Here is a 57671-nt window from a genome sequence, read left to right on the forward strand (position 1 = left end):
GATGTCGTGTTCGGCCATGAGGGCCCGGAGCCGGTCCTCGGCCTGGACCTTGGTGTCCGGCGTGACGGGGATGTGGTGGAACGGGATGCCGTAGAACTCCGCCAGTCCGGCCAGGTCCCGGTGGTTGGACACGATGGCCGGGATCTCGATCGGCAGGGTGCCTGAACGCTGCAGGAACAGCAGGTCGTTGAGGCAGTGGGCCGAGGTGCTGGCCATCAGCAGGGTGCGTACCTTCCGCCCGGCAGGGTTCAGGCTCCATTGCATCCCGAAGGCCTGGGCCACGGGCTCAAGCGCGGCGTACAGCTCGGCGTGGGACGCCGCCGTCGTGGACTCGACCCGCATGAAGAAGGTACCGGTGCTGTGGCTGCCGTACTGCTGGGAGTCCGTAATATTGCACCCCGCCACGAGGAGGGCCCCGGCGACCGCATGCACGATTCCGGGCCGGTCCGGGCAGGAGAGGGTCAGGATGTAGGAAGCAGCCAGCTGGTCGTCAGTCACGAAGAACAGCCTACCCGCGCCGGAGGGCCCGTTTTGGTAGTGTTAACCCGTCGCAACTGGCGTTGGATGGCTAACCATCAGGGAGCGGCACTCACGAAGACCACGGATCGTACGCCTGGGCCGAGGGTCATGTCTTACCGGCTGGCAGCCTCACGGCTGCCGACTTTCGTTGCTGCCGCCCCGCAGGGTTTCAGCCGTCGCTGGGCCGGGCCCATCAGCAAGGGGCCCGTAACCAAGGGGCGGGCGCAACGGGGCAGCCGGTAGCCTGACCAATAGCCGTACCCGTTCCCTAGCCAGGAGTTCCTCGTGACTACTACCACCGCCACCTCAGCCGCCGTGAGCAACCAGCCGCTGGCCGAGCTCGACCCCGAAATCGCCGCCGTCCTGGCCCAGGAGCTTGGCCGCCAGCGCGGCACCCTGGAAATGATCGCCTCCGAGAATTTCGCCCCGCGCGCCGTGATGGAAGCCCAGGGCTCCGTCCTGACCAACAAGTACGCCGAGGGCTACCCGGGCCGCCGCTACTACGGCGGCTGCGAGTACGTGGACATCGCCGAGCAGCTGGCCATTGACCGGGTCAAGGACCTGTTCGACGCCGAGTACGCCAACGTGCAGCCGCACTCCGGCGCGCAGGCCAACGCCGCCGCGCTCGCCGCCATGATCACCCCCGGGGACAAGATCCTGGGCCTGTCGCTGGCCCACGGCGGCCACCTGACCCACGGCATGAAGCTGAACTTCTCCGGCAAGCTCTACAACGTTGCCGCGTACCAGGTCGAGCAGGACACCTTCCGGGTCGACATGGACAGGCTGCGCGATCAGGCCATTGCCGAGAAGCCGCAGGTTATCATCGCCGGCTGGTCCGCCTACCCGCGCCACCTCGACTTCGCCGCCTTCCGCTCGATCGCGGACGAGGTCGGCGCCCTGCTCTGGACCGACATGGCGCACTTTGCCGGCCTGGTCGCAGCAGGACTGCACCCGAGCCCGGTGCCGTACTCCGACGTCGTCACCTCCACTGTGCACAAGACCCTCGCCGGCCCGCGGTCCGGCGTCATCCTGGCCAAGCAGGAGTGGGCCAAGAAGCTCAACTCCGCCGTCTTCCCGGGCCAGCAGGGCGGCCCGCTCATGCACGTGATCGCAGCCAAGGCCGTGGCCTTCAAAATCGCCGGCACCGAGGAATTCAAAGAGCGCCAGGAGCGCGTCCTGGAGGGCGCCAAGATCATCGCCGAGCGGCTCGGCCAGACCGACGTGGCCGGCGCCGGCGTCTCGGTCCTGACCGGCGGCACCGACGTGCACCTGGTCCTCGTGGACCTGCGCAACTCCCAGCTGGACGGCCAGCAGGCCGAGGATCTCCTCCACTCCGTGGGCATCACCGTCAACCGGAACGCCGTGCCGTTCGACCCCCGCCCGCCGATGGTCACCTCCGGGCTGCGCATCGGCACCCCGGCCCTGGCCACCCGCGGATTCGGTGCCGAGGAATTCACCGAGGTCGCCGACATCATCGCCACAGCGCTGACGTCCGGGACGGCCACGGACGTCGAGGCCCTGCAGTCCCGCGTGGACAAGCTCGCGGCCGACTTCCCGCTGTACCCGCAGCACGAGCAGTGGTGACCGGATGACAACCGGGATCGCCAACCCTGCCCAGGCCAACACCGCCCGGATCCTTGACGGGAAAGCCACCGCCGCCACGATCAAGGCCGAACTGACGCAGCGCGTCGCCGCGCTCAAGGCCAAGGGCATCACCCCGGGCCTGGGCACCATCCTGGTCGGCTCCGACCCCGGCAGCACGTGGTATGTCGGCGGCAAGCACAAGGACTGCGCCGAGGTGGGCATCACCTCCATCCGCCGCGACCTGCCCGAAGAATCCACCCAGGACGAACTCCTGGCCGTGGTCCGTGAGCTCAACGAGAACCCGGAATGCACCGGCTACATCGTCCAGCTGCCGCTGCCCAAACACATCGACCAGGACGTCATCCTGGAAGCCATGGACCCCGAAAAGGACGCCGACGGCCTGCACCCGATGAACCTGGGCCGGCTCGTGGCCAACGTCAGCGGACCCATGAAGTCCCCGCTGCCCTGCACGCCCAAGGGCTGCGTGGAGCTGCTGACCCGGCACGGGATCAAGCTCAGCGGCAAACGGGTCCTCGTGGTGGGCCGCGGCGTCACCATCGGCCGCCCGGTGGGGCTCCTGCTGACCCGCAAGGACGTTAACGCCACCGTGATCCTGGCCCACACCGGCACGGTGGACCTGCCCGCCGAACTCCGGCACGCCGACGTCGTGATCGCTGCGGCCGGGCAGCCGCACATGATCAAGGCGGAGGACCTCAAGCCCGGGGCAATCGTGCTCGACGTCGGCGTCAGCCGTGTCGATGACGGCAACGGAAAGGCTGTGGTCACCGGAGACGTGGACCCGGCCGCGGCCGGTGTCGCCGCGTGGCTTTCGCCCAACCCCGGCGGCGTGGGGCCGATGACCCGTGCCATGCTGCTGGCCAACGTGGTGGAAACGGCGGAACGCCACATGGCCCGGGAAAGCCACTCGGCAGTGGAAAGCCACTCCGGCACCGCCTGAGACGCTCCCGCGGTGGTTGCGCCGGCTACGGCAGGCTCAACCCCGCGGGATTCCGCCCGTTCCTCCGCGGCGAACATAACGGAACGAATACGTCAGGAGTTTTTACGAAAAGACTCTTTCATAGTTTGCGGGGATCCACTACCGTGGTGCGGGTGTCCGAACTTGCCTCAAAAGAATCACCTGTAAGCAGCCCGGCTGACCACGCTCCCGGGTACGTCATTACGGCCGAAAACCTGACCAAGCGCTACGGCGACGTCACCGCCGTCGACGGCATCTCCTTCCGCGTGCCCGCCGGGGAGGCGTTCGGCCTGCTTGGGCCCAACGGCGCCGGCAAGTCCACCACCATGAAGATGATCGGCGGGGTCTCCCAGCGCACCTCGGGCAGCCTGAGCATCATGGGACTCGACCCGGACCAGCACGGACCGGAGGTCCGCGCGCACCTGGGCGTGGTGCCGCAGCAGGACAACCTGGACGAGGAACTGAAGGTCCGGGACAACCTGCTGGTCTACGGCCGCTACTTCGGCCTCCCGATGAGCTACCTCAGGCCCAAAGCCGATGAGCTGCTGGAATTCGCGCAGCTGACCGACAAGGCCAAGTCCAAGGTCGACGCCCTGTCCGGCGGCATGAAGCGCCGACTGACGATCGCCCGCTCCCTCATCAACGAGCCCCGCATCCTGCTGCTCGACGAGCCGACCACCGGCCTGGACCCGCAGGCCCGCCACATTCTCTGGGACCGGCTGTTCCGGCTCAAGGAACAAGGCGTCACGCTGATCCTGACCACGCACTACATGGACGAGGCTGAACAACTGTGCGACCGGCTGATCGTCGTGGACAAGGGCAGGATCATGGCCGAGGGCTCTCCCGCGAACCTCATCCGCGAGTACTCCACCCGCGAAGTCCTGGAGCTCCGCTTCGGCTCGGAGCGCAACGCCACCATCGGCGCCGAACTTGACGGGATCGGCGAGCGGCTGGAAACCCTGCCGGACCGCGTCCTCATCTACGCCCACGACGGCGAAGCGGCCCTCGAGCAGGTCTCCGCCCGGGGCCTGCGGCCCGTCACGTCCCTCGTCCGCCGCTCCTCGCTCGAGGATGTCTTCCTCCGCCTGACCGGCAGGAGCCTCGTTGACTGAGCACGCTGCTGCGCCAGCCGCGGCGCCGACCGGGCCGCCGGGACCGTTGCGCGCCCACTCACCTGCCGTTTCTGCGGCCCGCGCCCGCCGGTGGGGCGCGATCTACTACGCCGAGCAGGTCCTCCGGGTCATGAAGGGCTACGGCTGGACCATCGTCCTGTACGGCGTCGGGCAGCCGGCCGCCTACCTCTTCGCCATGGGCGTGGGCCTGGCCACGCTGGTCGAGGCCAACGGCGCGGGGGCCTTTGGCGGCGTCGGCTATATCACCTTCATCGCGCCGGCCCTGCTGATCTCGGCCGCCGTCATGACGACAGCCGGGGAGTTCACCTTCCCTGTGATGGACGGCTTCAAATGGCGCCGGGTCTACTACGGCCCGCACGCCTCGCCGTTGACGCCCGAGCAGATTGCCGGCGGCCACATCATCGCCGTCACCGCCCGCCTGCTCCTGCAGTCGGCCATTTACCTTGCCGTTGTGGCGCTGTTCGGGGCAGCACCGGGCGGCTGGAGCTGGGTCTCGATCCTCGTGGCCACGCTGGCCGGACTCTCGTTCGGCCTGCCGCTCATGGCCTACGCTGCAACGATCCAGCATGACAAGGGACAATTCGCCATGGTCATGCGGTTCATCGTCATGCCATTGTTCCTGTTCTCCGGCACCTTCTTTCCACTGGACACCCTCCCTCTTTCCGTGCGTTGGATCGGCTGGATCTCACCGATCTGGCACGGCACCGAGCTGGGCCGGGTCCTCACCTACAGCTACCAGGAGGCGCCGTTGCTCACGATCGTGCACCTGCTGTTCCTGCTGGGCCTGGCGGCGGCCGGCTGGGTCCTGACCACCCGCCAGTTCGCGAAAAGGATGGGCGCATGAGCACCCTGTCCGCGAGCCACAACCCCGGGGCCCACACTCCGGGCAGCACCAGCGTCACCGAGGCTGCCCGCAACCGGCGCTTCGGGCCGCTCTACTCCCGCAACGTCCGCGCCGTCGTCGCCCGCGGGCTCATGGCCACCAAGAGCAGCAACTGGCTCGTGATGGTCTCGGGCTTCTTCGAACCCGTGCTGTACCTGATCTCCATGGGCGTGGGCCTGGGCGCGATCGTCGGCACCGTGCAGGGCCCGGACGGGCAGGCGATCTCCTACGCCGCCTACATTGCGCCGGCGCTGCTGGCCGTCTCCGCCATGAACGGTGCCGTCTACGACTCTACCTGGAACGTCTTCTTCAAGATGAACTTCGCCAAGCTCTACCAGGGGATGCTCTACACCTCGCTCGGGCCGCTGGATGTCGCCATGGGGGAGATCTTCCTGGCCCTGCTCCGCGGATTCATGTACGCCACCGGGTTCACGGCCGTGATGGGCGTGATGGGGCTGATCACCACCCCGTGGGCGCTCCTGATGGTTCCGGCCTCGGTGCTGATCGCATTCGGCTTCGCAAGTTTCGGGATGGGAATCACGAGCTTCATGAAGACCTTCCAGCAGATGGACTGGATCAACTTCGTGATGCTGCCGATGTTCCTCTTCAGCGCCACCTTCTACCCGCTGAGCGTGTATCCGCAGTCCATCCAGTTGTTGATCCAGGCCATGCCGCTGTGGCACGGGGTGGAGCTGCTGCGCCAGATCAGCGTGGGGGCGTTCACTCCGGCCACGGCCGTACATGTCGGCTACTACCTCGTGATGATTGCCCTCGGGGTCACGCTCACCACCGGTCGCCTGCGCGGACTGTTCCTCAAATAACCATCCAAGGAAACGGAGATCCCATGATCGGCACATGGCACGCCCTCGTGATCGACTGCGAGGATCCGGACACGCTGGCCGCCTTCTACCAGCAGCTGCTGGTAGATCCGGGTGCAGGAAGACGAGGACTGGATCTCGATCGGCGATGCCGCCGACCGTCCCGCCGTCGCCTTCCAGCGCGTGGACCGGCTGGTCCGGCCGCAGTGGCCGCACGCGGACCATCCGCAGCAGATGCACGTGGATGTGAAAGTCGGAGACCTCGACGCCGGTGAGGCGGAAGTGCTGAAGCTTGGCGCCGCACGCCAGGCGGGCGGTGGAAATTCGTACCGGGTTTTCACGGACCCGAGCGGCCACCCGTTCTGCCTGGTCCTGTCCTGAGGCCTGCCCGGGGAGCCCGATCCCCAGAATCATCAACTGACTCGCACCCAACTGACTCGCACCCAACTGACTAGCACCCAACTGACTAGCAGCAGGGGCCGTTCTGAGGACTCAGAACGGCCCCTGCTGCTAGTTACTTGGGTTGGGGAGCATTTGGTTGGCGGCCCCTCCGTTCGCCCGGGGTGGAAGCGGGACGGGCCGCGGCGGGTGTTTGCGATAATGGGGGCATGCAATCTCTGGGCAACTCCGCGTCAGCGCCAAAATCGACCGCGTTCAACCCGGCCAGGTCCCGGTTCTCCATGTTCCGGATCAGCGGACCGGGAATGATGGTCTTCATCATCGCGTTCATCGTCGCAGTGATCTTCGCGGCCAACCAGAACGACGTCGTCGGCTGGGTCGTGGCGATCATTGCCGCCTTCTGGCTCGCCCTGGCATCGTTCGTCGTCTTCAGCATCCAGAAGGCCGCCAGGAAGGCCGGAGCCAAGCTGAACGAGGCCCAGAACGCCTTCAACGCCGCGACCGGCCGTGCGCCGTCGTCCGGCAGCGTTGACCACGGCAACACGCGCCTTGCCAGCGGACGCCGCGAATCCGACGGGGCACGCGACATGAAGCTGGACCACTCCTTCAAGATCGTCCAGGTGCAGGTCCGTGTTGTGGAGCAGGAGCGCGCCAAGGGTGCCGGCGCGGACCACGACACGATCCGCCGGGCACTGGAAACCATCGAGATCACCGCCACCAACGCGCGGGACATGATCAAGTCCGGGGGCGGTTCCGACGAGCCCGTCCGCGGAACCATCATCGACTAGAGTGGATCGGGTGAGCTCGGCATTGGAGAAGGACCACCTTCGCATCGCATCCGTCAACGTCAACGGCCTTCGCGCCGCCTATAAGAAGGGCATGGCGGAATGGCTGGAGCCCCGCGAGGTGGACATCCTGTGCCTGCAGGAGGTCCGCGCGCCCGACGCGGTCGTCCATGAGCTGCTCGGCGAAGGCTGGTACATCCTGCACGCGGAGGCCGAAGCCAAGGGCCGCGCCGGCGTTGCCATCGCCTCCCGCACCGAACCCCTCGCCACCCGCGTCGGGATCGGGGACGACTACTTCGCCACCGCCGGCCGCTGGGTCGAAGCCGACTACACCGTCCGCGACGCCGCCGGGCAGGCCTCCCGGCTGACCGTGGTCAGCGCCTACGTGCACTCCGGCGAGGCCGGCACCCCCAAGCAGGACGACAAGTTCCGCTTCCTTGACGTCATGGTCAACCGGCTGCCGGAACTGGCCAAGCACAGCGATCACGCCCTCGTGGTGGGTGACCTCAACGTCGGCCACACGGAACTGGACATCAGGAACTGGAAGGGCAACGTCAAACGTGCGGGCTTCCTCCCGGAGGAGCGCGCCTATTTCGACCGCTTCTTCGGCGAGGAAATCGGCTGGAAGGATGTTCACAGGGGACTGGCGGGTAACGTCGACGGCCCCTACACTTGGTGGTCGCAACGGGGCCAGGCCTTCGACAACGACACCGGCTGGCGCATCGATTACCACATGGCCACGCCCGCTCTCGCTGCTGCCGCAGTGTCAGCCGTTGTTGACCGGGCACCGTCCTGGGACACACGCTTCTCCGACCACGCCCCGCTGGTAGTGGACTACCGGCTCTAGTCGTAAGGCTTCCACGCATGACCTCTACTTCAACCGTGACCGACGCCGCTTCACCTGACGCCGCCGCCGCCAACGCCGGCGTTCCGGCCGCCGGTGCGCGGCACCGGATCCTGTCCGGGATGCAGCCCTCCGCAGACTCCCTGCACCTGGGCAACTACCTGGGCGCCCTTGTGAACTGGGTGAGGATGCAGGAGGAGTACGACGCCGTCTTCTTCATCCCGGACCTCCACGCGATCACTGTCCCGCAGGACCCGGCCGAACTGGCCCACCGCACCAGGGTCACGGCCGCGCAGTACATTGCAGGCGGCGTCGACGTGGACAAATGCACGCTGTTCGTCCAGTCGCAGGTGCCGGAGCATGCCCAGCTGGCGTGGGTCCTGAACTGCATCACGGGTTTCGGTGAAGCGTCCCGGATGACCCAGTTCAAGGACAAAGCCCTCAAGCAGGGCTCGGAACAGGCAAGCGTCGGACTGTTCACGTACCCCATCCTGCAGGCCGCGGACATCCTCCTCTACCAGCCGCACGGTGTGCCGGTAGGCGAGGACCAGCGTCAGCACGTGGAACTCAGCCGGGACCTCGCCCAGCGCTTCAATTCACGCTTCGGCCAAACGTTCACGGTGCCGCAGCCCTTCATCCAGAAGGAATCGGCGAAGATCTACGATCTCCAGAACCCCACCGCCAAGATGTCCAAATCGGCGGAGTCACCGGCCGGGCTCATCAACCTCCTGGACGATCCGAAGGTCATCGCCAAGCGGATCAAGTCCGCCGTGACGGACACGGAGACGGAAATCCGCTTCGACCGCGGGGCCAAGCCCGGCGTGTCCAACCTGCTGACCATCTACTCGGCCATCTCCGGGCGGAGCGTGGAATCCATCGTCGCCGCCTACGAGGGCAAAATGTACGGCCATCTCAAAGTGGACCTGGCCGAGGTCGTGGCCGAGCGCCTGACGCCGATCCGGGACCGGGCGAATGAGCTGCTGGACGATCCCGCCGAACTGGACCGGCTCCTGGCCCTCGGCGCGGACAAGGCCCGCGAGATCGCCTCGGTCACGCTCCGCGACGTCTATGCCAAGGTGGGCTTCCTGCCGTACGCCGGGTCCCAGGGAGTCCGCTAGGCCAATGTCCTCCCTCAGCAAAGGCACCGCGAAAGGCACCCCGCAGGCCACCAGCCACGCCCCGCAGGGCACGGCTGGCAGGGAGCGGGATGCCCACGCGGGGCGCAGTGCCCCCGGGCCGGACGGAGTTCCGGAGTCCAACGGACATGCACGCAGCGAGGGCATCAGCATCGGCGTGATCCTGGGCTTTCCGTCGGAGATCGCCGAGGAACTCCAGCGCTGGCGGGCGTCCTTCGGGGACCCGATGGCCAGTGTCATTCCCGCCCACATCACGCTCGTGACAACCACGATGACCCAGGACTGGGAAGCAACGCGCAGCCATGTGCGCGACGTGGCCCGCAAGCAGGAACCGTTCACCGTGACCATCGCCGGCACGGGATCCTTCCGCCCCGTCTCCCCGGTGGTTTTCCTCAACGTCGAAGACGGCTTCGGCGACTGCGTCAACCTGCACCGGCAACTCCAGGCCGGACCGCTGGAACGCGAGCTTCCCTTCGCGTACCACCCGCACGTCACTGTCGCCCATGACGTGGCACCGGAAAGCCTCGACGAGGCCGAAACGGCGCTCAGCGATTACAGGGCCACGTTCCCTGTCGCTAGCATGGGACTTTACGAGCACGACGACAACGGCATTTGGCAGCTACGGGAAGAGCTTGACTTTGGTACCGAACCTGACGACGACAGAGGCCCGGGCGGCGCAACAGGCCCCCGCTGAGCCTCCCCTTCCCACCGAGCTTGCCCGGTTGAAACTCGAAGTCATCCGCAGACAGGTCGACTGGGGCAAGGCACGCCGCATAGGCAGGGGACCGGCGGCACTCATGCCGTTGATCCAGTGGCTGCTGGCCCGGCTCAACGCCTTCCGGCCCATGCGGGCCTTCCAGCACTACAACCTCCAGCACGGCCCGCTCATGAGCGCCGGCATCGGCTTCAACATGTTCTTCTCTATCACCGGGCTGCTGGCCACCGGCTTCTCCATTGCCGGGCTCGTGCTGCGCGGGCAGCCCGCCCTGCTGGACCGCGTCGTCAGCAGCGTCGCCGTGAACGCACCCGGACTCTTGAAGGTCGACGGCCGCGAAGGCCTCGTAAATCCGCAGGACCTGCTGAACCCCACCGGCCTGGGCTGGACGGCGGTGATCGCGGCGGTGGTGACCGTGGTGACGTCGCTGGGCTGGATTGCCGGCCTGCGGGAGGGGCTCCGTGGCGTCATGCGCCTCAGTCCGCTGAAGATGAACCCGATCCTCCTGAAACTGCGCGACGCCGGCACCCTCCTGTTGCTGGGGGCCGCCCTCGTGATCAGCGCCGGCGTGTCCCTGGTGTTCGGCACTGCCGCCGGCTGGGTGTCCGAGCAGCTTCAGCTGGACCCGCTGGTTGCCGTGCCGCTGACAACGTCCATCAAGATCGCGGTACCGCTCCTGCTCGGCTGGTGCACGGCCCTGATCATGTTCCGGCTGGCCGCAGGCCTGAAACTGGCCCGGCAATCCCTGCTGGAGGGCACCATCCTCGCCGCCGTGGGCACTTCCGTGCTGCAGATCTTCAGCGCCGCACTCCTGGGCAACGCAGGGCGGAACCCCATCCTGGCGCCCTTTGCAATTATCATCGGGCTGCTCATCTGGTTCAACCTGATCAGCCAGGTCTACCTGGTGTCCGCCGCCTGGTCCGCGGTCCGCGAAGGGGACCTGGCCAGCAGCCCCGCTGCCGGCACGAACGGGTGGGGCGCCCGCCGGGTACAGCCGGGCAAGACGCCGGCCGAGCCGCGCGAGCGGAGCCGCCCGACAGTTGCTACCTTCCGGCGTCGAGGTACTGATCGGCCCACGCCGAAATAATCTTCGCAGCGCGGGCAGCCTGGCCCTTCCCGGTCAGCAGGTGATCGCTGCCTTCCAGCGAGACGAAGCTGCGCGGGTGCCGGGCCGTCTGGAAGATGGTGCTGGCGTTCTCGATTCCCACCGTGTTGTCCGTGGGGGAGTGGAGCACCATGAGCGGCTTGTGCAGCTTCCTGATGCAGTCCGTGAGGTCCGCCTTTTCCAGGTCCTCGACGAAGTGCCGCCGGATTTCCACCCGTTTTCCGCCCAGGTCCACTTCGGCGCTGCCTTCGCTCAGGATCTTGTCAAGCGCAGCGTCGAAGACGTGTGCAACATGCTTCGGTGAGAACGGCGCGCCCACGGTCGCGACAGCGTCGAGCCCGGGGATCCCGGAGGCTGCCGCCAGGACTGCGGCGCCGCCAAAGGAATGCCCCACGAGCAGCGACACCGGCCGGCCGGACTCGCGCATGAATTCCGCCGCCCTCACGGTGTCTGCCACTTTGTGGCTGAAGGAGCCCCCGGACCACATCCCGGCGGACCCGCCGAGGCCTACGTTATCGAAGCGGAGCATGCCCACGCCGTTGTCCGCCAGGGCCTTGCACATCCGGGAGGCGGAAGGGCTGTCCTTGCCGAGCGTGAAGCCGTGGGAGAACACTCCCCAGCCCTTCACCGGGCCTTCGGGGAGGTCGAGAATGCCGGAGAGCAGTTCGCCGGTGGAACCCTGGAAGGAGACCTTTTCAGATCGGGACATGGTGACCCCTTATCGTTGCGTGGTGGGACCCGGTGCGTGCTGCCGGCCGTTGAGCGGTCAGACGACGGCGGCGCCCCCACCCGGAAGGTGAGAGGCGCCGTCGTCGTGAAGCTGTTGTCCAGGTTCTTGCTCTTAATGCTGGCTCTTTAGGTGCCGGCCCTGTTGGTCTGGCGAGCCAGGTTCTAGATCTTGCGGGACAGGATGGCCTGCTTGACCTCGGCGATCGCCTGCGTGACCTGGATGCCGCGGGGGCATGCTTCGGTGCAGTTGAAGGTGGTGCGGCAGCGCCACACGCCTTCCTTGTCGTTGAGGATCTCAAGGCGCATGTCGCCGGCATCATCGCGGGAATCGAAGATGAAGCGGTGCGCGTTGACGATCGCCGCCGGGCCGAAGTACTGGCCGTCGGTCCAGAACACCGGACAGGACGAGGTGCACGCGGCGCACAGGATGCACTTGGTGGTGTCGTCGAACCGTTCGCGGTCCTCGGCGGACTGCAGGCGTTCCTTGGTGGGCTCGTGGCCGCGGTTGATCAGGAAGGGCATGACTTCGCGGAAGGACTGGAAGAACGGTTCCATGTCCACGATCAGGTCCTTCTCCACCGGCAGGCCCTTGATGGGCTCGACCGTGATGGGCTTGGACGTGTCCAGATCCTTCAGGAGCGTCTTGCAGGCGAGGCGGTTGCGGCCGTTGATGCGCATGGCATCGGAGCCGCAGACGCCGTGGGCGCAGGAGCGGCGGAAGGAGACGCTGCCGTCGATTTCCCACTTGATCTTGTGCAGGGCGTCGAGGACACGGTCCGTGCCGTACATGGTCACGTGGAAGTCGTCCCAGGTGGACTCGTCGGAGACCTCCGGGTTGTAGCGGCGCACCCGCAGGTGGACGTCGAAGGACGGGATGTCCCCGCCGCCGCCGATATGCGCGGGCAGTTCGATCTTGGAGGCTGGCTCAGCGAGTTCAGCGGTCATTTTAGTACTTCCTCACCATCGGCTCGTAACGCGTAAAGACCACCGGTTTGGTGGCAAGCCGGATGCCCGCAATCGACTCGGCGGAACCGTCGGCCGGTGCGTGTTCATCCTTGTACGCCATGGAGTGCTTCATGAATTTTTCGTCGTCGCGCTCGGGGAAGTCCTCGCGGAAGTGGCCGCCGCGGGATTCCTCGCGGTGCAGGGCCGCTACGGTCATGACCTTGGCCAGTTCCAGCAGGAAACCCAGTTCCACGGCCTCGAGCAGGTCCAGGTTGAAGCGCTTGCCCTTGTCCTGGACGCTGATGCGCTGGTACCGCTCCTCGAAGGACGCAATGTCCGTCAGGACCTGGTTCAGCGTGTCGGCGGTGCGGAACACCTGCATGTTGGCATCCATCGTGTCCTGCAGTTCCTTGCGGATTGCAGCGACCTTCTCGGTGCCGTCTGACGTGCGCACGTGCTCCAGGAGGTTCAGCGTGTAGGCCTCCGGGTCGGCCGGGAGTTCCACGAAATCAGCCGTCTTGGCGTATTCCGCGGCGGCGATGCCGGCGCGCTTGCCGAAGACGTTGATGTCCAGCAGCGAGTTGGTGCCCAGCCGGTTGGAACCGTGCACGGACACGCAGGCAACTTCACCGGCGGCGTAGAGGCCCGGGACAATGGTGTCGTTGTCCTGGAGGACCTCGGCGGTGATGTTGGTGGGGATCCCGCCCATGGCGTAGTGCGCCGTCGGGAAGACCGGGACCGGCTCCGTGTACGGCTCGACACCCAGGTAGGTGCGGGCGAACTCGGTGATGTCCGGCAGCTTGGCGTCGATGTGCGCAGGCTCAAGGTGCGTCAGGTCAAGGAGGACGTAATCCTTGTTCGGGCCGCAGCCGCGTCCTTCGCGGACCTCGTTGGCCATGGAGCGGGCCACGATGTCGCGGGGGGCGAGGTCCTTGATGGTCGGGGCGTAGCGCTCCATGAAGCGCTCGCCCTCGGAGTTGCGCAGGATCGCGCCCTCGCCGCGGGCGGCCTCGGAAAGGAGGATGCCGAGGCCTGCAAGTCCTGTCGGGTGGAACTGGAAGAACTCCATGTCCTCCAGGGGGATGCCGCGGCGGAACGCGATGCCCATGCCGTCACCGGTGAGGGTGTGGGCGTTGGACGTGGTCTTGAAGACCTTGCCCGCGCCGCCGGAGGCGAACACCACGGACTTGGCCTGGAAGACGTGCAGCTCACCGGAGGCGAGGTCGTAGGAGACGACGCCGGCAACGCGCTTCTGCTTGTACGGCGTGCCGTCCTCGCGGACTGCGTCTTCCTCGACAGTGAGCAGGTCAAGGACGTAGTACTCGTTGTAGAACTCGACGTTGTGCTTGACGCAGTTCTGGTACAGGGTCTGCAGGATCATGTGGCCGGTGCGGTCGGCGGCGTAGCATGCGCGGCGGACCGGAGCCTTGCCGTGGTCGCGGGTGTGGCCACCGAAGCGGCGCTGGTCAATGCGGCCCTCGGGCGTGCGGTTGAACGGCAGGCCCATTTTTTCCAGGTCCAGGACGGCGTCGATCGCTTCCTTCGCCATGACCTCGGCGGCGTCCTGGTCAACCAGGTAGTCGCCGCCCTTGATGGTGTCGAAGGTGTGCCATTCCCAGTTGTCTTCCTCGACGTTGGCCAGTGCCGCACACATGCCGCCCTGTGCCGCGCCGGTGTGGGAGCGGGTGGGGTAAAGCTTGGTCAGTACCGCTGTTTTCGCGCGCTGACCTGATTCGATCGCCGCGCGCATCCCGGCGCCACCGGCACCGACGATGACGACGTCGTACTTATGGACCTGCATACCAGACGCTCTTTCTCTCAAAATTCGCTGTGAAACCTCCGGCCGGCGGAGCCTGCCCGGTGAGGTCTCGGGGAAATCTCTTACCTGCGCTGGGCAGGCAATGATCGGTTGTCGTGACGGACCGCCAGAAGCGTGCCCTGGGGCAATGGTCCGGGACGGGACGCCACTACGGCGTCGGGCAGAATCCGCCCGCCAGCTGCGCGCCGTTGACCACGGGGCACGGGTCGAACGTGAAGATGACGAGCGTGCCCAGGATGATGATGACCGTGGTGGCTGCGTAGAGCACGATCTTCAGCGCGAGGCGGCTGGAGTCCTTCTCGGCGTAGTCATTGATGATTGTCCGCACGCCGTTGGTGCCGTGGAGCATGGCGAGCCACAGCATGGCCAGGTCCCAGACCTGCCAGAAGGGATCAGCCCACTTGCCGGCCACGAAACCGAAGTCGATGGCGTGGATGCCTTCACCCACCAGGAGGTTCACGGTCAGGTGGCCGAAGATCAGGACAACCAGCACCACGCCGGAAAGCCGCATGAACAGCCACGCGAGCATCTCGAAGTTGCCCTTGGAAGCGCCATGGCGGCGGTACTTTGGCTGGATCTTCCCGCTGCGCGGGCTCTGGATCTGCGTTGCAGTCATGGCTTAGTGACCTCCAAAGGCGATGGAAAGGTGGCGGATGGAGAAGCCCACCATGACGACAACCCAGAGACCCAGGACCGTCCACAGCATCTGGCGCTGGTACTTTGCGCCCTTCTTCCAGAAGTCCACGGCGATGATCCGCAGGCCGTTGAAGGCATGGAACACGATCGCTGCAACAAGGCCCGTTTCACCCAGGGCCATCAGGGGGTTCTTGTAGGCACCAATCACGGCGGTGTAGGCCTCGGGGGACACACGCACCAATGAGGTGTCCAGCACATGGACCAACAAGAAGAAAAAGATCACTACACCGGTAATGCGATGTCCAACCCAGGACCACATGCCTTCACGGCCGCGGTACAAGGTGCCAGCTGGTTTTGTCGGCACTGAATAAACCTCCCTGCAACACAGCGGCGCTGGCATGGGATCCACGCGGGGGGAACGCCTGCTGCGAGAGCACTCGTAAGCTCAAGCCTAAATCTAGGCTTCGCCCACAGCTTATTCAATTTGGGAACCCGATGGTGACAGGCCGCGGCGCGGTTTTGCGCCGGTTTTGAGACGAACGCCACATTCGGGCGGTAATGCGAAAGCTGAGGGGAAGCATTCAGGGGTGAATCGGCCGAGTTCAGCTAAAGTAGCCGTGATGACTACAGACAAAGCGACAAGCCAGGTTTCACCGCTGGACCGATTCATAGCGGTAATTCCCGCAGGCGGCGTGGGGACCCGCCTCTGGCCTCTGTCCCGGGCCGCAGCCCCGAAATTCCTCCACGACCTGACCGGTTCGGGCAGCACTTTGCTGCGTGCAACCTACGACCGCCTGCAGCCGCTCGCCGGCAAGCACGTGCTTGTGGTCACCGGCTCGGCCCACCGCGCAGCGGTTTGCCGGCAGCTGCCCGAGGTCCAGGACGCTGACCTGGTGCTGGAGAGCGAGCCCAAGGACTCCGGCGCGGCGATCGGCCTTGCCGCGGCCATCCTCCACGAGCGGGACCCGGACACCATCATGGGCTCCTTCGCCGCGGACCAGGTCATCAGCCCGGACGAGCTCTTCCAGGACGCCGTCCGCGAGGCCATCTACACCGCGGCCGCCGGGAAGATCGTCACGATCGGCATCAAGCCCACACACCCGTCCACCGGCTTCGGCTACATCCGTTCGGGCGCGACCCTCAACATCCCTGACGCCCCCAGTGCGCAGTCCGTGGTGGAGTTCGTGGAGAAGCCCAGCGAGGAAGTTGCCCAGCAGTATCTGGACAGCGGGGAATACGTCTGGAACGCCGGCATGTTCGTCGCGCCGGTATCGCTCATGCTCAAGCACCTCGAAGCGAACCAGCCGGAGCTCTTCGCCGGCCTGCAGGAAATCGCCCGGGCTTGGGACACACCGCAGCGGGATGAAGTCACGGCCCGGATCTGGCCGACGCTGCCCAAGATCGCGATTGACTACGCCGTGGCCGAACCGGCTGCTGCCGCAGGGGACGTCGCCGTTGTTCCCGGGACCTTCCGCTGGGACGACGTCGGCGACTTCGCCTCCGTGGGCCGGCTCAACAGCGCCAAGGAAGTCAAGGACGTCACCGTGATAGGCGAGGGCGCCCGCGTTTTCACCGAGGACGCCAGCGGCGTGGTCGTTTCCGACACGAAGCGTGTGATCGCCCTGATCGGGATCAAGGACGTCGTGGTCGTGGACACCCCTGATGCCTTGCTGGTCATGCACAAGGAACACTCGCAGCGGGTGAAGCAGGCCGTTGACGCGCTCAAGGCCAGCGGCGATACCGACGTACTGTAGGCGTTCCTCCCGCCTGGATGGCCGCTTTGCCGGCCAGTCGTCGTGCAGGAATCCGTAACTCGCCGTCCGCGATGCCGCTATTCCTTGAGCGCTCGCTAGAGTTATTCCGTGCGCAACTACACTACTGAAGCTGAGCCCACCACACTGGTGGGGCCGTGGCTGGAGCCCCTCCTGCCGGAGCTAATCGCTTTCCGCCGTGACCTCCATGCGCACCCGGAGCTCTCCTTCAAGGAGTTCCGCACCACCGAGAAGCTAGTGCAACGGCTCGAGGCTGCAGGCCTGAAGCCCCGCCGCCTTGAAGGCACGGGCGTCACGGTCGACGTCGGGGAGGGCCCCATCGCCACGGCCCTCCGCGGCGACATCGATGCCCTTCCCATCATCGAGGAAACCGGTCTCGAGTTCGCGTCCAAACACCACGGCGTCACCCACGCGTGCGGACACGACGTCCACACCACCACGATGCTGGGCATCGCCCTGATCCTGCAGCGCATGCACGAGCACTCGCCGCTCCGGGGCTCGGTCCGGATCATCTTCCAGCCCGCCGAGGAAACCATGCCCGGGGGAGCGCACGCCTGCATCGAGCAGGGCGTCCTGGAAGGCGTGCCCCGTATCCTGGCCTTGCACTGCGACCCCAGGATCGAAGTCGGCAAGATCGGCACCCGGATCGGGGCCATCACCTCTGCCTCGGACACCATCAAGATTGAGCTCTCCGGACGCGGCGGCCACACCTCACGCCCGCACCTGACCGAAGAACTCGTCTTCGCCCTGGCCCAGATCGCTGTCAACGTTCCCGCCGTGCTCTCCCGCCGCGTCGACGTCCGCAGCGGCGTCTCGGTAGTGTGGGGCCAGATTTCCGCCGGGTCCGCCCCGAACGCCATTCCGGGCAGCGGCTTCATGGCCGGCACCATGCGGTGCCTGGACCGCGACGCCTGGCACAGCGCCGGCGAGCTCCTTGACGACGTCGTCCGCCAGGTCGCCGAGCCCTACGGCGTCGACGTCCTCCTGGAACACACCCGCGGCGTGCCGCCCGTGGTGAACTCCGAACACGAGACTGCGTTGATCGAGGCCGCGGCCCGCGCGGAAATCGGTGAAGGCGCCGTCGTCCTCACGCCCCAGTCCATGGGCGGGGAAGACTTTGCGTGGTTCCTGGCGGACCTGCCCGGTGCCATGATGCGCCTGGGCACCAAGACGCCAGGCGGTGAGGAGTACGACCTCCACCGCGGCGACTACATCCTGGACGAACGCGCCCTGGGCCTCGGCATCCGGGTCCTCGCGGCAGCGGCGCTGCGCACGCTCCGCGACCTCTAGGCCCCGGCCCCGAAACCCTGCATCCCGGGTTCGACGCACCGGATCTCTGCACCTTTGACAGCACGACGCCGGGACGCGCCGGCGGTGCGGGCTGACGCGCCGTCGGGAGCCGGCAAAGGTGGGGAGAATCCATTGGGGGCGGCGGCCAGCTCCGGGGTTTCGGCGGCACCGTCCGATCATCAATTTTGATTGTGCACAACTGAATTGCGTGCAACTTGGTTGTGGCGTAGGGTGGTGTCATGACCACGCCAGAGGGGACCCGCACGGCCGCTTCGGAAGCGCTCCGCCTGAACCGGCAGGTGTGCTTTGCGATGTACTCGGCCTCCCGTGCTGCCACGGCCGCCTACCGGCCCATGCTGGAGGAGCTCGGCCTGACGTACCCGCAGTACCTGGCCATGCTGGTGCTGTGGGAAGCGGAGCCGCGCAGCGTCCGTGAGTTGGGGGAGGAGCTCGGGCTCGACTCCGGAACGCTCTCGCCGCTGCTCAAGCGGCTCGAAGCGCTCGGCCTCGTCCAGCGCCGCCGGTCCGTAGAGGATGAGCGCCGCGTGCAGATCTCCCTGACCGACGCCGGCGCCGCACTCAGCGCCAAGGCCAGCGGCATCCCGCAGCGGCTCGCCGACGCCGCCGGCCTCACGCCGGCGGAACTGGACCAGCTCCGCGAAACCCTGGGCCGGCTGGCCGGCGCGCTCCAGGCCTCCCACTGAGCCTCCCCGACAGCCCGGCGCGTCGACGTCGAAATCGCGGGAGGCGTGCCAACTCGCCGGAAGTTCCCGGCGACTCCGCAGGCTTCCGGCGAGTTACCCGCTGAACCCCTATGTCCCTCCACGAGAACGGAATCCCATGAAGACTCTCTACACCGCCGAAGCGCTGGCCTCGGGCGAAGGCCGCGACGGCACCGCTGTGAGCAATGACGGCAAACTCCAGGTCACCCTCGCAAGTCCGGTGGAACTCGGCGGCGACGGCGCCGGAACCAACCCGGAGCAGCTGTTCGCCGCCGGCTACGCCGCGTGCTTCCACTCCGCCCTTCGCCTCGTCGGACGCAAGGAACGGGCGGACCTGACCGATTCCGCCGTCGCCGCCAAGATCCACTTTGGCGCCCTCGCGGACGCAGCCGGCTACGGCCTGGCCGCAGAGCTCGAGATCGCCCTGCCCGCCGTGGACCGGCAGACCGCCGAGGACCTGGTGGCCCGGGCCCACCAGATTTGCCCCTATTCCAACGCCACCCGTGGCAACATCACTGTCGACATCAAGATCATGGAGGTCGCCGCATGAGCGCCAACACCGAAACCACACTCCCGGCCAGCACCCGCGAGATCCAGCTGGCATCCCGGCCGCACGGCCGTCCCGTCCCGGAGAACTTCCGCCTCGCCGAGTCCCGGCTGCCCGAGCTGCAGGACGGCCAGGTCCTGGTCCGCAACCTCTTCATCTCGGTGGACCCCTACATGCGCGGCCGCATGAATGACGTGAAGTCCTACTCGGCCCCGTTCGCCCTGGACAAAGCGCTCGACGGCGGCGCGGTCGGCGAGGTCATCGCGTCCCGGTCCGCGGACCGCAAGGTGGGCGACGCCGTCGTCCATTCGCTGGGCTGGCGCGAATACGCCGTCCTGGACGCTGCCGCGACCACCCCGGCACGCACCGACCTCGCCCCGGCGTCAACATTCCTCGGCGCGCTGGGCATGACCGGCCTGACGGCGTACGCCGGCCTGCTGAAGGTTGCGGAGTTCAAGTCCGGAGAGGTCGTCTTCGTCTCGGGTGCCGCAGGTGCCGTGGGCTCGCTCGTGGGCCAGATCGCCAAGGCCATGGGTGCCTCCCGCGTCATCGGCAGCGCCGGATCCGCGGAAAAGGTCGCCCGTCTGCTGGAGCTCGGCTTCGACGCAGCGTTCAACTACCACGACGGCCCGGTGGCCGAACAGCTCGCTGCCGCGGCCGGGGAACGCGGGATCGACGTCTACTTCGACAACGTCGGCGGCGAACACCTCGAAGCCGCGCTGTCCGCGCTCACCGTCGGCGGCCGGGTGGCCATGTGCGGCGCCATTTCGCAGTACAACGCGACCGAGCCCACCCCGGCTCCGCGGAACCTCATGCTTGCCATCGGCAAGCAGCTGACGCTCAAGGGCTTCCTCGTCAGCGGCTACTGGCAGCACATGGCCGAGTTCGTCGAGGCCATGTCCGCGTGGCTCGCCGACGGCACCGTGCGCTACGACGAGACCATCGTGGACGGACTCCAGAACGCGCCGCAGGCGTTCATGGACCTGCTCGACGGCGCCAACACCGGCAAGATGCTCGTCCGGCTCTAGCCTGGCCCAAGGCCCCAAAAGACACGCCTCCGGCGCCGGTTCCCTTGCGGAACCGGCGCCGGAGGCGTTTGAGCGTGGCCTGCCCGGACGGCACGGGACTACCGATTGGTAACAAGTTCTCAACAATCTGGGTATTCCCTGTGAACTGTGTTACTGCACGTGTCGCAGGACACTAAAGTAGCTTCCATCCGTGCGCCTCGGCGCAGTGCTGCGAATCCGTCAGTGACAACTTCAGTTTGGGTCGAACCACCCGAAACAGACACTCATTGAACTCCTGTCGTAGCGCCTACCCTTTCTTCCTGGAGGAAAATTGAAGAACTCACTGCGTGCAACCCTCAAGCGCGGTTCTATGGCCGGCGTCGCCACCGCGGGTGCGGCCGCACTGTTGCTCACCGGCTGCGGAGCTGCCCCGTCGTCGTCGGGCGCCTCCGGCTCCGCGACGAAGTCGGACTACACCGCATGCATGGTTTCCGACTCCGGTGGATTCGACGACAAGTCGTTCAACCAGTCCGGCTACGAAGGTTTGCAGCAGTCCGTCAAGGACCTCGGCATCCAGGAGAAGCACGTCCAGTCCAAGGCTGACACCGACTACGACCCCAACCTGCGCTCCATGGTGCAGCAGGGCTGCAAGCTCACCGTCACTGTCGGCTTCCTCCTCGGCGACGCCACGAAGTCCATCGCCACGGCCAATCCGAACAGCCACTTCGCGATCATCGACTACAACGACCCCACGTTCCCCAAGAACGTCAAGCCGATCGTCTACGACACGGCCCAGGCCGCGTTCCTGGCCGGCTACCTGGCGGCCGGCACCTCGAAGACCGGGAAGGTGGCCACCTTCGGCGGCATCAACATCCCGACTGTCACGATCTTCATGGACGGCTTTGCCGACGGCGTGAAGTACTACAACGACAAGAAGGGCAAGAACGTCCAGCTCATTGGCTGGGACAAGGCCAAGCAGGACGGCACCTTCGTCGGCGACTTCAAGCAGGTCGACAAGGGCAAGGTCCTCACCCAGGGCTTCCTGGACCAGGGCGCGGACATCATCCTTCCCGTGGCCGGCCCCGTGGGTTCGGGCGCAGGCAGCGCGATTCTGGAGGCCAAGTCCAAGGGCAAGGACGCGAAGCTGATCTGGGTTGACTCCGACGGTTACCTGACCGCCCCCGACTACAAGTCCGTGATCCTGTCCTCGGTCCAGAAGACCATGTCCACCGCGGTGGAGACGGTCATCAAGGACGACAAGGACGGCAAGTTCGACGCCGCACCGTACATCGGCACCCTCGAAAACGGCGGCGTGGCCCTGGCTCCGTTCCACGATCTCGACGCCGCCGTGCCGGCAGACCTGAAGAGCGAGCTGGACCAGCTGAAGAAGGACATCGTTTCCGGCACCGTCAAGGTCGAGTCGAAGTCCAGCCCGGCCAAATAAGCATTACACCGCGGGGCGCGCTGCCCTTCCGCCGTTACCTCGGCCGAAGGGCAGCGCGCTCTGTTTTGCTTGCAGCGTTTTGCCTGCAGCGTTTTGCCTGCAGCGTTTTGGTTGCAGCGTTTTGCTTGCAGCGTTTTGCTTGCCAGCCCTCTCTGCCCAGGGACCCCTGCGGACACTAGGCTGGGATTACCCGTTGCCCTGCCGCCGACAACGCGCCGGAGCAGATCCATCCACACACAGATTGGTTGGGGTTTTGAAACTCGAACTGAGAGGGATCACGAAGCGATTCGGATCCCTGGTAGCCAATGACCACATCGATTTGGTCGTAGAGCCCGGGCAGGTCCACTGTCTGCTGGGGGAAAACGGCGCAGGGAAATCCACCCTGATGAACGTGCTCTACGGACTCTACGACCCCACCGAAGGTGAAATCCTGGTCGACGGCAAACCCGTCGTCTTCAAGGACCCCGGAGAGGCAATGGCGGCCGGCATCGGCATGGTCCATCAGCACTTCATGCTCATCCCGGTCTTCACCGTGGCCGAGAACGTGGCGCTCGGCAACGAGACCACCAAAGCTGGAGGGCTTCTCAACCTTGAAGCCACACGGGAGAAGATCCGCCAGATTTCGGACCAGTACGGGTTCGACGTCGACCCCGACGCCATGGTTGAAGACCTTCCCGTGGGTGTCCAGCAGCGCGTCGAAATCATTAAGGCCCTGGTCCGGGACGCAGAGGTCCTGATCCTGGATGAGCCCACCGCCGTGCTCACGCCGCAGGAGACCGACGAACTGCTCGATATCATCCGCCAGCTGAAGCGGGACGGGAAGTCGATCGTCTTCATTTCCCACAAGCTGCGCGAGGTCAAGGCGATTTCGGACACGATCACTGTCATCCGCCGCGGCAAGGTTGTGGGCCAGGCGGAGCCCACGGCTTCGCCTACGGAGCTGGCGTCCGCCATGGTGGGACGCGCGGTGAGCCTGACGCTGGACAAGGGCCCCGCCAAGACCGGCGAGGTCACGTTCAAGGTCCGTCACCTGACAGTGACCGACCACAACAGCCAGCACGTTGTCGACGACCTGTCCTTCGACATCGCCAAGGGCGAGGTGCTGGCCATCGCCGGCGTGCAGGGCAACGGCCAGACCGAACTGACCGAGGCCATCCTGGGGGTCCAGCCGCACGTGTCCGGATCCATCACCCTCGACGGCGAGGAACTGCTGGGCCGAAGCGTCAAGCACATCCTCGGGGCCGGAGTCGGGTTCGTCCCCGAAGACCGCACGCTCGACGGACTCGTGGGCACCTTCTCGATCTCCGAAAACATGATCCTGGACCTCTACGACAAAGCACCCTTCGCCCGGGGCGTGGGCATGAAGCCTGGCGTGATCGCAGAGAACGCCGCGAAGAAAGTCGAAGAGTTCGACGTCCGCATCCAGTCCGTGTCAGCGGCCGTGGGCACGCTCTCCGGCGGCAACCAGCAGAAAGTGGTGCTGGCCCGGGAACTCTCGCGGCCGCTGCGCCTGTTCATCGCGTCGCAGCCCACCCGCGGGCTGGACGTGGGATCGATTGAATTCGTCCACAAGCGGGTCATCGCCGAACGGGACCACGGAACCCCCGTCATGATCGTCTCCACCGAACTGGACGAGGTGATGCAGTTGGCCGACCGGATCGCGGTCCTTTACCGGGGACGGCTGGTCGGCATTGTTCCGGCCACCACGTCCCGCGACGTGCTGGGCCTGATGATGGCTGGAGTCCCGGCCAACGAGGCCGAAGCCAGCGCCGCAGCCCACGCCCACAGCGGCCCGACGACGGCCACGGTGCCGGAGCCTGCCGGCCACGAAGGAGAAGCACATGTCTGAAAAGACGACCCCGGAGCCGGCGGCTGCGGCCCGCAAGCACGCTGCGGTCCCCCCTGAGCACCACGAACCCGAGCCGGACACGTCCGACGCCGTCGCCTCCGGCGTCGTTCTCGACACCGCCGGGGGCCAGATCCCCCCGTCCGCCGTTCCGGCAGCGACGCAACGGCGGGAGCGGGACAGCGGCGAATCGGTGCTGCACCAGATCTTCACCGGCAACGCGATGGTGTCCGTGCTGTCCGTGCTGCTCGCCATCGTCATCGGCGGCATCCTGATGGCGGTGACCAATCCCAAGGTCGCGGCCACGGCAGGCTATTTCTTCGCCCTTCCGGGAGATCTGCTGACCGAAGTGTTCCGCCCGTACGCGGCTCTGGTCCAGGGCTCCATCTTCAACTGGGCCGGCGCTGACCTGGCCGCGCAGCTGTACCCGATCACCGAGACGCTGACCGTCGCCACCCCGCTTATCTGCGCCGGGCTCGGCGTGGCACTCGCCTTCCGTGCAGGCCTGTTCAACATCGGTGCGCAGGGGCAGATCATCTTCGGCGCACTCTTTGGCGCCTACACCGGATTTGCCTGGCACCTGCCGATCGGCCTGCACCTGCTGGTCGTCATCCTCGCCGGCCTCGTCGGCGGGGCGGTCTGGGGCGGCGTTGTCGGCCTGCTGAAGGCCAGGACGGGTGCGCATGAGGTGATCGTGACGATCATGCTCAACTACATCGCCAACTTCCTGCTCCTGTTCCTGCTGACCACCCCGGCTTTCCAGCGCAAGGGTTCCACCAACCCCATCTCCCCGTTCCTGGACTCCACCGCGCTGTTCCCGGAACTGCTGGGACCCCAGTTCCGGCTGCACGCCGGGTTCATCGCCGCGATCCTGGCCACCGCGTTCGTCTGGTGGCTGCTGAACCGTTCCACCATCGGCTTTGAGTTCCGTGCCGTCGGCGCGAACCCGAACGCCGCCCGGACCGCCGGCATCAACGTCGCGCGCAGCACCATCCTGGTGATGGCGATCGCCGGCGCCCTGGCGGGCCTGGCCGGCATCGCCCAGGTGTCCGGCACGGAAAAGTACCTGTCCGGCGGTGTGGCCGCATCCATCGGGTTCGATGCCATCACGGTCGCGCTCCTCGGGCGCTCGACGCCGTGGGGGACGTTCTTTGCCGGGCTCCTGTTCGGAGCCTTCCGGGCCGGTGGCGTGGCCATGCAGGCCCAGACGCAGACGCCAATCGATATTGTCCTCGTCATCCAGTCCCTGATCGTGCTGTTCATCGCAGCACCGCCGCTGGTCCGTGCGATATTCGGACTCAATCCCCGTAAGAAGAAGTCCACCAAGAGTGGGACCGCCGGTTCAACGGCCGGCGGCGTGAAGAGCGGAGCGGCAGCATGAGCGCCACGACACAACCTCCCGCCAGCCGGCAGGCAGCGGAAGGCCCCGGACAGACAGGGGGACGGGCCGGCGCCAAAGCGGGCACCGCCGAACTGGTGAGCTGGAAAGCCGGCATCGGACTGGGGCTGCTGGCCGTACTCGGCACCATCTTGTTCGGCTTCCTGGCCAACACGAAGTCGGCCGGCTTCCGGATCGCCGAAGCCCGCGACCCCAACGCATCCTCCGCGGCAGCGTGGATCACGCTCGTGGTCGCGCTGGCCGCCGCCGCGTACCTGGGCTACCGGTGGATGAACCGGCGCCGCAGCGGCGAAACTGTGGACCGCTGGATTCCGTCAGCCACCGTCGCGGCCGTCGTCGTGCTCGGCCTGGCCGCCCTCGGCGTCGCCCGGGTCGAAAAGATCACCGTGCCGTCCATGGCGCTGGGCTGGATCTGCTCCGTCCTGCTGCTGGCCATGGCCGCCTACACCTGCTTCCTGACCTTGGAGCACCGCCGGATCCCGGGATGGCTGGGCGGCACCTTCGCGGTGGTCTTCCTCGTCGGGTTCATGATCTGGATCGTCGCGGGCGGCCGGGACACCGAGCCGTCAATTTCGCTCGGCGGCCTCATGGCCGGAGCCGTGACGCTCGCCGTTCCGCTGGTGTTTGGCTCGCTCTCCGGTGTGCTGTGTGAGCGTGCCGGTGTAGTCAACATCGCGATCGAAGGCCAGTTGCTGCTCGGCGCGTTCTCGGCAGCCGTCGTCGCCACAGTGACGGGAAACGTCTACCTCGGGCTTATTGCGGCGGCAGTGGCGGGCGCCCTCGTATCCCTGGTCCTTGCCGTGGTGAGCATCAAGTACCTCGTGAACCAGATCATTGTGGGCGTGGTGCTCAATGTGTTGATCAGCGGGCTCACCAGCTTCCTGTTCTCCACCCTGCTCACGGCGAACCCGGAGCAGCTGAACAAGCCAGGCCGGCTCCAGGCAGTCGACATCCCGTTCCTTGCCGATATCCCGATCATCGGACCCATCCTGTTCCACCAGTCCCTGGTCGGCTACCTGATGTACGTCGCCGTCATCGTCGTCTATGTCGGGCTGTTCCACACCAAGTGGGGCCTGCGCGTGCGGGCCGTGGGGGAGCACCCCCAGGCTGCCGACACGGTTGGCATCAATGTGAACCGTACCCGGTTCCGCAACGTCCTCATGGGCGGTGCCATCGCTGGCATCGGCGGGTCTTTCTTCACGCTTGTCTCGGTGGACGCCTTCAGCAAGGACATGTCCGGCGGCCGCGGCTACATTGCGCTGGCTGCCATGATCTTCGGCCGCTGGAATCCGATCGGCGCCTTCCTGGCAGCACTGCTCTTCGGGTTCGCCGACAATCTGCAGAGCATCATCACCATTATCGGATCCCCGGTTCCGAGCCAGTTCATGGCCATGCTGCCCTACGCACTGACGGTCATTGCCGTGGCCGGGCTGGTCGGACGTTCGCGGCCGCCCGCGGCCGACGGCATACCGTACGTCAAGGGCTGACGGCCGTGCGCGAAGAACAGTCCGCCGCGGCCCCGGACTCCGGTACGGCCGGATCCGCCGGATCCCACGGCGTCGACTGGGGTGCCCTGGAGGCCGCCGCGGTCGCCGCCATGAAGAACGCCTACGCGCCGTATTCGAAGTTCGCGGTGGGGGCAGCTGGCCTCACCGCGGACGGCAGGATCGTGAGCGGCTGCAACGTCGAAAACGCCAGCTACGGACTGACCCTGTGCGCCGAGTGCGCCCTCGTGGGCAACCTGCACATGACCGGCGGCGGCCTGCTGCGCGCCTTTTATTGTGTCGACGCCGGCGGCAACGTCCTGATGCCGTGCGGACGCTGCCGGCAGCTGCTCTATGAATTCCGGGCTCCGGGCATGGAGCTCATGACCACACAGGGAATCAAGACCATGGACCAGGTCCTTCCCGATGCCTTTGGCCCCCAACACCTGGAGGAAACCCGGTGACACCGACCCCACACATGTCTGAAGCGTTCGACGCCGTCGACATCATCCGCATCAAGCGGGACAAGGGCGTGCTCAGCCCCGCGCAGATCGACTGGACCATCGACGCCTACACCCGCGGCGCCATCGCCGATGAACAGATGGCCGCCTTGAACATGGCCATCCTGCTCAACGGCATGGACCGTGCCGAGATCTCCCGCTGGACGGCGGCGATGATCGCCTCCGGTGAGCGGATGGACTTCTCCAGCCTGCGCCGGCCCGACGGCGGCGTGAAGCCGACCTCCGACAAGCACTCCACCGGCGGCGTCGGGGACAAGATCACGCTCCCGCTGGCGCCCCTCGTGGCCGTTTTCGGGGTTGCCGTACCGCAGCTCTCGGGCCGCGGGCTGGGCCACACCGGCGGCACCCTGGACAAGCTTGAGGCGATCCCGGGCTGGCGCGCGGACCTGAGCAACGAGGAAATGCTGGCCCAGCTCCAAGACGTGGGCGCGGTCATCTGCGCGGCCGGCGCCGGCCTGGCCCCGGCCGACAAAAAGCTCTACGCCCTCCGCGACGTCACCGGAACAGTGGAAGCCATCCCGCTGATCGCGTCCTCGATCATGAGCAAGAAGATCGCCGAAGGCACCGGTTCCCTGGTGCTTGACGTCAAGGTGGGCAGCGGCGCCTTCATGAAGGACGAGGCCCGGGCGCGCGAACTGGCCGAGACCATGGTGGCACTGGGCAAGGACGCCGGCGTCAACACGGTGGCCCTGCTGACCAACATGAACACGCCGCTGGGCCTGACGGCCGGCAACGCGATCGAGGTCGAGGAATCGGTCGAGGTCCTGGCCGGCGGAGGCCCGGAAGACGTCGTCGAACTCACGGTCCGGCTGGCGGAAGAGATGCTGGCCTGCGCCGGTGTCCACGACGCCGACCCGCGGGCTGCCCTGAAGGACGGCCGCGCCATGGACGTGTGGAACCGCATGATCCAGGCGCAGGGCGGGGACCCCCGGGCCAAACTGCCGGTCGCGAAGGAATCCGAGGTCATCTACGCCCCCGCCGACGGTGTCCTGGTGGAGCTCGACGCCATGGCCGTCGGGGTCGCCGCGTGGCGCCTGGGGGCCGGACGCGCCCGCAAGGAGGATGTGGTCCAGGCCGGCGCCGGCGTGCGCATGCACGCAAAGCCGGGCGCCACCGTGAAGGCCGGCGAGCCGCTCATGACCCTCCTGACGGACACTCCGGAGAAGTTCGAACGGGCCAAGGAGGCACTCGAACACGCCGCCATGATCGCGCCGGAAGGCTCCCGGCCGGCGCAGCAGCTCATCATCGACCGCATCGCCTGACCCCGGGCCTGACCCTTCCAGCCCGGTTGCGCATCCTGCTCGTAGCGCAACCGGAGGGGTGGCGGGCGGGCCGGCCAGTACACTGGCACCACAGCAGCCGGGAGACTCCTGGCCCCGCCGTGCGTTAGGAAACCGTGCAGGCCATCAACGACTTCATCCTCGCAGCCGCAGGGCAACCCTGGGTTCTCGTCCTTGTGTTCGCCTGCTGCGTCATTGACGGCTTCTTCCCGCCCATTCCCAGCGAGTCGGTCGTGGTCGGGCTGGCCGCCGTCGCGGCGACGGCGGAGGTCCCGAACCCGGTGTTCCTGATCGCGACCGCCGCCGCCGGCGCCTTCCTGGGCGACAACTTCGCGTATGTGATCGGACGGGGCACCGGCATGCGCCGCTGGTCATGGATGCAGCGGCCGCGTCTGCAGCGGGCGTTCGACTGGGCCGGACGGGAATTGCGGAAACGGCCCGCCTCGCTGATCCTCGTGGCGCGCTTTGTCCCGATCGGCCGGGTGGCCGTGAACTTCACCGCCGGGGTCACCCACTACCGCCGGTACCGGTTCGCGGGGCTGACCGCGTTCTCGGGGATGCTCTGGGCAGGCTACTCCGTGGGGGTCGGGACGTTCTTCGGGCACCGGTTTGAGGACAACCAGCTGCTGGCCGCAATCACCGCCATCATCTGCGCGATCGTCCTGGGGATCCTCGTCGATGTCGGCATCAGCAAGATCCGCGGGAAGCTACCGGAGGAGCGCAGGCACGCGGCTCCGCCGTCGGAGCCCTAGCCAGGCCTCCGGGGTGCCTTCCGGCGGGCACCACAGGGTGCCGGCGAGAAGAACCACAGCGGCAACGTAGCGGAGCCAGCCTTGGGCATGGGACACTTAGGAGCGATTCACGTCACTTCCGGGTGTCATATTTTGCGCTTCGTTTCGTCCCACATTTTCCTCTAGGAGCAATGCCCGCGTGGAGTTCATTAATGAGGTCGTGCTCCATGCAGCTGGCCAGTGGTGGATTTACCCCCTCCTCCTGGTCTTCTTCTTTGTGGACGGCTTCGCAATGGTGGTCCCGAGCGAGACCCTGATTGTGGCCCTGGCGGCGTACTCCCTGCACAGCGGACAGCCCAATCTCTGGATCCTGGGCCTGACGGCGCTCGTCGGCGCGATCGCGGGCGACAATACGGCCTACATGCTGGGCCGGAAGATCGGCCTGGAACGGTTCCGGTGGATGCGCAAGCCGAAGGTCCAAAAGGTCTTCGGCTGGGCGCGGTACGAACTCGAAAAGCGCGGGGCCGTCCTGATCTTCACGGCACGCTACATTCCCTGGGGACGCGTGGCCGTCAACTATGTTGCCGGCACCACCGGCTTTCCGCACCGGAGATTCTTCTTCCTGGACGCCTCTGCCTGCCTGACCTGGGTGGTCTATTCCCTGGGCATCGGGGTCCTGGCCAGCTCCTTCCCGTGGCTGCACCATAACCCGTTGCTGAGTGCGGGCATCGCGGTCGTGTTCGCCATCGTGCTGGGTGTCCTGATCGACCACCTCCTGCGCTGGTGGCACAAACGCCTGGGACGCCACGACGGCGGATCCGCCGGTCCCGCCGTCGGAGAGCCCGCGCACGCGGCCCACGCAGGCCCCGGCGCCCTACTCACGGGAACCTCCAAGGACGCCGACGCCGGCCGGAAGTAGCGTCCGGCATCCTTGCGACCCTATGGTTGGAACGTGACTGAGACTATTCCTGACGCTGCCCCTGACATCGACTTCGACCTGAAGGGCCTTCCCAAGGTTTCCCTTCACGACCACCTGGACGGCGGACTCCGTCCGGCAACCATCATTGAACTTGCCGAGGCCGTGGGACACACGCTGCCCTCGAGCGACCCGGTCGCGCTGGGGGAGTGGTTCCGCGAATCCGCCGACTCCGGTTCCCTGGTCCGCTACCTCGAGACGTTCGACCACACCATCGCCGTCATGCAGACCAAGGAAGGCCTGTTCCGCGTCGCCAAGGAATTCGTCGAGGACCTGGCCGACGACGGCGTTGTGTACGGCGAAGTGCGGTGGGCCCCCGAACAGCACCTGCAGAAGGGCCTGAGCCTGGACGACGTCGTCGAAGCCGTGCAGGCGGGGCTGGAAGCCGGCGTCGATGCCGTCGCCGAAACCGGCCGTGACATCCAGGTCGGCCAGCTCATCACCGCCATGCGGCACGCGGACCGCGGCCAGGAGATTGCCGAGCTGGCAGTCCGGCACCGCTACAAGGGCGCGGTCGGCTTCGACATTGCCGGAGCCGAGGACGGCTTCCTGCCCTCCCGGTTCAAGGACGCCTTCACCTACCTTGCGCAGCACAACTTCCCGGCCACCGTCCACGCGGGCGAGGCCGCGGGCCTGGAGAGCATCCAGTCGGCACTGGTGGACGGCCGGGCCCTGCGCCTGGGCCACGGTGTGCGGATCGCCGAAGACGTCACCGTCGAATTCGACGAAGATGAAGGCCCCGACGCCGAAAGCGACGAAGTCAACGACAACATCGGCCTCGTGACCCTGGGCGAACTCGCCAGCTGGGTCCGCGACCGCGGCATCGCGCTGGAGATCTGCCCCTCCTCCAACCTGCAGACCGGCGCCATTGCCGGCTTCGGCGAGGGAATCGAGAGCCACCCGCTGGACATGCTCTACCAGCTCGGCTTCAACGTCACCATCAACACCGACAACCGGCTCATGAGCGGCGTGACCCTTACCGACGAGTTCGAGCTGCTCGTGGAGACCTTCGACTACGACCTCGATGACCTGCTCGAGCTGACGCTCAACGCAGCCGAGGCCGCCTTCCTTCCGCTGGAAGAGAAGGAAGCCCTGGTCGAATACATCAACGAGGCCTACGCCGACCTTGGCTAGCACCAACTCCAACGCGGTGGACGCGCCGGGCGATGGTCCCGCAGCAGGGCTCAGGCAGCTGCTGGAGACCATCGCCGAGCTGCGCGCCCACTGCCCCTGGATGGGCGCCCTCACCCACGAGTCCCTCGTGGAGTACCTCCTGGAGGAAGCCTACGAGGTCGCGGAAACCATCGAGGCCGGCGGCGGCGATGCTGAACTGAAAGCCGAGCTTGGCGACGTCCTCCTGCAGGTGGTGCTCCACGCCCGGCTCGCCGAGGAGCGCCACTCGTTTACTTTCGAGGACGTCGCCCGCGCACTCAACGCCAAGATGGTCCGCCGTAATCCGCACGTGTTCCGCCCCGACGGCTCCCTGCAGGACTCCTTCCCTGCCACGGTGGAGGCAATCGTGCTCACCTGGGACGCGGTCAAAAAGGCGGAAAAGCCCGAAAGCGGGCATGCCTTCGACGGTGTCCCTGCGGCGCTTCCGGCGCTTGCCCGGGCCCAGAAGCTCCTGGACCGGGCCGAACGGGCCGGCCTCGCCCCTGTCTCCGGGCAGGGCGGGATCCCGGCAACGGAGGAGGAGCTCGGCGAACTGCTGTTCGGCATCGTCGCAGCCGCGCGCGGCACAGGACTCGACGCCGAACGTGCCCTCCGCGGGGCGGCGCGCCGCTTCCAGGCCCAGCAAAGTGCCGCATCATGACGTCCGGGTTCTGGATAGTTTTCCGTAACCTCCGCCGCCCTCGACTACGCTAGTAGCGACTAGGACGTCGAGTTTTCCGCTAGATTCCCAGCTGTCAGATTCCCAGCCGATCGCTTCACCCAAAGGAGCAAATCCATGGCGCTTATCGATGCCATCCACGCCCGCGAGATCCTCGATTCCCGTGGCAACCCCACCGTAGAAGTTGAAGTCCTGCTCTCCGACGGCCAGATTGGCCGCGCAGCAGTTCCCTCCGGCGCCTCCACCGGCGAGCACGAGGCCGTCGAGCTCCGCGACGGCGACAAGGGCCGCTACCTCGGCAAGGGTGTCCAGAAGGCGGTCGACGCTGTCATCGACCAGATCGCCCCGGCCCTGATCGGCTTCGACGCGACGGACCAGCGCAGCATCGACCAGTCCATGATCGACCTCGACGGCACCCCCAACAAGAGCAAGCTCGGCGCCAACGCCATCCTGGGCGTGTCCCTGGCTGTCGCCAACGCCGCTGCGGCCTCCGCCGACCTGCCGCTGTACAAGTACCTGGGCGGCCCGAACGCCCACGTCCTGCCCGTGCCGCTGATGAACATCCTCAACGGCGGCTCGCACGCCGATTCCGACGTCGACATCCAGGAGTTCATGGTTGTCCCGCTCGGCGCCGAGACCTTCTCCGAAGGACTGCGCTGGGGTGTCGAGGTCTACCACGCGCTCAAGGCCGTCCTGCAGGAAAAGGGTCTTTCCACGGGCCTTGGTGACGAGGGTGGCTTCGCCCCGAACCTGCCCTCCAATCGCGCGGCCCTGGACCTGATCCAGGAAGCCATTAAGAACGCCGGCTACACCCCGGGCAAGGACATTGCGCTGGCCCTGGACGTCGCCTCGTCCGAGTTCTACACCGACGGCGCCTACCAGTTCGAAGGCAAGGCCCTGAGCTCGGCTGACATGAGCGCCTACTACGCCGAACTCGTTGCCGACTACCCGCTGGTTTCCATCGAGGACCCGCTTGACGAGAACGACTGGGAAGGCTGGAAGGCCCTCACAGACGCAATCGGCGACAAGGTCCAGATTGTCGGCGATGACCTCTTCGTCACCAACCCGGAGCGTCTGCAGACTGGCATCGACTCGAAGACCGCCAACTCGCTGCTGGTCAAGGTCAACCAGATCGGTTCCCTGACCGAGACCCTGGATGCTGTTTCCCTCGCCCAGCGCGCGGGCTACACCACCATCACTTCGCACCGTTCCGGTGAGACCGAAGACACCACGATCGCTGATATCGCCGTTGCCACCAACGCCGGCCAGATCAAGACCGGTGCCCCGGCCCGTTCCGAACGCGTCGCGAAGTACAACCAGCTGCTGCGCATCGAAGAGGAACTCGACGACGCCGCACGCTACGCCGGGCGCAGCGCCTTCCCGCGTTTCAAAGGCTAGAAGCCGCGAAAACCAGTGACCGGTGGCTATGGTTGAAAGACCATGGCCACCGGTGCTGTTTTGGATCCCTTAACAGCTGGCTTGATGCTGGCGCCTGAATGATGACGCCGCCGGTCCAGGCCGCGGAGGCCAGCAGGAGAGAAGCAAGCCAGCCCGGCAGGGACCGGGCATTACAGGAGTGACATGGCTACCCGCCGTCCCAAGGTTCCCCGGGCTGCGCCCGCGGCCCCCACGTCCCCGGCCGCAGGCTTGGGGGCAGGCGACGACGGCGACGTCATCAAGGCGGACTTCGGCGGGTCCCGCAGTGCGGCCCCAGGACAGGCACCCGGGCGTGCACCCGGCAAACAGGCGCCCAGGCCTGCGGCCGGCAAACCGGCAGCCGCACAGCCTGCATCGAGCAAACCTGCATCAAGCAAACCTGCACCGGGCGCCGGCCGGCCCAGGACAGCCAAACCCGCCGCCAAAGGCACCCCCGACCGGACGTCCACCACGAAAACCGGCACAACGGAGTCTGCGGGGTCCCTCGACCCCGTACCGGCCAAGGCGTTCTCCGGCAGGCTCCTGGCCCTCGGCGTCGTCATGATCGCCATCACCATCATGCTGGCGCCCACGGTCAAGATCTTCCTCGACAAACGCGCCGAAATCGCCGGACTACAGGCGGACATCGCGGCCCAGCAGTCGAAGCAGAACGATCTCAAGCACCAGGTCTCGCGGTGGCAGGATCCGAACTATGTGAAACAGCAGGCCCGCGACCGCATTAACATGGTTATGCCCGGAGAGACGGGCTACTGGGTATTCGGCAGCGATCTTCCTGCCGGACAGTCCGGTGGCGCCGCGGGTGCACCAACAGCTCAAGACCCGGCCAACCTGCCGTGGGTGGACTCCCTCTGGGAATCCATCAGGCGGTCGGCAACAGACTAGACGCGGCGCCCGCCGCCGGGGCCGTCGTACGGACAGCCTAAGAACAGGGCAGGAAGGTGCCGCGCCAGTGGACGAGAACCCAGGGGCACAGACCCCAGTGGCAGGGAACACTGCGAGCCCGGCAGGCACGTTTGAGGGCGGCCGTCAGCCGTCCCCGCACGACCTCGACGTCCTGAGCCGCCAGCTCGGACGGCCGGTCCGCGACGTCGTCGAGATCCCGGCACGCTGCGTCTGCGGCAACCCGCTCGTGGCGGCCACCTCGCCGCGGCTCAGCAACGGCACACCGTTTCCCACCACCTTCTACTTGACGCATCCGGTGATCACCTCCGCGGTCTCTCGGCTGGAAGCAGCCGGGCTCATGAACCGGATGAACGACCGGCTCGGCACCGACGCGGCGCTGGCTGCCGGCTACCGCGCCGCGCACGAGGCCTACCTGGCCTCCCGGGCCGAGATCGGTGCAAGGTCAGGCATCGGCTCCGTCCCCGAGATCGACGGCGTCTCCGCTGGCGGCATGCCTGCCCGGGTCAAGTGCCTGCATGTCCTCGTGGGTCATTCCCTGGCCGCCGGACCGGGCGTCAACCCGCTCGGTGATGAAGCCATCGCCGCCATCAGCGAATGGTGGACGGCGGACCGGTGCTACTGCGACGGCGCCTGGGACACCGGGGGAGAGGTTCCCGCGCAGGACCTCAGCCGCCACGGCCCGCAGGGCCTGCCGGAGATTGTCGGCCGCCCCGCCCCGGTCCGCAAGTCACGCGCCGCCGGGAACGCTGACGGCGCCGAGGCCGGACAGTGACCCGCGTCGCCGCCGTCGACTGCGGCACGAACTCCATCCGTCTGCTGATCGCGGACATCGAAACAGCCGGCGACAAGACCGGCGGGACACCGCAACTGACGGACGTCGTGCGGGAAATGCGCGTGGTCCGGCTGGGGCAGGACGTGGACGCCACCGGGGAACTTGCCCAGGAAGCCCTCGAGCGCACCTTTGCGGCAACCCGGGACTACGCCGCGCTCATTCGCGAGCATGGCGCCGAGAAAGTACGCTTCGTGGCGACGTCCGCCACCCGTGATGCCAGCAACCGGCAGGTCTTCGTCGACGGGATCCGCGAACTCCTCGGTGTGGAACCGGAAGTGATCACGGGGGATGAGGAAGCCGCGCTGTCCTTCGCCGGCGCCAGCAGCGTCCTGCCCTCCCGGGGCGAGGAACCGGTGCTCGTGGTGGATCTGGGCGGCGGCAGCACGGAGTTCGTGCTCGGAAACGCCGGCGGCGTCATCGCCGCCAGGAGCGTCGATGTCGGCTGCGTCCGCATGACCGAGCGGCACCTGCGCAGCGACCCGCCCACGGCGGAGGAGATTACCGCGGCGGAGGCCGACGTCGACGCCGCGATCGCCGAGGCGGCACGGACCGTTCCGCTGGAACGCGCCGCCGTCGTCGTCGGCGTCGCGGGTTCGGTCACCACCATCACAGCCCACGCGCTGCGCCTGCCGGAGTATTCCCCGGCCGCGATCCACGGCACGGAGCTTGGCCTGGAGGCCGCGCGGAAGGCGTGCACGGAACTCCTGGACATGTCCCGTGCGGACCGTGCCGCCCTGCCCTACATGCATCCGGGCCGGGTGGATGTGATCGGCGCCGGCGGGCTCGTCTGGCGCCGTGTCCTGGCGCGTCTCGCAGAGGCCACGGACGGCCGGATCGCCACGGCCGTCACCAGCGAACACGATATTCTTGACGGAATTGCCCTCAGCATTAGCTGATCGCGCATCAGCTGTTTGCCCCAGAAATGCGTGCTTCTGCTCGATGGCGCATCCGCCGATAGGACCCGAATGACCAGAGCAACAGCCCGGCACCGAAGGACCGCCTCGGCGTTGATGGCCTTGGCCCTCGCCGGCGGCACCCTCGCGGCGGCCCTCACTGCAGCCCCGGCCGCACAGGCCGATTCCTGGCGTGACAAGGAATACTGGCTCACCGAGTCCGGGATCATCAAGGCCTGGGAAGTCTCCAAAGGCGCGAACGTCAAAGTGGCCGTGATCGACAGCGGCGTGGACGGCACCCACCCCGACTTGCTCGGAGTCCTCACCGGCGGCGCCGACATCTCCGGGGCCGGCAGCTCCAACGGCCAGAAGAGCATCGGGGCGAAGCCCGAGCACGGCACCCTCGTGGCAACGATGCTCGCCGGACGCGGCCACCAGCCCGCCGGGGCCACGGCCACCCCGAGCCCCGGTTCCGCCCCGAGCTCTCCCGTGGGCCCGGACGGAATCGTCGGCGTTGCCCCGGAGGCACAGTTGCTGTCCGTGTCTACGTGGCTGGGGTCGGCAAACCCCGGCGGCAAGACGGACCAGGACCAGATCCCGGAGGCGGTGCGGTGGGCCGTTGACAACGGCGCCCGCGTCATCAATATCTCGCTCGGCAGTACCTCTCCTGAATGGCCGCAGAGCTGGGATGCGGCGTTCCTGTACGCGGAACAGAAGGACGTGGTGATCGTCGCCGCCGCGGGCAACCGGGTGGGCGGCAACGCGCAGGTCGGCGCTCCGGCGACCATCCCGGGCGTACTCACCGTGGCCGGGCTCGACCGCAAGGGCGCTGCGAGCATCGATTCCTCCTCCCAGGGCATCAGCATCGGTGTCGCCGCTCCCGCCGAGAACCTCGTCGGGGGCATGCCCGCTGGCGGCTACGCCGAATGGGCCGGGACCTCCGGCGCCACCCCGATCGTTGCCGGCGTCGCTGCCCTGATCCGTTCCAAATGGCCGGACATGACAGCCAGCCAGGTCATCAACCGGATTGTCACCACCGCCAAGGACGCCGGGGCGCCCGGCAAGGATCCGTTGTACGGCTTCGGTGTGCTCAACGCCGAGGCTGCCTTGAAGGCCGACGTTCCCGAAACCAAAGTCAACCCCCTGGGCTCGATTTCGGACTGGATCCGGGTCCATCGGCGGGGGAACCTGGCCACATCTGCACCGGCGGCCGCTCCCGCACCCACCAGCGCTGCCCCGACTCTTCCCGAGGCGACAGTCCCGGTCGCGGAGCCGGCGTCCCAGCTCGACGACGCCGTTCCGGCCCTGGTGGTCCTGGGATTCGGCGGATTGTTCGTGTGCATCCTCGGGGCAGCCGCGTTCCACCTGAGGCGTGCACTGCGGGGCCCCAAGGAGTCGCCCGGGGATCCGGAAACCGGGGTCCTGGATTCAGTAGGGTCGGGGGACCCGACATAGTTAGTGAAGTTTTTCACAAACTACTGTATTCTTGACCCATGGCATCCTCCCCTCAGCTCCAGGACCGTCCCCGGGTACTCGTCGTCGGCGGCGGGTACGTCGGCCTGTACGTAGCCCTCAAACTGCAGAAAAAGATCGCGAACGCCGGCGGCATCGTCACCGTCGTGGATCCCCTGCCCTACATGACCTACCAGCCCTTCCTGCCCGAAGTTGCCGGCGGCAACATCGAGGCGCGCCACGCCGTCGTCTCGCACCGCAAGCACCTGAAGCAGACTGAACTGATCGAGGGCCGCGTTACCTCGATCGATCACGCCAACCGCACCGCCGTGATTGCACCGGCCGACGGCGGCGAGAACTTCGAGATTCCCTACTTCGACGTCGTCGTGGCCGCCGGTGCCATCACCCGCACCTTCCCCATCAAGGGCCTTGCGGAGAAGGGCATCGGCCTGAAGACCATCGAGGAAGCCGTGGCCCTGCGCAACGGTGTCCTTGAGCGCATCGAAACCGGCTCCCTCATGACCGACCCCGTCCAGCGCGCCCGCGCGCTGACGTTCGTCGTCGTCGGCGGCGGCTTCGCCGGCATCGAGTGCATCACCGAAATGGAGGACCTGGCCCGCGCCGCGGTCAAGAACAACCCGCGCGTCAAGCAGGAGGAAGTCCGCTTCGTCCTGGTCGAGGCCATGGGCCGCATCATGCCTGAGGTCACCGCGAAGCAGGCCGAATGGGTCGTGGAGCACCTCCGCAGCCGCGGCATCGAGGTTCTGCTCAACACGTCCCTCGACAACGCCGAGGGGTCCCTGAAGCTCATCAACCTCCCGGACAAGTCCCCGGCGCAGGAATTCGAATCCGACACCCTGGTCTGGACTGCCGGCGTGCAGGCCAACCCGATGGTCCGCTCCACCGATTTCCCGCTCGAGCCCCGCGGACGCGTCCGTGTTCTCGCCGACCTGCGCATCGCAGGCGACGAAGGAATTGTCGAGAACGCCTGGGCTGCCGGCGACGTTGCGGCAGTGCCGGACCTCACGGGCAGCGGCCTGCCGGATGGCACCTGCGTTCCCAACGCCCAGCACGCCCTTCGCCAGGCCAAGCGCCTCGCCAAGAACCTGTGGGCCTCCCGCTGGAACAAGGAGCTCAAGGACTACAAGCACAAGAACCTGGGCGCCGTCGCCGGCTTCGGCGAATGGAAGGGTGTAGCCAACATCAATCTCGTGGGCCGTATCGGGCTCAAGGGCCCGCTGGCCTGGCTGGCACACCGCGGCTACCACGGCCTGGCCATGCCGACTGTTGAGCGCAAGATCCGCGTCATCTCCGGCTGGTTCTGGCAGCTCTTCCTGGGCCGCGACACCACGCAGCTGATGGACCTGGACAACCCCCGCGGCGCCTTCGTGGCCGCAGCGACGCCGGCACCCAAGCCGGCCGCCGCTGCCGCCGCCCCGGCAGCCGGGAAGCCGGCGCCGGAGGCTGCCAAGTCCGATGCCAAGGAAGCTGTTCCGGCCGATTCCAAGTAGCCCGCAGTAGCCGTTCGACGGCGGCTGTTCCCCTTCGGGGGAGCGGCCGCCGTTGCCGTTCGCGGACCCGCACGCACGCGTGAGCGCGGCCGGAACCCGGCCGCGTTCCGGCCGGTGGCCGGGCGGTGGCGGGGCCGTGGCGGGCGGAACCGCGCCTAGACTGGCTGGATGACTGGTGAAAAAGACCTCCGCACGTTGCTGGCAACCATGCACCCCGTGCGTCGCGACGGCGAGTTCGTCTACGTGCTCTGGCCCCATGGCAAGCCCCTGGCGGGCGGGATCGCGGCGGCCGTCCGCGAGGCCGAGGGGCTGACGGTAGTGATGCCGCGGGCTGATGCGGACGGCCTCGGGCTGTCGTACGACTTTGTCGCGGCCTGGATCACGCTTGAGGTGCATTCCTCGCTGGAAGCCGTGGGCCTGACGGCCGCCGTCAGCGCCGCCCTGACTGAGGCGAAAATCAGCTGCAACGTCCTGGCCGGCTTCCATCATGACCACCTGCTGGTGCCCGTGGCGGACGCCGAGCGGGCCCTTGAGGTCTTGCACGAACTGGTGGAAGACAGCGGGCAGCAGCGGTCCGCGCCTGCGCTCACGATGCGCAGCGAACAACCCGCAGACCGCCCGGCCGTCCTGGCACTTACCGGCGCTGCCTTTACCGTGTCACCCGTGACAGGGCTGCCGGTCGAGGGGGAGCCGGAGGAGGTCGGACTGCTGAACAGCCTCTTCGACTGCGAGGACTACCTGCCGGAGTTCAGCATCGTCGCGGAGCTCGACGGCGAGATCGTCGGCCATGTCATCAGCACCCGCGGGCGGGTAGGGGACCTGGAACTCTTGGGCCTTGGCCCAATCGGGGTCCTGCCGCGGCTCCAGCGGCACGGGATCGGTACGGCGCTCATGAACGAAACCGTGGCCCGCGCCAACGCCGCGGGGGAGCGGGGCATCGCCCTGCTGGGCAGCCCGGAGTTCTATTCCCGCTTCGGATTCGTACCCTCCACGTCCCTTGGCGTGGAGTCACCGGATGCTGCGTGGGGAGGCCATTTCCAGCTTCTGCCGCTGGCCGTCTGGCCCGGAGGCGTCAGCGGGACCTTCCGTTACGCAGCACCGTTCACGCACTGATAGCGGGCCCCGGACGGGATACCATTGACCGGGCGCCCCAGTAGCCCAATTGGCAGAGGCAGCGGACTTAAAATCCGCGTGTTGTGGGTTCGAGTCCCACCTGGGGCACAGGGCGGGTCCAAGGGCACGGACGGCCACCTTGCGGGGCCGTCCGGAGCCTTCTCCGCGCCTTCCGCCTCCTCGCGTGATGACCGTAACGCCGCCCGCCGCTCCTGGCAGATTTCCTCTATGCAACGAGTGTTATAAGGATGTGACCCTAGTCACTTATGTTCGGGCCGAAATTGCATTAGCTTGAAGTTAAATCAGGAACACCTGATCTTTCGCGTCAAAGGCCGTTCGCACCTTTAGATCGAGGAGATTCTTCATGACTTCACTCCCCCAGGTGGCGCCGCGCATAGCTAAGCTCACAGCGCTTAGCATCGGCGTCGCCCTTCTGGCTACGGCTTGTGGCGGTACGTCCACCCCGACGTCGACCGGGTCCGCTTCCGCCAAGGCCGCCGGCATCTCCTGCCCGGCCCCCAGCGCTACCGCCGGAGCCAGCACTGCGGCCGGCGCCGGCGGATCCGTGCCCGCATCATCCACCACCACCCCCACGCCCCTGAAGATTGGCTCGCTCCTGCCGACCACCGGATCCCTGGCATTCCTCGGCCCGCCCGAAATCGCGGGTGTCAACCTGGGCATCAAGGAAGTCAATGATGCCGGCGGCGTGCTCGGCAAGCCTGTCGAGGTCATCCACCGCGACTCCGGTGACACCAAGACGGACATCGCCACCCAGTCCACCACCGCATTGCTGGGCCAGGGCGTCAGCGCCATCGTCGGTGCCGCATCCTCAGGCGTGTCAAAGACGGTCATCAACCAGATCACCGGCGCCGGCGTGGTCCAGTTCTCCCCGGCCAACACCTCGCCGGACTTCACCACGTGGGATGACAAGGGCCTTTACTGGCGCACTGCTCCCTCGGATGTGCTCCAGGGCAAGGTCCTCGGCAACTACATGGCGACCTGTGGCGCTCAGACCGTCGGCATGATCGTCTTGAACGATGCCTACGGAACCGGTCTTGCGAAGAACGTGCAGGCCGCATTTGAAGCAGCCGGCGGCAAGGTCGTTGCCCAGGAGCTCTTCAACGAAGGCGACTCCCAGTTCAGCAGCCAGGTGGACAAGGTCCTCGCAGCCAAGCCGGACGCCATTGCCCTGATCACCTTTGACCAGGCTAAGAGCATCGTGCCGCTCATGACGGGCAAGGGTGTCAAGCCCACCCAGATGTTCATGGTGGACGGCAACATGTCCGACTACAGCAAGGACTTCCAGCCGGGCACCCTGAAGGGCGCCGAAGGCACCATCCCCGGCACCTTCGCCAAGGATGACTTCAAGAAGAAGCTCCTGGCCATTGATCCGGCACTGAAGGACTACAGCTACTCCGGCGAGTCCTACGACGCAGTGAACCTGATCGCGCTGGCAGCCGAGGAAGCCAAGAGCACCAAGGGCACCGATATCGCTGCACACCTGAAGGACGTTTCCGAAGGTGGCGAAAAGTGCAACGACTTCCCGTCCTGTGTCACCCTCCTGCGCAACGGCAAGGACATCGACTACGACGGCCAGTCCGGTCCCGTAACTTTCTCCGACGCCGGGGACCCGACGGAAGCCTACATCGGCATCTACCAGTTCCAGGATGACAACACCTACAAGCCCGTAAAGGAAGAATTCGGCAAGCTGTAAGGCCGCTTCCCAACGACGCACAGGAGACCCCCGTCCAGCCGGACGGGGGTCTCTTGCGTGCAGGGGAGGGGTCCATGCGGAGCCCGGAGCGCGGAACCAGGCGGCGGTGTGGAACCCGCTGGGCGCTACGGAATCGGACGAGGGCTACGCGGATCCGAGGGGCGCTGGTCCGGAACCGGTGCGGAAAGGGAGCTCGGGTTGCGGCGTGCGGGTGGAGCCAACCGGAATGTTGCCAGAGGCCCGGAAGCCCAGCCAGACGCCCCCCCCAGGCACGCAGAAGGGCCGCCACCGGCTGGTGACGGCCCTTCCAGGAGGTAGGGGATGCTAGTCCTCGTCGGCCAGGGTACCCAGATACAGCTGGATGACCTTGGGGTCCTTCATGAGCTCCCGGCCGGTGCCCGTGTACGCGTCCTTGCCCTGGTCGAGGACATAGCCGCGGTCACAGATCTGAAGGCAGCGGCGTGCGTTCTGCTCCACCATGATCACTGAGACGCCGGCCCGGTTGATCTCGTGAACCCGCAGGAAGGTCTCGTCCTGTTTGACGGGGGAGAGGCCTGCGGAGGGCTCGTCGAGCAGCAGCACGGCCGGATCCATCATGAGGGCCCGGCCCATCGCCACCATCTGGCGCTCCCCGCCGGAGAGCGAGCCTGCACGCTGGGCGCGCCTCTTGGCGAGCTCGGGGAACAGGCTGGTCACGAAGTCGAACCGCTCGGAGAAATCCTTGGGCCGCTGGAACATGCCCATCTGCAGGTTCTCTTCGATGGTCAGGGCCGCAAAGACGTTGTTGGTCTGCGGGACAAAACCCACGCCGCGGCTGACGAGCTTGTTGGCCTTGAGCCCCGTGATGTTCTGCCCGCGGACCACAACTGATCCGGAGTGGACCTTGACCAGGCCGAACATCGCCTTCAGCAGCGTGGACTTGCCGGCTCCGTTGGGGCCGATGATGCCGATCAGTTCGCCTTTGCGGGCTTCGATGCTGCAGCCGTTGAGGATATTGACCCCGGGGATGTAACCGGCCACCAGGTCGGTGACTTTGACCACCGAATCCTCATCGTGCACGGGCATTGCGGCGGGTGCCGCGCTGGTGGCGCTCATTCTGTGTCCTTCTCTGTATGGCTCGGCAGGCCGCCGCGGTTCGGCTCCTCCGCGCTGCGGCGGCCGTGCGTCGTCCCGTTCGGCTCCGGCTCCTTCGCCTCCGTGGTGAGAACGTCGGCGGAGATGATGCCGGCGTTCTCCGTGCCGACGATCGACTCCTCGTCCGCTTCCAGTTCGGCTGCGAGTTCCTTGATGCCTTCGGAGTCGCCAAGATCGACGTCGTGGTGGGCGCCGAGGTAGGCGTCGATCACGGCCGGGTTCTTCATGACCTCTGCGGGCGGGCCTTCGGCGACGATCTTGCCTTCGGCCATCACCACGACCCAGTCGGCGATGTGGCGGACCATGTGCATGTCGTGCTCGACGAACAGCACGGTCATGCCCTCGGCCTTGAGGTTCTTGATGTGGTCCAGAAGCGACTGCGTCAGCGCCGGGTTGACGCCAGCCATGGGCTCGTCGAGCATGACCAGTTTCGGCCGCACCATGAGGGACCTCGCCATTTCCAGCAACTTGCGCTGGCCGCCGGAGAGCGACGCCGCGTAGTCATCCTTCTTGGTGTCCAGCTTGAACTTCTCCAGCAGCACGTTGGCCTCGTCCGTGATCTGCTTCTCGCGGCCGCCCCACATGCCCTTGAACAAGGCCTTGGACAGCCGCTCGCCGGGCTGGTGGGACGCGCCGAGCCGCATGTTTTCCATGACCGTGAGCTTGCCCATGACCTTGGTGAGCTGGAAGGTGCGCACCATGCCCATGCGGGCCACCTTGTAGGAGGAGACGCCGGCGATGCTCTGGCCCTCGAACTGCCATTTGCCCGAGTTGGGTGTATCGAAGCCCGTGAGCAGGTTGAACAGCGTGGTCTTGCCGGCACCGTTGGGGCCGATCAGCGCCGTGATCTTGTGCCGCGGGATCTCCAGGTATTCGACGTCGACGGCGTTGATGCCGCCGAAGCTGCGGGTCACGTTTTCCGCCACCACGATGGGATCCCGCTTCTTGCAGCCGGGAGCGACCTCGCCGGCGGCGATCGGACGGGAGTCCGTCATGTAGTTGATGTCTTCTTCTGTTGACTTTTCGCTCATGCGAACGCCAGCTCCTTCTTATTGCCGAAGACTCCCTGGGGCCTGAAGATCATCAAAAGCATCAGCGCGACGCCTACCAGGATGTAGCGCAGCTGTCCGGCCTGGACCGTATTCAGCCACGTGACGGCACCGGATTCAATCAGGCCGTACAGGATGCCTTGGGTCAGTGAGAGCACGACCCAGAAGATCATGGCGCCGACGACCGGACCGAGCACCGTGCCAAGACCGCCCAGCAGCAGGCAGGTGTAGAGGAAGAACGTCAGTTCGGTGCCGTAGTTCGCCGGCTGCACGGCGCCGCGGGGGAGGGTGAAGACCATGCCTGCGAGGGCGCCGAGGACGCCGCCGATGATCAGGGCCTGCATCTTGTAGGCGTAGACGTTCTTGCCGAGCGAGCGGACGGCGTTCTCGTCCTCGCGGATGCCTTTGAGGACCCGGCCCCACGGGCTGCGCATCAGCAGCCACACCAGGGTGCAGCAGATGATGACGACGGCCCAGCCGACAACCCGGATGAAGAAGTCCCTGTTGTTCATGCCCAGGTATGAACCTGCGGGAAACGGGTTCATGGCGTAGAAGTCGCCCTCGAACGCGGCCAGGCCGTTGGCCGAGCCGGTCACCGAGGTCAGCTGGTTCGTTGTGACGATGTAGCGGACGATTTCGGCAGCCGCAATCGTCACGATGGCCAGATAGTCGGCCCGCAGGCGGAGGGTCGGGATACCCAGCAGCATGGCGAAAATGGCCGAACAGACGACGGCGATAAGCAGGCCGACGAAGAACGGGACCTTGAAGGTCAGCGTGGAGATGGCGAAGCCGTAGGCCCCCACCGCCATGAAGCCGGCCTGGCCGAAGTTGAGCAGGCCCGAGTAGCCGAAGTGGACGGCGAGGCCCAGGGCGGCGAGGGCGTAGGCCGCCGTCGTCGGGCTGAATAGTTCGCCCGCAGCGCTTGAAAGAATGAATCCGAAGTCCATGGCTATCTCCTAACCCACGCGCTCGCGGCGGCCCAAAATGCCCTGGGGACGGAACAAGAGGACAACAATCATGATGAACAGCGCTCCCACATATTTGAGGTCGGCGGCGAGGCCGAACACGGTGGTCAGCTCCACGAAGATGCCGACGATGACGGATCCGATCAGGGCGCCGAAGACCGTGCCGAGGCCGCCCAGGGTGACGCCGGCGAAGATGAGCAGCAGGATCTGCGAGCCCATGTCGAACGTGACGCCGGGACGGTAGTACGCCCACAGGATGCCGCCGAGGGAGGCCAGCATGCCGCCGGTGATCCACACGATCCGGATGACGGAGTCGACGTCGATGCCGGAGGCGGCGGCCAGGGCCGGGTTGTCAGCCACCGCGCGGGTGGCCTTGCCCAGGCGGGTCTTGAGCAGGACGATGCCGATCAGGGCGATGACGACCGCGCTGATCACAAGCGACCAGAGGTTGTTGGGCGAGATCGATACCGGCCCGATCTGGATTTCCGCGCTCTGCGCGAACGGCAGTTGCTGGGTGGCGCCCCCGAAGTAGAACTGGATCACGTAGCGGACGGCCAGTGCGAGGCCGATACTGACGATCATCATCGGGACCAGGCCCGTTCCGCGGCGCCGCAGCGGCTTCCACAGGCCGGCGTCCTGGACGTAGCCGAACAGTCCTCCGCCGAGCAGGGCCAGCACGATGGCGAGCCAGAAGGGCAGGTGCATGGCGTTGAACGCGAAGACAAGAACGGCACCCAGGGTGACCATCTCGCCGTGGGCGAAGTTGGTCAGGCCGGTCGTGCCGAAGATCAGCGACAACCCCACGGAGGCGAGGGCGAGCAGCAGCCCGAAGCTCAGGCCGGCCACGAGCCGGTTGAGCAGGTTCTGGCCGAAGTCCTGCTGCTGGATTACGATGCCTTTGCCGAAGGCGAAGATCACCGAGAGGTTGGAGGTCTGGCTGAACGTGACCTTACGGGGATTTTCCTGGCCCTCGGCAAGCTTGATTCCTTGCGGAAGCGTGGATTCATCCAGCTTGACCTCGTACGTTCCCTGCGTGGGGACGCCGATGGTCCATGAACCGTTGGCAGCCGATTTGGCGGTTCCGGTGAAGTCCCCGCTTTTGGCGGTGATGGTCACGTCAGCGATCGGGGCGCGGTCGTCGCCGCGCAGGAAGCCGCTGATGCTGTTCGCGAACTGGGTGCTCGACGGGGATGGTGTCGGCGACGGGGTCGTGGCCTGGGATGCCGGGGCGACGACGAGCAGGAGCGCGGCGACGGTGGCGAATACAGCCCCCACAGCTTTCGCCAGTCTGCCGCGCCGTCTCGGCGACGGGCCTCTCGGTGTGCTTCTCAAATTGAAAACCTCCACGTGGGGATGGTCTGGGTTGCGCCTTTGCAACCGCTGCGAACGGTCAGGGGACGAGGGGTGTTGCGATGCGGTGGAGCGAAAAGCTTGTGATGTTCGTCACCCTGTGTGGCCCATGTTACAGCCCGGGACGGGCAAAGAATGCCGCTGCGAGCAGGGAGAACGTCGCGATCGCGTAACAACCGCGTGACCTGCGGCGCACCGCGCCTGCCCTTGGCTGGGAAAACTTTTGTTGATCCCGGGTGTTCCCAAACTCTCAGCCGCTGCAGGGGCCGGCCGCAGGACTGCGACAGCGCTCCAGCAGCCAGCTGCGGCGCGCGTTCCGGGCGGGAATCCGCCGCCCGGCAGATCACGGTTGCGTTGCGGCCGGTCCCGGGCAGGAACCATCTCCGCCTCCGGACCGTGGGAGTTGATAGCGTGAGAGTACTGATCGCTCCTCAATCGCTATCCAGAGGTCATCACCCACCCCCTATATATGGAGGACACCCGCAATGGCACATGGCGGAAACCCGATCTTCAACGGAAGGAATTTCCGTGGAGCCACCCAGGCACCGCCTGCCCGGCAGGCCGGGTTCGGGCAGGTCCCGTACGGCCAGAACACCTACGGCCAGGGGCCGTTCGGCCCCGGACAGTCCGGCCAGTTCCCGGGCCGCGCTCCCGGCCAGGTGATGGACGGCCAGGGCGGCTGGGCGGCACCGCAGCAGGGGATGACCCAGGAGCAGCTCCAGGAGATGTACAACCGGCCGGCCGCCGGCCCGGCTGACACCGGCCGTATGACTTTCGACGACGTTATCGTCAAGACCGCAGCCTGCCTCGGCGTACTCATGGCGGGCGCGGCCGTGACGTTGGTCGTCGCGCAGGGCCTGGCCATGATGCTGATGCTCGTGGGCGCACTGGGCGGCTTTGTCCTCGCCATGGTCAACACCTTCAAGAAGCAGCCCTCGCCGGTGTTGATCCTGGCGTACGCCGCGCTCGAGGGCCTGTTCCTCGGCGGGCTGACCCGGATCCTGGATGGCCTGTACCCGGGCGTCGGCCTTCAGGCGGTCATCGGCACGCTCTCCGTCTTTGCCGTCACCCTCGTCCTCTTCAAGAGCGGCAAGGTGCGCGCCTCGCCCAAGGCCATGCGTTTCTTCATGATCGCCCTGATCGGCTACGCCGTCTTCGCCCTCATCAACATGGTCATGATGTGGACCGGCGCCGTCGATTCGCCGTTCGGCCTGCGCACCAGCGTGCACATTTTCGGCATTCCGCTGGGCGTCTTCATCGGCCTGCTGGCGATCGGCCTGGCTGCGTTCTCCCTCATCATGGACTTCACCAGCATCGAGGCCGGCGTCCGCAACGGAGCCCCGCAGCGGTTCTCCTGGACCGCCGCCTTCGGCCTCACGGTCACCCTGGTGTGGCTCTACGTCGAGATCATCCGGCTGCTTGCGATCCTTCGCGGCGACGACTGAGCCGGCCGAGCCGCAACTGACAACGTCCGGGACACTCCGGAAGGCGAGGGCCCTGCCGAAGGCGGGGCCCTTTTCTGTGCGCCCGGTTCCGGGTGCAGCCCGGCCTGGGCCCGGGCTATGCCAGCCGCATGGCTCCCGCCGCGGGGCGGACGCTGAAGATCTCGGGCGCGGCGTACCCGGCGGCGGCGAAGGCGCGCCCGACGCCGGAGCGCACCTGCTGTTCCGCGCCCACCGGGGCCAGGGCGATCGCGGAGCCGCCGAAACCGCCGCCGGTCATCCGCGCCCCGACGGCCCCGGCCGACCGGGCGCTGTCCACCGCCAGGTCCAGTTCAGGGCAGGAGATCTCGAAATCGTCCCGCATCGAGGCGTGGGAGGCATCGAGCAGGGGGCCGATGGCGCCCGGGCCGGAGGCCTCGAGGAGTTCCACTGTCTGGAGCACGCGGTCGTTTTCCGTGACGACGTGACGGACCCGGCGGAAGGTCACCGGGTCCAGGAGGCCGCTGGCCTCTTCGAGGTCTTCCATTCCGACGTCGCGCAGGGCGGCCACGCCGAGGACTTCGGCGCCGAGCTCGCACGATTCCCGCCGGGAGGCGTAGCCGCCGTTGGCGTGGGAGTGGGAGACCTTGGTGTCGATCACCAGCAGCACCAGCCCGGCGCCCTCGGCGTCGAACGGCACGAGTCGGATGCTGTGGTCCCTGCAGTCGAGGAAGACCGCGTGGCCGGCCGTGGCGCGCAGCGACGCGGACTGGTCCATGATGCCCGTGGGGGCGCCGACGAAGTCGTTCTCGGCCCGCTGCGTGGCCAGGACCATGTCCCGGGCGCCAAGTCCGGCCGCCGTGAGGTCGTTCAGTGCCGAAATGACGGCGCACTCAATCGCATGGGAAGAGGACAGGCCGGCGCCGCGGGGCACGTCGGAGTCCAGGAGGAGGTCCAGGCCCGGGACATGGAGGCCGCGCTGCTGCAGCGCCCAAACGACGCCGAGCGGATATTTGGTCCATCCCCGGGCGGTTGCCCGGTCCAGGGACGCGGCATCCGCCGTCGTCAGCCCCTGGTTGCCGAACGTGGACAGGAGACGGAGGGTCGTATCCGGCCGGACACGGACCGCCACGCGGGCGGTCCGGTCGATGGCGAACGGGAGAACGAAGCCTTCGTTGTAGTCAGTGTGCTCGCCGATCAGGTTGACCCGGCCCGGCGCCTGCCAGACGCCGTCGGGCGCGGCGCCGAAGACGCCCGCAAATTTGGCGGCCAGTTCCTTGGTGCCCAGGGGGATGGTCATGCCGGGCGTCCTGCGCTGATGCGGTTCATGGGTCCAAGGTATACGGCTTGCGGCGCGGGTCTGTACGGTGGTGCCCATGGATGCCAGCTCTTTCCCTTCCCCCGACCCCGGTCCCGGCGCCTCCGAGCGGCGCTACGCGTCCGGCCGGCAGTACGAGTTACGGCGCGGTGACGCGCTCGCCGTCGTCACCGGGCTGGCCGCCGGCCTCCGTTGGTACAGCCGCGGCGGCACTCAGCTGACCGAGAGCTATGGCGATGCGGAAATCCCGCCCGGCGCCACCGGGATCACCCTGGCTCCGTGGGCCAACCGGGTCGAGGACGGCATCTGGTACCTGAACGGCAAGAAACAGCAGCTCGACATCACCGAAGTCTCCCGGAACAACGCCAGCCACGGGCTCCTGCGCAACACGGGCTACGAACTCGTGGACGAAGACGAATTCTCGGTCACCCTCGAAGCGGCCGTTTTCCCCCAGCACGGCTATCCGTTCCTGCTGCGCCACCGGGTCCGGTACGAACTGGCCGAGGATCTGGGGCTGGACGTGCGGCAGACCCTCATCAACGATTCCCAGGATGCTGCCCCGTTCGTGCTCGGCTCCCACCCTTACCTGCGCCTGGGCGAAGTGCCCAGCGAAGATCTCACAGTCACCGTCGGGGCCGGTACCCGGCTCGTGACAGACACCCGGCTCATCCCGCGGAGCAGCGAACCGGTCAGCGGCGACTTCGACCTGCGTGGCGGCCGGACGGTCCGCGGGCTCGACATCGACTCCGCATACACGGACCTGCAGTTTGACGGCGGCGTGTCCCGGCACACGCTGAGCTCAGCGGACGGCCGGAGCGTGAGCCTCTGGCAGGACGAGAACTGCACCTACGTTCACGTCTTTGTCACGACGAAGTTCCCGGGCCGGCCCAAGGCGGTGGCGATCGAGCCCATGACCGGACCCGCCAATGCCTTCAACAGCGGCGACGGCCTCCGCTGGCTGCCGCCGGGGGAGCAGTTCTCCATCAACTGGGGGATCAGCGCTTCCCTGGCCGGCCGGGACAGCTAGCTGGACTGACCCGGCAACCGATTGGATTCCCATTCGCCTGCCGGGCCGGGCCCGGCCGGCCCCGGCTGGACCGGCCTATCCGCGCCGGCCGGTTTCCCATTGTGTCGCCGCTGCGGAATTATGGGCCCATGACGCCAGCTGAGGACGCCACGCCCACCCGCCCCGATGTCTCCGCCCGCCCGAGCGGCCGGACGGACCGGGAGCTGGACCAGGACATTCCCTACGGCGTGCGCATCGCGGCGTCCTGGGCCTGGCGGATCGGGCTCATCCTGGTGGTGGGCGGCGCGCTGCTGTGGCTGCTGGGCAGGGTCAGCTTCCTCATCATCCCTGTCATGGTGGCCGCCCTCCTGGCGGGACTCCTCAGCCCCGTGACGCAGTGGATGAGGCGCCGGCGGGTACCGAACGGGCCCGCCGTCGCACTGACCGTGCTTGGCTTCATTGGCGTGATTGCCGGCGCGCTGGCGCTTGTGGGCCGGCAGCTTACCGCCGGGTTCGGCGAGCTGTGGTCCCAAGCGCTCACCGGGGTCCAGCAGGTGCAGGCGTGGCTGTCCGAGGGCCCGCTGCACCTGACCGCTGACCAGATCGATAAGTACATCCAGGACGGCACCGCGGCGCTGCAGAACAACAGCAGCAGCATCCTCAGCGGGGCACTGACCTTCGGGAGCACGGCCGGCCACTTCGCCGCCGGGCTGGTCCTGGCCTTGTTCGTGCTGATCTTCTTCCTGCTCGAAGGTGACAGGATCTGGGCTTTCATCGTCCGGCTCCTGCCCCGCAAGGCGCGGCTCGCGGCCGACGGCGCCGGACGCCGCGGGTGGACCTCGATGGTCAGCTACGCGCGGATCCAGATGTTCGTGGCGTTTGTGGACGCGCTCGGAATCGGCGCCGGCGCCGCCATCATCGGTGTACCGCTCGCCCTGCCGCTCGGTGTCCTTGTCTTCATCGGTTCCTTCATCCCGGTCGTCGGCGCCCTCGTGACCGGCGCGGTCGCGGTGCTCCTGGCGCTCGTCGCCAACGGTCCCGTCAGTGCCCTGATCATGCTGGCGATCGTGCTGGCCGTCCAGCAGCTGGAAAGCCACATCCTGCAACCGCTCGTCATGGGAAGGGCCGTCGCCCTGCATCCCGTGGCCGTGATCCTGTCCGTCGCGGCGGGCTCCTACCTGGCCGGAATCCCGGGTGCCCTCTTCTCGGTCCCGCTCCTCGCCGTAGCAAACTCGTCGATTCGCTACATTGCCGCCAGAACGTGGGAACATGATGAAGTGCTGGCAACCGCGGGCCAAAGCACTCCTGCGCCTGGGGAGACCGGCACTGACACCACCTTCCAGGACGTCCACCTGCCGGATGGAACCCCCGGCCGCGCGGGCGCCGCACCCACCAGCGGTGTCCCGGGCAGCGATGCCGGACGGGACACCGGAGCCTGATCCTTCAGAAGGAGAACAGTTCGTGAATACGATCGAGAGCCTGCCCGTCACGCTGGACGATGTCCTGGAGGCGCAGAAGCTGCTCGACGGGATTATTACGCGGACGCCTGTCGAATCCTCCCGCGCCCTGGGCAGCATGGTCGGCGGCGAGGTCTTCCTCAAATGCGAAAACCTGCAACGCGCCGGCTCCTTCAAGGTCCGCGGCGCCTATGTCCGGATGGCGAAACTCTCCGACTCGGAGAAGCGGCGCGGCGTCGTCGCGGCATCGGCCGGCAACCACGCCCAGGGTGTGGCCGTCGCGGCGAAGAGCCTTGGCATCAAGGCCCGCATCTACATGCCGCTGGGCGTTGCCTTGCCCAAGCTCGCCGCGACCCGCAGCCACGGCGCCGAGGTGGTGCTGCACGGGCACAATGTCGACGAAGCCCTTGCCGAGGCCAAACGCTACGCCGATGAAACCGGCGCCGTCTTTGTCCATCCGTTCGACGACGTCGACGTCGTCGCCGGCCAGGGCACCGTCGGGCTGGAGATCCTCGAACAAGTCCCCGACGTCGACACCATCCTGATGGGTGTCGGTGGCGGCGGGCTGCTGGCCGGCGTCGCCGTGGCCGTCAAGGCCCGGGCCAAGGAACTCGGCCGCGAAATCCGCATCATCGGTGTGCAGGCCGAAAACGCGGCTGCCTACCCGCCGTCGCTCGCCGCCGACGCCCTGGTCCCGCTCAAGCGCGTCTCCACGATGGCGGACGGCATTGCCGTCGGCCGGCCCGGGCAGCTGCCCTTCAGCATCATCCGCGAACTGGTCGACGACGTCGTTACCGTCAGCGAAGACGCCCTGGCCCGGGCGCTGATCTTCCTGCTCGAACGCGCCAAGATGGTGGTCGAACCCGCCGGTGCCGTCGGCGTGGCGGCGCTCATGGAAGGCAAGATCGAGAACCCGGGAACCGTTGCGGTGGTCCTCTCCGGCGGCAACATCGACCCCATGCTGATGCTCAAAGTCATCCAGCGGGGCCTCTCCGCCGCGGGCCGCTACATGACGGTCCGGATGATGCTCGATGACCGCCCGGGCTCGCTGGCCACGATCGCCCGGATCATCGCCGAAAACGACGCCAACGTCACCGGGCTGGACCACACCCGGGTCGGCGGTTCCATCAGCATGGGCGACGTCTCCATCACAGTGAACCTGGAAACCAAAGGCCACGAGCACTGCGAGCAGGTCCTCGCCGCCCTCCGGGCCGAGGGCTTCCAGCCGATCGTGGTGCACTAGCGGCCGTGGTGCTGGACGCGCCCCGCGACGGACGTCCCGGCACGGGCGGCACGACGGCTGCCCGTGCCCGCGGGGGACTGGTGGTGGTGGGCACTTTCGTGGCGCTGCTCTACGTGATCGAGATCGTCAACACGCTCATGTTCCATGCGCTGAACGGCATGTTCGGCCTGCGTCCGCGCCGCCTCGACGGGATCCTCGACATCCTGACTTTCCCGCTGCTGCATGCCAGCCTGGCCCATTTGGCCTCCAACACACTGCCGCTGTTAATCTTCGGGTTCCTCGTGCTCCTGTCCGGGCTGAGGATCTTTGTCATTGCCCTGGCCACAAGCTGGCTCGGGTCCGGGGTGGCGGTGTGGCTGATCGGGGTAAACATCACCGTGGGCGCTTCCGGGCTGGTGTTCGGGCTCTTCGCCTTCCTGCTGGTACGCGGCTTCGTGAACCGGAGCTGGCGGCAGATCCTGCTGTCCGTGGTGCTGTTCCTGGCCTACGGCGGCATCCTCTTCGGCATGCTGCCGGCGGTGGCAAGCTTCGTGTCCTGGCAGGCGCACCTGGGCGGTGCGATCGGCGGTGTCCTCGCGGCCCTGTTCCTCAGCACCCGGCGGGCCCGGGCACTGCACCCATAGCGCCCGGCGGCCCGGGTCGCTGCGCCCATAGCGCCGGGCTGCCCACCTCCCGCCGAAAACGACAAACGACGCCGGCCCTCCCGCGAGGGGGAGGGCCGGCGTCGTAAGTTACGTCCGGGCCGGTGCTAGCCGGCGTAAGGCTTGGCGGACATGATCTCGACCGTGATGTCCTTGCCGTTCGGGGCGGTGTAGCTGAGCTTGTCGCCCTCCTTGTGGCCGACGATGGCCGCTCCCAGGGGGGACTTTTCGCTGAAGACATCCAGGTCCGAGTCTCCGGCGATCTCGCGGGAGCCGAGCAGGAACGTCTCTTCGTCGCCGGCGATCTTGGCCACCACGATCATGCCGGGCTCCACGATGCCGTCGTCTGCCGGGGCCTCGCCCACGTGGGCGTCGCGGAGCAGTGCGGTGAGCTGGCGGATGCGGGCCTCGATCTTGCCCTGTTCCTCCTTGGCGGCGTGGTAGCCGCCGTTCTCCTTGAGGTCGCCCTCCTGGCGCGCAGCTTCGATCTTCTGGACGATATCCGCCCGGCCGGGGCCGGAAAGGTGGTCCAGCTCTGCCTTCAGGCGGTCAAAAGCTTCCTGGGTAAGCCAAGCTGCAGTTGCGCTGTTGGTGGTAGACACGGACTTCTCCTTTTGGTGGTCATACAAGCAAAGACCCCGCCACGGTGGCCACTTTTATGACTCAGTAACCAGCTCAGCGGGGGAAAGGTATTGATCCATTGTAGTCAATCCTGTGGATAAACCAAAGAACACTGCGGCGTGGATCACACCGTGTTACACCGGGCCCTGGGTGCCGGGCTACTTGGCGGTGTCGGGAATCCAGCAGTTGTCCACGACGCCGGAAACGGCTTGGGACTCCGTATGGAGCACCGCCCGGTGGCTGGTGGTGCGTCCGCCGTCCTGGCCGGCGTCGGACCCGTTGGGCCCGATGTCGACGACTTTCCAGCCGACTATGGCGAACTTTGCGTCCAGGGCCTTGACCGCGCACTTGGCGTCCGCGGCCGGATCCTTCGTGACCTGGAAGTCGATTTGCGTCAGGGTGGCGTCCGGGGTGCTGTAGCCGATGTCCTTGGAGCTGACACTGGCCGTTGCCGACGACGTCGAGACCCACGCCAGCAGTGCGATGCCGACCGCGAGGGCGGCAATGAGGATGTTGCGTTTGGCTTTGCGGGTCAGTGCAGGCTTTTGACCGCCGTAACGATTGGCTAGGCTGGTAGATGCCGGCGCGGCAGGCTGATCCTCGGAAGTCACCACTCCAGTTTAGTGTGGATCAGGCGCGGAATTATCCGCGCCGACGGTCAGCCCCGCGGAGGCAGCGCCAGATCCGCCCGTCCAGACTCGTACAGCAAACACGTACAGCAGAAAGAGGAGCCGTCCCACGATGACAGCGTCCCCCAACCCGTCAGCACCGCTTCGACTGTTGGCTGTTCATGCTCATCCCGACGACGAATCCAGCAAGGGCGCCGCCACGATGGCCATGTACGCCGCCGCGGGCGTGGACGTCCTCGTGGCCACGTGCACGGACGGTTCCCGCGGCGACATCCAGAACCCTGCGATGGAGCACCAGCCGCACCCCAAACGCGACATGGCAGGCGCCCGCCGGCTGGAAATGGACAACGCGGCCAAGGTCCTTGGCGTGCGCCAGCGCTGGCTGGGATTCGTCGACTCGGGGTTGCCCGAAGGCGATCCCCTGCCGCCGCTTCCTGCCGGTTCCTTCGCCGTGCAGCCCCTGGAACGGGCCGCCGCACCCCTGGTCCGGTTGGTCCGGTCCTTCAAGCCGCAGGTGATCTTGAGCTACGACGAGAACGGCGGTTATCCGCACCCGGACCACATCATGGCGCACCGGGTGGCCGTTGAAGCCTTCGAAGCTGCCGGCGATCCCGCCCGGTACCAGGGCACCGGCGAAGCCTGGCAGCCCAGCAAGCTGTATTACGACCGTGCCTTCAGCCCCGACCGCTTCCGCGCGCTCCACTTCGCACTGGAGGAAGCCGGCCTGCAGTCCCCGTACGCCGAGCGCCTGGCAGCTTGGCTTGAGGCGGACGCGGAGGGGCACACGCCACCAGCACCGACGCACCCCACCACCACCCAGATCGATAGCGGCGACTTCTTTGAAGCCCGCGACGATGCGCTGAGGTCGCACCGCACGCAGGTGGATCCGGAAGGCTTCTTCTTCGCGGTGTCCCCAGCCATGCAGCGCCGGGTCTGGCCTTGGGAGGACTACTCCCTCATCCAGTCCCGGATCCCTACGGAACTCCCCGAGAAGGATCTCTTTGCCGGGCTAAGATAGTCCAGACAGGGCGTTTCTATGTCGTGTAGAAGCCTCCCGGCAGAAGACCTCCACAGAAATCCCTTCACAAAGCGCCACCAGAAGTAGCCCTGCCGTCGACCCCACACGTCGATCCTCGCAACCGGGGCCCGCATCAGTTCCCACAGAAGGTTCCCACCGTGCATTCCTTGCTCATCGCCCTGGCAACATCCCCGGCGCCGACCCCGACGCCGTCGCTGCGGCCAGGACTGTCCGAAGACCAGGTCACGCCGGGCCTTCTGGGCTTCGTACTGACCGCCTTCATCGTGATCCTGACAGCACTCCTGATCGTGGACATGGTCCGGCGTATCCGCCGGGTCCGGTACCGTGCCCAGGTGGAAGAAGAGCGCGGGGCCGCTGATGTGGCCGGGACCGACGCCGGCACCGAGGACAGCGCCGAGGGGACCGCGCGTCCTGCCGGCGGTGGCGCACCCCGTCCGGAAGCCAACGGCGATGCGGGACCCGGAACCCGCTAGGCGCGGTCCCTTCGGGGACTTCCCCGGGGCAGCCAACGCACTGGCGGGGGAACCCTCTGCCTATCTCCGGCAGCATGCCCACAACCCCGTCCACTGGCGCCCGTTCGGGGACGAGGCCTTCGCCGCTGCCGCCGCACGGGACGTTCCGGTCTTCGTTTCGATCGGCTATGCGGCCTGTCACTGGTGCCACGTGATGGCCCACGAATCGTTCGAGGACCAGGGCACGGCCGATTACCTGAACGCCAACTTCGTCGCCGTCAAAGTGGACAGGGAAGAGCGCCCGGACGTCGACGCCGTCTACATGGCCGCCACCCAGGCGATCAGCGGCGAAGGCGGCTGGCCGATGTCCGTCTTCCTGCTGCCCGACGGACGCGCGTTCCACGCCGGCACCTACTTCCCGCCGCGGCCCATGCCAGGAAGGCCCTCCTTCCGCCAGGTCCTGGAGGCCGTGCGCGAGGCCTGGGAGGACCGCCGCGGAGCAGTCGAAGCGAACGCCGACAGGCTCGCCCGTGGCCTTGCCGCGGCTGCGTCCGCTGCGGCCGTGCACCTGGACGGGCCACCGGAACCCGTCGACGCCGCACTGCTCGAGGAGGCCGTGCGCGCGCTGGCACGGTCCGAAGACCCGGCCGGCGGCGGCTTTGGGGCCGCGCCGAAATTCCCGCCCTCGGCGGTCCTGGAATTCCTCATCCGGCACGCAGCTGCTGGGTCAAAGGCCGTGGCCCCGGACACTGCGACCACTGGCACGGTGACCGCTGGTACTGCAACCACTGGCACTAGGGCCCCGGGCACGGCGGAGGCCGCCCGCGACATGGCGGGTCGCACTCTCGCGGCAATGTCCCGCTCGGCACTTTTCGACCAGCTCGACGGCGGCTTTGCCCGCTATTCGGTGACCCGGGACTGGTCCGTGCCGCACTTCGAGAAAATGCTCTACGACAACGCGCAACTGCTGCGCGTCTACGTCCACTGGGTCCGGCTTGGCGGCACGGCGGAGTACCCGGCGGAGGAAGCCGCTGAGGTCGCCGGACGTACTGCCGACTGGCTGCTTGCCTCGCTGGGGCTGACGGCGGACCCGGCATCCCGCGCGGGCCAGGTCGGCCGGACGGACGCTGCACGTCAGCCGGACGCCGGGCCTGATGCCCTCGCCTCGTCCCTGGACGCCGACACCGTGGTGGATGGCGTCAGCTCCGAAGGAGCCAGCTACCTGTGGACCCCCGGAGAGCTCGCGCGCCTGCTGGGGCCCGCGGACGGCCCCGCGGTGGCACGGCTCATGAACGTGCAGGCCGCAGGCACCGTCTCCGCCGACGGATCCCCCATGCACCCGGGCCGGACGCTCAGTGATGCGGAAGCTGCACTCTGGCGCAGGGTGCGGCCCGTACTCCTCGAAGCCCGTGCCGCACGGCCGCAGCCTGCCCGCGATGACAAGGTCGTAGCCGGCTGGAACGGGCTGGCCTTAGCTGCGCTGGCCGAAGCTGCCGCCGTGCTGGAGCGGCCGGACCTGCTGGCTGCCGCTGAACGGATTGCCGAATACCTGGAGCGCGTGCACTGGCAGCCGGGTTCCGGTCCGGAACCCGGGACACTCGTGCGGGTGTCCCAT

55 protein-coding genes and 1 tRNA gene (2 of these 56 only partly in view) are annotated in these 57671 nt (G+C 66.9%); 43 read left to right on the forward strand and 13 right to left on the reverse strand.

Annotation, left to right across the window (positions count from 1 at the left end; translation table 11 throughout):
* On the reverse strand, positions 1–498 hold the 5' portion of the coding sequence (purU, locus tag AC1DES_RS06300) for a formyltetrahydrofolate deformylase (RefSeq protein WP_476894837.1). 363 nt of this gene lie to the left of the window's left edge; 498 of the gene's 861 nt are visible here — the first part of the coding sequence; its start codon is at positions 496–498; the stop codon falls past the left edge of the window.
* A gap of 306 nt (positions 499–804) precedes the next feature.
* On the opposite strand from purU, the gene glyA reads away from it, so the two are divergent.
* The 11 genes from glyA (at position 805) to AC1DES_RS06355 (ending at position 10879) form a co-directional block, all read left to right on the forward strand.
* Positions 805–2103, forward strand: a complete 1299-nt coding sequence (glyA, locus tag AC1DES_RS06305; protein WP_476894838.1) for a serine hydroxymethyltransferase — start codon at positions 805–807, stop codon at positions 2101–2103.
* A 4-nt stretch (positions 2104–2107) separates the two neighbouring features.
* On the forward strand, positions 2108–3061 hold the full coding sequence (locus tag AC1DES_RS06310) for a bifunctional methylenetetrahydrofolate dehydrogenase/methenyltetrahydrofolate cyclohydrolase (RefSeq protein WP_476894839.1): 954 nt from the start codon (positions 2108–2110) through the stop codon (positions 3059–3061).
* 152 nt (positions 3062–3213) lie between these two features.
* Positions 3214–4191: an ABC transporter ATP-binding protein gene (locus AC1DES_RS06315; RefSeq protein ID WP_476894840.1), complete on the forward strand. Its 978-nt coding sequence runs from the start codon at positions 3214–3216 to the stop codon at positions 4189–4191.
* Positions 4184–5056, forward strand: a complete 873-nt coding sequence (locus tag AC1DES_RS06320; RefSeq protein ID WP_476894841.1) for an ABC transporter permease — start codon at positions 4184–4186, stop codon at positions 5054–5056. Before AC1DES_RS06315 ends, AC1DES_RS06320 begins: the two co-directional genes overlap by 8 nt.
* The gene (locus AC1DES_RS06325; RefSeq protein WP_476894842.1) at positions 5053–5916 is read left to right on the forward strand and encodes an ABC transporter permease; all 864 of its coding nucleotides are present in this window, start codon (positions 5053–5055) and stop codon (positions 5914–5916) included. The genes AC1DES_RS06320 and AC1DES_RS06325 overlap by 4 nt, the downstream gene beginning before the upstream one ends.
* Positions 5917–6027: 111 nt before the next feature.
* Positions 6028–6294: a VOC family protein gene (locus tag AC1DES_RS06330; protein ID WP_476894843.1), complete on the forward strand. Its 267-nt coding sequence runs from the start codon at positions 6028–6030 to the stop codon at positions 6292–6294.
* A gap of 227 nt (positions 6295–6521) precedes the next feature.
* Positions 6522–7100 (forward strand): hypothetical protein, encoded by a 579-nt coding sequence (locus AC1DES_RS06335; RefSeq protein ID WP_476894844.1) that lies wholly within the window; start codon positions 6522–6524, stop codon positions 7098–7100.
* Positions 7101–7110: 10 nt separating this feature from the next.
* A complete protein-coding gene (locus AC1DES_RS06340; protein WP_476894845.1) occupies positions 7111–7944 on the forward strand; it encodes an exodeoxyribonuclease III in 834 nt (277 codons plus the stop codon).
* Positions 7945–7961: 17 nt separating this feature from the next.
* Positions 7962–9059 (forward strand): tryptophan--tRNA ligase, encoded by a 1098-nt coding sequence (gene trpS / locus AC1DES_RS06345; protein ID WP_476894846.1) that lies wholly within the window; start codon positions 7962–7964, stop codon positions 9057–9059.
* A gap of 4 nt (positions 9060–9063) precedes the next feature.
* Positions 9064–9771, forward strand: coding sequence for a 2'-5' RNA ligase family protein (locus AC1DES_RS06350; protein ID WP_476894847.1), 708 nt, complete (start codon positions 9064–9066; stop codon positions 9769–9771).
* Between the two features lie 103 nt (positions 9772–9874).
* Positions 9875–10879, forward strand: coding sequence for a YihY/virulence factor BrkB family protein (locus AC1DES_RS06355; RefSeq protein ID WP_476894991.1), 1005 nt, complete (start codon positions 9875–9877; stop codon positions 10877–10879).
* Here AC1DES_RS06355 and AC1DES_RS06360 read toward each other — a convergent pair.
* The 5 genes from AC1DES_RS06360 to sdhC all read right to left on the reverse strand — a co-directional run bounded on the left by AC1DES_RS06360 (position 10836) and on the right by sdhC (position 15390).
* On the reverse strand, positions 10836–11606 hold the full coding sequence (locus AC1DES_RS06360) for an alpha/beta hydrolase family protein (RefSeq protein ID WP_476894848.1): 771 nt from the start codon (positions 11604–11606) through the stop codon (positions 10836–10838). The genes AC1DES_RS06355 and AC1DES_RS06360 overlap by 44 nt on opposite strands.
* Before the next feature lie 182 nt (positions 11607–11788).
* On the reverse strand, positions 11789–12571 hold the full coding sequence (locus tag AC1DES_RS06365) for a succinate dehydrogenase iron-sulfur subunit (protein WP_024365819.1): 783 nt from the start codon (positions 12569–12571) through the stop codon (positions 11789–11791).
* Position 12572: 1 nt separating this feature from the next.
* Positions 12573–14372, reverse strand: a complete 1800-nt coding sequence (gene sdhA, locus AC1DES_RS06370) for a succinate dehydrogenase flavoprotein subunit (protein ID WP_476894849.1) — start codon at positions 14370–14372, stop codon at positions 12573–12575.
* Positions 14373–14538: 166 nt separating this feature from the next.
* The gene (locus AC1DES_RS06375) at positions 14539–15006 is read right to left on the reverse strand and encodes a succinate dehydrogenase hydrophobic membrane anchor subunit (RefSeq protein ID WP_476894850.1); all 468 of its coding nucleotides are present in this window, start codon (positions 15004–15006) and stop codon (positions 14539–14541) included.
* A 3-nt stretch (positions 15007–15009) separates the two neighbouring features.
* Positions 15010–15390 (reverse strand): succinate dehydrogenase, cytochrome b556 subunit, encoded by a 381-nt coding sequence (gene sdhC / locus AC1DES_RS06380; protein WP_476894851.1) that lies wholly within the window; start codon positions 15388–15390, stop codon positions 15010–15012.
* Positions 15391–15646: 256 nt separating this feature from the next.
* Between sdhC and AC1DES_RS06385 the strand changes: the two genes are divergently transcribed.
* The 24 genes from AC1DES_RS06385 (at position 15647) to AC1DES_RS06500 (ending at position 41731) form a co-directional block, all read left to right on the forward strand.
* The gene (locus AC1DES_RS06385; RefSeq protein WP_476894852.1) at positions 15647–16780 is read left to right on the forward strand and encodes a mannose-1-phosphate guanylyltransferase; all 1134 of its coding nucleotides are present in this window, start codon (positions 15647–15649) and stop codon (positions 16778–16780) included.
* 108 nt (positions 16781–16888) lie between these two features.
* Complete coding sequence (locus tag AC1DES_RS06390) at positions 16889–18088, forward strand: amidohydrolase (RefSeq protein WP_476894853.1); 1200 nt, start codon at positions 16889–16891, stop codon at positions 18086–18088.
* 239 nt (positions 18089–18327) lie between these two features.
* Positions 18328–18792 (forward strand): MarR family winged helix-turn-helix transcriptional regulator, encoded by a 465-nt coding sequence (locus AC1DES_RS06395; protein ID WP_476894854.1) that lies wholly within the window; start codon positions 18328–18330, stop codon positions 18790–18792.
* A gap of 136 nt (positions 18793–18928) precedes the next feature.
* Positions 18929–19360, forward strand: a complete 432-nt coding sequence (locus tag AC1DES_RS06400; protein WP_476894855.1) for an organic hydroperoxide resistance protein — start codon at positions 18929–18931, stop codon at positions 19358–19360.
* A complete protein-coding gene (locus tag AC1DES_RS06405; protein ID WP_476894856.1) occupies positions 19357–20385 on the forward strand; it encodes an NADP-dependent oxidoreductase in 1029 nt (342 codons plus the stop codon). The genes AC1DES_RS06400 and AC1DES_RS06405 overlap by 4 nt, the downstream gene beginning before the upstream one ends.
* A 310-nt stretch (positions 20386–20695) precedes the next feature.
* Positions 20696–21808 carry a BMP family lipoprotein gene (locus tag AC1DES_RS06410; protein WP_476894857.1) on the forward strand — a complete coding sequence of 371 codons (1113 nt, stop codon included), beginning with the start codon at positions 20696–20698 and terminating at the stop codon, positions 21806–21808.
* Between the two features lie 253 nt (positions 21809–22061).
* On the forward strand, positions 22062–23657 hold the full coding sequence (locus AC1DES_RS06415) for an ABC transporter ATP-binding protein (protein WP_476894858.1): 1596 nt from the start codon (positions 22062–22064) through the stop codon (positions 23655–23657).
* Positions 23650–25035: an ABC transporter permease gene (locus AC1DES_RS06420; protein ID WP_476894859.1), complete on the forward strand. Its 1386-nt coding sequence runs from the start codon at positions 23650–23652 to the stop codon at positions 25033–25035. The genes AC1DES_RS06415 and AC1DES_RS06420 overlap by 8 nt, the downstream gene beginning before the upstream one ends.
* On the forward strand, positions 25032–26540 hold the full coding sequence (locus AC1DES_RS06425) for an ABC transporter permease (protein WP_476894860.1): 1509 nt from the start codon (positions 25032–25034) through the stop codon (positions 26538–26540). Before AC1DES_RS06420 ends, AC1DES_RS06425 begins: the two co-directional genes overlap by 4 nt.
* An 86-nt stretch (positions 26541–26626) precedes the next feature.
* Positions 26627–27001 (forward strand): cytidine deaminase, encoded by a 375-nt coding sequence (locus AC1DES_RS06430; RefSeq protein WP_476894992.1) that lies wholly within the window; start codon positions 26627–26629, stop codon positions 26999–27001.
* Positions 27002–27015: 14 nt separating this feature from the next.
* Positions 27016–28320: a thymidine phosphorylase gene (locus AC1DES_RS06435; protein WP_476894993.1), complete on the forward strand. Its 1305-nt coding sequence runs from the start codon at positions 27016–27018 to the stop codon at positions 28318–28320.
* 134 nt (positions 28321–28454) lie between these two features.
* On the forward strand, positions 28455–29090 hold the full coding sequence (locus AC1DES_RS06440) for a DedA family protein (protein ID WP_476894861.1): 636 nt from the start codon (positions 28455–28457) through the stop codon (positions 29088–29090).
* A gap of 178 nt (positions 29091–29268) precedes the next feature.
* Entirely contained in the window at positions 29269–29988 is a 720-nt protein-coding gene (locus AC1DES_RS06445) for a DedA family protein (RefSeq protein WP_476894862.1), read from the forward strand.
* Positions 29989–30021: 33 nt separating this feature from the next.
* Positions 30022–31179, forward strand: a complete 1158-nt coding sequence (locus tag AC1DES_RS06450) for an adenosine deaminase (RefSeq protein WP_476894863.1) — start codon at positions 30022–30024, stop codon at positions 31177–31179.
* Between the two features lie 100 nt (positions 31180–31279).
* Positions 31280–31858, forward strand: coding sequence for a MazG nucleotide pyrophosphohydrolase domain-containing protein (locus AC1DES_RS06455; protein WP_476894994.1), 579 nt, complete (start codon positions 31280–31282; stop codon positions 31856–31858).
* A gap of 135 nt (positions 31859–31993) precedes the next feature.
* The gene (eno, locus tag AC1DES_RS06460; RefSeq protein ID WP_476894864.1) at positions 31994–33274 is read left to right on the forward strand and encodes a phosphopyruvate hydratase; all 1281 of its coding nucleotides are present in this window, start codon (positions 31994–31996) and stop codon (positions 33272–33274) included.
* 183 nt (positions 33275–33457) lie between these two features.
* Positions 33458–34195, forward strand: coding sequence for an FtsB family cell division protein (locus AC1DES_RS06465; RefSeq protein ID WP_476894865.1), 738 nt, complete (start codon positions 33458–33460; stop codon positions 34193–34195).
* A gap of 97 nt (positions 34196–34292) precedes the next feature.
* Positions 34293–34988: a DUF501 domain-containing protein gene (locus AC1DES_RS06470; RefSeq protein ID WP_476894995.1), complete on the forward strand. Its 696-nt coding sequence runs from the start codon at positions 34293–34295 to the stop codon at positions 34986–34988.
* A complete protein-coding gene (locus tag AC1DES_RS06475) occupies positions 34985–35944 on the forward strand; it encodes a Ppx/GppA phosphatase family protein (RefSeq protein WP_476894866.1) in 960 nt (319 codons plus the stop codon). The genes AC1DES_RS06470 and AC1DES_RS06475 overlap by 4 nt, the downstream gene beginning before the upstream one ends.
* A gap of 69 nt (positions 35945–36013) precedes the next feature.
* Positions 36014–37396 carry a S8 family serine peptidase gene (locus AC1DES_RS06480; protein WP_476894867.1) on the forward strand — a complete coding sequence of 461 codons (1383 nt, stop codon included), beginning with the start codon at positions 36014–36016 and terminating at the stop codon, positions 37394–37396.
* A gap of 38 nt (positions 37397–37434) precedes the next feature.
* Positions 37435–38904, forward strand: a complete 1470-nt coding sequence (locus tag AC1DES_RS06485; RefSeq protein WP_476894868.1) for an NAD(P)/FAD-dependent oxidoreductase — start codon at positions 37435–37437, stop codon at positions 38902–38904.
* 168 nt (positions 38905–39072) lie between these two features.
* The gene (locus AC1DES_RS06490; RefSeq protein WP_476894869.1) at positions 39073–40017 is read left to right on the forward strand and encodes an N-acetyltransferase; all 945 of its coding nucleotides are present in this window, start codon (positions 39073–39075) and stop codon (positions 40015–40017) included.
* Between the two features lie 34 nt (positions 40018–40051).
* Positions 40052–40125, forward strand: a tRNA-Leu gene (locus AC1DES_RS06495).
* 256 nt (positions 40126–40381) lie between these two features.
* Positions 40382–41731, forward strand: a complete 1350-nt coding sequence (locus AC1DES_RS06500; protein WP_476894870.1) for an ABC transporter substrate-binding protein — start codon at positions 40382–40384, stop codon at positions 41729–41731.
* 324 nt (positions 41732–42055) lie between these two features.
* On the opposite strand, the gene AC1DES_RS06505 is transcribed toward AC1DES_RS06500, so the two are convergent.
* From AC1DES_RS06505 to AC1DES_RS06520, 4 genes are read right to left on the reverse strand one after another with little or no spacing between them, the layout of a single operon-like run.
* Positions 42056–42826 carry an ABC transporter ATP-binding protein gene (locus tag AC1DES_RS06505; RefSeq protein WP_476894871.1) on the reverse strand — a complete coding sequence of 257 codons (771 nt, stop codon included), beginning with the start codon at positions 42824–42826 and terminating at the stop codon, positions 42056–42058.
* Positions 42823–43896: an ABC transporter ATP-binding protein gene (locus AC1DES_RS06510; RefSeq protein ID WP_476894872.1), complete on the reverse strand. Its 1074-nt coding sequence runs from the start codon at positions 43894–43896 to the stop codon at positions 42823–42825. Before AC1DES_RS06510 ends, AC1DES_RS06505 begins: the two co-directional genes overlap by 4 nt.
* Complete coding sequence (locus AC1DES_RS06515) at positions 43893–44861, reverse strand: branched-chain amino acid ABC transporter permease (protein ID WP_476894873.1); 969 nt, start codon at positions 44859–44861, stop codon at positions 43893–43895. The genes AC1DES_RS06510 and AC1DES_RS06515 overlap by 4 nt, the downstream gene beginning before the upstream one ends.
* Before the next feature lie 9 nt (positions 44862–44870).
* A complete protein-coding gene (locus AC1DES_RS06520; RefSeq protein WP_476894874.1) occupies positions 44871–46154 on the reverse strand; it encodes a branched-chain amino acid ABC transporter permease in 1284 nt (427 codons plus the stop codon).
* Between the two features lie 560 nt (positions 46155–46714).
* On the opposite strand from AC1DES_RS06520, the gene AC1DES_RS06525 reads away from it, so the two are divergent.
* A complete protein-coding gene (locus AC1DES_RS06525; RefSeq protein WP_476894875.1) occupies positions 46715–47674 on the forward strand; it encodes a Bax inhibitor-1/YccA family protein in 960 nt (319 codons plus the stop codon).
* A gap of 115 nt (positions 47675–47789) precedes the next feature.
* Here AC1DES_RS06525 and galK read toward each other — a convergent pair whose 3' ends face one another.
* Positions 47790–48950 (reverse strand): galactokinase, encoded by a 1161-nt coding sequence (gene galK / locus AC1DES_RS06530; protein ID WP_476894876.1) that lies wholly within the window; start codon positions 48948–48950, stop codon positions 47790–47792.
* A 76-nt stretch (positions 48951–49026) separates the two neighbouring features.
* On the opposite strand from galK, the gene AC1DES_RS06535 reads away from it, so the two are divergent.
* From AC1DES_RS06535 to AC1DES_RS06550, 4 genes are all read left to right on the forward strand, one after another.
* A complete protein-coding gene (locus tag AC1DES_RS06535) occupies positions 49027–49995 on the forward strand; it encodes an aldose 1-epimerase family protein (RefSeq protein WP_476894877.1) in 969 nt (322 codons plus the stop codon).
* Positions 49996–50123: 128 nt separating this feature from the next.
* The gene (locus tag AC1DES_RS06540) at positions 50124–51413 is read left to right on the forward strand and encodes an AI-2E family transporter (protein ID WP_476894878.1); all 1290 of its coding nucleotides are present in this window, start codon (positions 50124–50126) and stop codon (positions 51411–51413) included.
* A gap of 22 nt (positions 51414–51435) precedes the next feature.
* Positions 51436–52674, forward strand: coding sequence for a threonine ammonia-lyase (gene ilvA, locus AC1DES_RS06545; RefSeq protein ID WP_476894879.1), 1239 nt, complete (start codon positions 51436–51438; stop codon positions 52672–52674).
* Between the two features lie 5 nt (positions 52675–52679).
* Complete coding sequence (locus AC1DES_RS06550; RefSeq protein WP_476894880.1) at positions 52680–53297, forward strand: rhomboid family intramembrane serine protease; 618 nt, start codon at positions 52680–52682, stop codon at positions 53295–53297.
* Between the two features lie 125 nt (positions 53298–53422).
* Here the strand turns inward: AC1DES_RS06550 and greA are convergent, their stop codons facing one another.
* Both greA and AC1DES_RS06560 read right to left on the reverse strand, forming a co-directional pair.
* Entirely contained in the window at positions 53423–53917 is a 495-nt protein-coding gene (greA, locus tag AC1DES_RS06555) for a transcription elongation factor GreA (RefSeq protein ID WP_476894881.1), read from the reverse strand.
* A gap of 177 nt (positions 53918–54094) precedes the next feature.
* On the reverse strand, positions 54095–54547 hold the full coding sequence (locus tag AC1DES_RS06560) for a DUF4307 domain-containing protein (protein WP_476894882.1): 453 nt from the start codon (positions 54545–54547) through the stop codon (positions 54095–54097).
* Positions 54548–54677: 130 nt separating this feature from the next.
* On the opposite strand from AC1DES_RS06560, the gene mca reads away from it, so the two are divergent.
* The 3 genes from mca to AC1DES_RS06575 form a co-directional block, all read left to right on the forward strand.
* On the forward strand, positions 54678–55583 hold the full coding sequence (mca, locus tag AC1DES_RS06565; RefSeq protein ID WP_476894883.1) for a mycothiol conjugate amidase Mca: 906 nt from the start codon (positions 54678–54680) through the stop codon (positions 55581–55583).
* 158 nt (positions 55584–55741) lie between these two features.
* Complete coding sequence (locus AC1DES_RS06570) at positions 55742–56077, forward strand: hypothetical protein (RefSeq protein ID WP_476894884.1); 336 nt, start codon at positions 55742–55744, stop codon at positions 56075–56077.
* Positions 56055–57671 carry the 5' portion of a thioredoxin domain-containing protein gene (locus AC1DES_RS06575; protein WP_476894885.1) on the forward strand. Its footprint extends 690 nt past the window's final position, so the window shows 1617 of its 2307 coding nt (coding positions 1–1617); it begins with the start codon at positions 56055–56057; the stop codon falls past the right edge of the window. Before AC1DES_RS06570 ends, AC1DES_RS06575 begins: the two co-directional genes overlap by 23 nt.

The organism is Arthrobacter sp. 05T442, assembly GCF_056395945.1.

Excerpts from the sequence above, each read along its gene's own strand:
- AC1DES_RS06535 (WP_476894877.1), top strand. The coding sequence starts at position 49,027 with ATGGATGCCAGCTCTTTCCCTTCCCCCGACCCCGGTCCCGGCGCCTCC.
- AC1DES_RS06360 (WP_476894848.1), bottom strand. The coding sequence starts at position 11,606 with ATGTCCCGATCTGAAAAGGTCTCCTTCCAGGGTTCCACCGGCGAACTG.
- AC1DES_RS06310 (WP_476894839.1), top strand. The coding sequence starts at position 2,108 with ATGACAACCGGGATCGCCAACCCTGCCCAGGCCAACACCGCCCGGATC.
- AC1DES_RS06465 (WP_476894865.1), top strand. The coding sequence starts at position 33,458 with ATGGCTACCCGCCGTCCCAAGGTTCCCCGGGCTGCGCCCGCGGCCCCC.
- AC1DES_RS06325 (WP_476894842.1), top strand. The coding sequence starts at position 5,053 with ATGAGCACCCTGTCCGCGAGCCACAACCCCGGGGCCCACACTCCGGGC.
- AC1DES_RS06510 (WP_476894872.1), bottom strand. The coding sequence starts at position 43,896 with ATGAGCGAAAAGTCAACAGAAGAAGACATCAACTACATGACGGACTCC.
- AC1DES_RS06480 (WP_476894867.1), top strand. The coding sequence starts at position 36,014 with ATGACCAGAGCAACAGCCCGGCACCGAAGGACCGCCTCGGCGTTGATG.
- AC1DES_RS06350 (WP_476894847.1), top strand. The coding sequence starts at position 9,064 with ATGTCCTCCCTCAGCAAAGGCACCGCGAAAGGCACCCCGCAGGCCACC.
- AC1DES_RS06365 (WP_024365819.1), bottom strand. The coding sequence starts at position 12,571 with ATGACCGCTGAACTCGCTGAGCCAGCCTCCAAGATCGAACTGCCCGCG.
- galK (WP_476894876.1), bottom strand. The coding sequence starts at position 48,950 with ATGACCATCCCCCTGGGCACCAAGGAACTGGCCGCCAAATTTGCGGGC.
- eno (WP_476894864.1), top strand. The coding sequence starts at position 31,994 with ATGGCGCTTATCGATGCCATCCACGCCCGCGAGATCCTCGATTCCCGT.
- AC1DES_RS06525 (WP_476894875.1), top strand. The coding sequence starts at position 46,715 with ATGGCACATGGCGGAAACCCGATCTTCAACGGAAGGAATTTCCGTGGA.
- AC1DES_RS06485 (WP_476894868.1), top strand. The coding sequence starts at position 37,435 with ATGGCATCCTCCCCTCAGCTCCAGGACCGTCCCCGGGTACTCGTCGTC.
- AC1DES_RS06540 (WP_476894878.1), top strand. The coding sequence starts at position 50,124 with ATGACGCCAGCTGAGGACGCCACGCCCACCCGCCCCGATGTCTCCGCC.
- sdhA (WP_476894849.1), bottom strand. The coding sequence starts at position 14,372 with ATGCAGGTCCATAAGTACGACGTCGTCATCGTCGGTGCCGGTGGCGCC.
- AC1DES_RS06385 (WP_476894852.1), top strand. The coding sequence starts at position 15,647 with ATGACTACAGACAAAGCGACAAGCCAGGTTTCACCGCTGGACCGATTC.
- AC1DES_RS06355 (WP_476894991.1), top strand. The coding sequence starts at position 9,875 with ATGCCGTTGATCCAGTGGCTGCTGGCCCGGCTCAACGCCTTCCGGCCC.
- AC1DES_RS06435 (WP_476894993.1), top strand. The coding sequence starts at position 27,016 with ATGTCTGAAGCGTTCGACGCCGTCGACATCATCCGCATCAAGCGGGAC.
- AC1DES_RS06490 (WP_476894869.1), top strand. The coding sequence starts at position 39,073 with ATGACTGGTGAAAAAGACCTCCGCACGTTGCTGGCAACCATGCACCCC.
- AC1DES_RS06335 (WP_476894844.1), top strand. The coding sequence starts at position 6,522 with ATGCAATCTCTGGGCAACTCCGCGTCAGCGCCAAAATCGACCGCGTTC.
- AC1DES_RS06395 (WP_476894854.1), top strand. The coding sequence starts at position 18,328 with ATGACCACGCCAGAGGGGACCCGCACGGCCGCTTCGGAAGCGCTCCGC.
- AC1DES_RS06500 (WP_476894870.1), top strand. The coding sequence starts at position 40,382 with ATGACTTCACTCCCCCAGGTGGCGCCGCGCATAGCTAAGCTCACAGCG.
- AC1DES_RS06455 (WP_476894994.1), top strand. The coding sequence starts at position 31,280 with ATGGGCGCCCTCACCCACGAGTCCCTCGTGGAGTACCTCCTGGAGGAA.
- AC1DES_RS06405 (WP_476894856.1), top strand. The coding sequence starts at position 19,357 with ATGAGCGCCAACACCGAAACCACACTCCCGGCCAGCACCCGCGAGATC.
- AC1DES_RS06420 (WP_476894859.1), top strand. The coding sequence starts at position 23,650 with ATGTCTGAAAAGACGACCCCGGAGCCGGCGGCTGCGGCCCGCAAGCAC.
- AC1DES_RS06375 (WP_476894850.1), bottom strand. The coding sequence starts at position 15,006 with ATGACTGCAACGCAGATCCAGAGCCCGCGCAGCGGGAAGATCCAGCCA.
- AC1DES_RS06505 (WP_476894871.1), bottom strand. The coding sequence starts at position 42,826 with ATGAGCGCCACCAGCGCGGCACCCGCCGCAATGCCCGTGCACGATGAG.
- AC1DES_RS06515 (WP_476894873.1), bottom strand. The coding sequence starts at position 44,861 with ATGGACTTCGGATTCATTCTTTCAAGCGCTGCGGGCGAACTATTCAGC.
- AC1DES_RS06400 (WP_476894855.1), top strand. The coding sequence starts at position 18,929 with ATGAAGACTCTCTACACCGCCGAAGCGCTGGCCTCGGGCGAAGGCCGC.
- AC1DES_RS06425 (WP_476894860.1), top strand. The coding sequence starts at position 25,032 with ATGAGCGCCACGACACAACCTCCCGCCAGCCGGCAGGCAGCGGAAGGC.
- trpS (WP_476894846.1), top strand. The coding sequence starts at position 7,962 with ATGACCTCTACTTCAACCGTGACCGACGCCGCTTCACCTGACGCCGCC.
- mca (WP_476894883.1), top strand. The coding sequence starts at position 54,678 with ATGACAGCGTCCCCCAACCCGTCAGCACCGCTTCGACTGTTGGCTGTT.